At 59.3% G+C, this 57671-nt stretch carries 43 protein-coding genes (1 of these 43 running past the window's edge); 15 read left to right on the forward strand and 28 right to left on the reverse strand.

Features of this window, described 5'->3' with window-relative positions; translation table 11 throughout:
• Window positions 1-177 precede the first annotated feature (177 nt).
• The 3 genes from KRR23_RS26115 to KRR23_RS26125 all read right to left on the reverse strand — a co-directional run bounded on the left by KRR23_RS26115 (window position 178) and on the right by KRR23_RS26125 (window position 3430).
• The gene (locus KRR23_RS26115) at window positions 178-1422 is read right to left on the reverse strand and encodes a lipoprotein-releasing ABC transporter permease subunit (RefSeq protein WP_216744795.1); all 1245 of its coding nucleotides are present in this window, start codon (window positions 1420-1422) and stop codon (window positions 178-180) included.
• Window positions 1423-1488: 66 nt separating this feature from the next.
• Window positions 1489-2172: a lipoprotein-releasing ABC transporter ATP-binding protein LolD gene (gene lolD / locus KRR23_RS26120; RefSeq protein ID WP_173859959.1), complete on the reverse strand. Its 684-nt coding sequence runs from the start codon at window positions 2170-2172 to the stop codon at window positions 1489-1491.
• A gap of 7 nt (window positions 2173-2179) precedes the next feature.
• Window positions 2180-3430, reverse strand: a complete 1251-nt coding sequence (locus tag KRR23_RS26125) for a lipoprotein-releasing ABC transporter permease subunit (RefSeq protein ID WP_216744796.1) — start codon at window positions 3428-3430, stop codon at window positions 2180-2182.
• A gap of 94 nt (window positions 3431-3524) precedes the next feature.
• On the opposite strand from KRR23_RS26125, the gene KRR23_RS26130 reads away from it, so the two are divergent.
• Entirely contained in the window at window positions 3525-4109 is a 585-nt protein-coding gene (locus KRR23_RS26130) for a PilZ domain-containing protein (protein WP_216744797.1), read from the forward strand.
• A 13-nt stretch (window positions 4110-4122) separates the two neighbouring features.
• Entirely contained in the window at window positions 4123-4845 is a 723-nt protein-coding gene (locus KRR23_RS26135) for a glycerophosphodiester phosphodiesterase family protein (RefSeq protein WP_216744798.1), read from the forward strand.
• A gap of 42 nt (window positions 4846-4887) precedes the next feature.
• Here the strand turns inward: KRR23_RS26135 and sthA are convergent, their stop codons facing one another.
• Window positions 4888-6282 carry a Si-specific NAD(P)(+) transhydrogenase gene (gene sthA, locus KRR23_RS26140; RefSeq protein ID WP_216744799.1) on the reverse strand — a complete coding sequence of 465 codons (1395 nt, stop codon included), beginning with the start codon at window positions 6280-6282 and terminating at the stop codon, window positions 4888-4890.
• A gap of 210 nt (window positions 6283-6492) precedes the next feature.
• Entirely contained in the window at window positions 6493-7518 is a 1026-nt protein-coding gene (locus KRR23_RS26145) for an FAD:protein FMN transferase (RefSeq protein WP_216744800.1), read from the reverse strand.
• A gap of 230 nt (window positions 7519-7748) precedes the next feature.
• Here KRR23_RS26145 and KRR23_RS26150 point away from each other — a divergent pair, with 230 nt between their 5' ends.
• Window positions 7749-9050 (forward strand): MFS transporter, encoded by a 1302-nt coding sequence (locus KRR23_RS26150; RefSeq protein ID WP_216744801.1) that lies wholly within the window; start codon window positions 7749-7751, stop codon window positions 9048-9050.
• Window positions 9051-9169: 119 nt separating this feature from the next.
• On the opposite strand, the gene KRR23_RS26155 is transcribed toward KRR23_RS26150, so the two are convergent.
• The 6 genes from KRR23_RS26155 to KRR23_RS26180 form a co-directional block, all read right to left on the reverse strand.
• Entirely contained in the window at window positions 9170-10609 is a 1440-nt protein-coding gene (locus KRR23_RS26155; RefSeq protein WP_216744802.1) for an efflux transporter outer membrane subunit, read from the reverse strand.
• A 9-nt stretch (window positions 10610-10618) separates the two neighbouring features.
• Entirely contained in the window at window positions 10619-12769 is a 2151-nt protein-coding gene (locus tag KRR23_RS26160) for a glycosyltransferase family 2 protein (RefSeq protein ID WP_216744803.1), read from the reverse strand.
• 1 nt (window position 12770) lies between these two features.
• Window positions 12771-14036, reverse strand: a complete 1266-nt coding sequence (locus KRR23_RS26165) for a hypothetical protein (protein ID WP_216744804.1) — start codon at window positions 14034-14036, stop codon at window positions 12771-12773.
• Entirely contained in the window at window positions 14036-15244 is a 1209-nt protein-coding gene (locus KRR23_RS26170) for an HlyD family secretion protein (RefSeq protein WP_216744805.1), read from the reverse strand. Before KRR23_RS26170 ends, KRR23_RS26165 begins: the two co-directional genes overlap by 1 nt.
• A gap of 762 nt (window positions 15245-16006) precedes the next feature.
• Entirely contained in the window at window positions 16007-17188 is a 1182-nt protein-coding gene (gene ampC / locus KRR23_RS26175) for a class C beta-lactamase (RefSeq protein WP_216744806.1), read from the reverse strand.
• Window positions 17189-17357: 169 nt separating this feature from the next.
• The gene (locus KRR23_RS26180) at window positions 17358-18821 is read right to left on the reverse strand and encodes a glyceraldehyde-3-phosphate dehydrogenase (RefSeq protein ID WP_216744807.1); all 1464 of its coding nucleotides are present in this window, start codon (window positions 18819-18821) and stop codon (window positions 17358-17360) included.
• Between the two features lie 168 nt (window positions 18822-18989).
• On the opposite strand from KRR23_RS26180, the gene mfd reads away from it, so the two are divergent.
• From mfd to KRR23_RS26195, 3 genes are read left to right on the forward strand one after another with little or no spacing between them, the layout of a single operon-like run.
• Entirely contained in the window at window positions 18990-22439 is a 3450-nt protein-coding gene (gene mfd, locus KRR23_RS26185) for a transcription-repair coupling factor (protein ID WP_216744808.1), read from the forward strand.
• Window positions 22440-22449: 10 nt separating this feature from the next.
• Entirely contained in the window at window positions 22450-23016 is a 567-nt protein-coding gene (locus KRR23_RS26190) for a CsiV family protein (protein ID WP_216744809.1), read from the forward strand.
• An 11-nt stretch (window positions 23017-23027) separates the two neighbouring features.
• Window positions 23028-25718: a DEAD/DEAH box helicase gene (locus tag KRR23_RS26195; protein ID WP_216744810.1), complete on the forward strand. Its 2691-nt coding sequence runs from the start codon at window positions 23028-23030 to the stop codon at window positions 25716-25718.
• 134 nt (window positions 25719-25852) lie between these two features.
• Here KRR23_RS26195 and KRR23_RS26200 read toward each other — a convergent pair whose 3' ends face one another.
• The 3 genes from KRR23_RS26200 to KRR23_RS26210 all read right to left on the reverse strand — a co-directional run bounded on the left by KRR23_RS26200 (window position 25853) and on the right by KRR23_RS26210 (window position 28518).
• Window positions 25853-26590, reverse strand: a complete 738-nt coding sequence (locus tag KRR23_RS26200; RefSeq protein WP_103315332.1) for an S-methyl-5'-thioinosine phosphorylase — start codon at window positions 26588-26590, stop codon at window positions 25853-25855.
• A gap of 12 nt (window positions 26591-26602) precedes the next feature.
• Entirely contained in the window at window positions 26603-27601 is a 999-nt protein-coding gene (gene nagZ, locus KRR23_RS26205; RefSeq protein WP_216744840.1) for a beta-N-acetylhexosaminidase, read from the reverse strand.
• Between the two features lie 209 nt (window positions 27602-27810).
• Entirely contained in the window at window positions 27811-28518 is a 708-nt protein-coding gene (locus KRR23_RS26210; protein WP_054593186.1) for a TetR/AcrR family transcriptional regulator, read from the reverse strand.
• Between the two features lie 252 nt (window positions 28519-28770).
• On the opposite strand from KRR23_RS26210, the gene lexA reads away from it, so the two are divergent.
• Both lexA and sulA read left to right on the forward strand, forming a co-directional pair.
• Complete coding sequence (lexA, locus tag KRR23_RS26215) at window positions 28771-29379, forward strand: transcriptional repressor LexA (RefSeq protein WP_054593187.1); 609 nt, start codon at window positions 28771-28773, stop codon at window positions 29377-29379.
• A gap of 10 nt (window positions 29380-29389) precedes the next feature.
• Window positions 29390-29863 carry an SOS-induced cell division inhibitor SulA gene (sulA, locus tag KRR23_RS26220; protein WP_216744811.1) on the forward strand — a complete coding sequence of 158 codons (474 nt, stop codon included), beginning with the start codon at window positions 29390-29392 and terminating at the stop codon, window positions 29861-29863.
• Window positions 29864-29969: 106 nt separating this feature from the next.
• Here sulA and KRR23_RS26225 read toward each other — a convergent pair whose 3' ends face one another.
• From KRR23_RS26225 to KRR23_RS26255, 7 genes are all read right to left on the reverse strand, one after another.
• Window positions 29970-30203 (reverse strand): hypothetical protein, encoded by a 234-nt coding sequence (locus KRR23_RS26225; protein WP_019692745.1) that lies wholly within the window; start codon window positions 30201-30203, stop codon window positions 29970-29972.
• Window positions 30204-30354: 151 nt separating this feature from the next.
• Complete coding sequence (locus KRR23_RS26230; RefSeq protein ID WP_123584637.1) at window positions 30355-30879, reverse strand: DUF6586 family protein; 525 nt, start codon at window positions 30877-30879, stop codon at window positions 30355-30357.
• 143 nt (window positions 30880-31022) lie between these two features.
• Window positions 31023-33644 carry a type I DNA topoisomerase gene (topA, locus tag KRR23_RS26235; protein WP_054593192.1) on the reverse strand — a complete coding sequence of 874 codons (2622 nt, stop codon included), beginning with the start codon at window positions 33642-33644 and terminating at the stop codon, window positions 31023-31025.
• Between the two features lie 114 nt (window positions 33645-33758).
• Window positions 33759-33995 carry a DUF1653 domain-containing protein gene (locus KRR23_RS26240; RefSeq protein WP_019692748.1) on the reverse strand — a complete coding sequence of 79 codons (237 nt, stop codon included), beginning with the start codon at window positions 33993-33995 and terminating at the stop codon, window positions 33759-33761.
• A gap of 100 nt (window positions 33996-34095) precedes the next feature.
• Complete coding sequence (fadA, locus tag KRR23_RS26245; protein WP_019692749.1) at window positions 34096-35271, reverse strand: acetyl-CoA C-acyltransferase FadA; 1176 nt, start codon at window positions 35269-35271, stop codon at window positions 34096-34098.
• Between the two features lie 30 nt (window positions 35272-35301).
• Window positions 35302-37449 carry a fatty acid oxidation complex subunit alpha FadB gene (gene fadB / locus KRR23_RS26250; protein WP_216744812.1) on the reverse strand — a complete coding sequence of 716 codons (2148 nt, stop codon included), beginning with the start codon at window positions 37447-37449 and terminating at the stop codon, window positions 35302-35304.
• Between the two features lie 537 nt (window positions 37450-37986).
• Complete coding sequence (locus KRR23_RS26255) at window positions 37987-38424, reverse strand: hypothetical protein (RefSeq protein WP_216744813.1); 438 nt, start codon at window positions 38422-38424, stop codon at window positions 37987-37989.
• A 104-nt stretch (window positions 38425-38528) separates the two neighbouring features.
• Here KRR23_RS26255 and KRR23_RS26260 point away from each other — a divergent pair, with 104 nt between their 5' ends.
• Window positions 38529-38966, forward strand: coding sequence for a universal stress protein (locus KRR23_RS26260; RefSeq protein WP_019689573.1), 438 nt, complete (start codon window positions 38529-38531; stop codon window positions 38964-38966).
• 179 nt (window positions 38967-39145) lie between these two features.
• On the opposite strand, the gene KRR23_RS26265 is transcribed toward KRR23_RS26260, so the two are convergent.
• Window positions 39146-41062 carry an ATP-binding cassette domain-containing protein gene (locus KRR23_RS26265; protein WP_216744814.1) on the reverse strand — a complete coding sequence of 639 codons (1917 nt, stop codon included), beginning with the start codon at window positions 41060-41062 and terminating at the stop codon, window positions 39146-39148.
• Window positions 41063-41275: 213 nt separating this feature from the next.
• On the opposite strand from KRR23_RS26265, the gene KRR23_RS26270 reads away from it, so the two are divergent.
• Window positions 41276-43204 (forward strand): transglycosylase SLT domain-containing protein, encoded by a 1929-nt coding sequence (locus tag KRR23_RS26270; protein ID WP_216744815.1) that lies wholly within the window; start codon window positions 41276-41278, stop codon window positions 43202-43204.
• A 142-nt stretch (window positions 43205-43346) separates the two neighbouring features.
• Here KRR23_RS26270 and KRR23_RS26275 read toward each other — a convergent pair whose 3' ends face one another.
• Both KRR23_RS26275 and KRR23_RS26280 read right to left on the reverse strand, forming a co-directional pair.
• A complete protein-coding gene (locus KRR23_RS26275) occupies window positions 43347-44378 on the reverse strand; it encodes a Fic family protein (RefSeq protein ID WP_216744816.1) in 1032 nt (343 codons plus the stop codon).
• Window positions 44379-44453: 75 nt separating this feature from the next.
• Window positions 44454-46247 (reverse strand): ABC transporter transmembrane domain-containing protein, encoded by a 1794-nt coding sequence (locus tag KRR23_RS26280; RefSeq protein ID WP_216744817.1) that lies wholly within the window; start codon window positions 46245-46247, stop codon window positions 44454-44456.
• Window positions 46248-46505: 258 nt separating this feature from the next.
• Between KRR23_RS26280 and KRR23_RS26285 the strand changes: the two genes are divergently transcribed.
• Window positions 46506-46685 (forward strand): PA1571 family protein, encoded by a 180-nt coding sequence (locus tag KRR23_RS26285; RefSeq protein ID WP_019689567.1) that lies wholly within the window; start codon window positions 46506-46508, stop codon window positions 46683-46685.
• 156 nt (window positions 46686-46841) lie between these two features.
• Here the strand turns inward: KRR23_RS26285 and pdxB are convergent, their stop codons facing one another.
• Window positions 46842-47984, reverse strand: a complete 1143-nt coding sequence (pdxB, locus tag KRR23_RS26290) for a 4-phosphoerythronate dehydrogenase PdxB (RefSeq protein ID WP_216744818.1) — start codon at window positions 47982-47984, stop codon at window positions 46842-46844.
• Between the two features lie 282 nt (window positions 47985-48266).
• Between pdxB and KRR23_RS26295 the strand changes: the two genes are divergently transcribed.
• Window positions 48267-49676 carry an MATE family efflux transporter gene (locus KRR23_RS26295; RefSeq protein ID WP_216744819.1) on the forward strand — a complete coding sequence of 470 codons (1410 nt, stop codon included), beginning with the start codon at window positions 48267-48269 and terminating at the stop codon, window positions 49674-49676.
• Window positions 49677-49725: 49 nt separating this feature from the next.
• On the opposite strand, the gene tusA is transcribed toward KRR23_RS26295, so the two are convergent.
• Together tusA and rlmM are read right to left on the reverse strand one after the other, a co-directional pair.
• A complete protein-coding gene (gene tusA, locus KRR23_RS26300; protein WP_216744820.1) occupies window positions 49726-49977 on the reverse strand; it encodes a sulfurtransferase TusA in 252 nt (83 codons plus the stop codon).
• 200 nt (window positions 49978-50177) lie between these two features.
• Window positions 50178-51251 carry a 23S rRNA (cytidine(2498)-2'-O)-methyltransferase RlmM gene (gene rlmM, locus KRR23_RS26305; protein ID WP_216744821.1) on the reverse strand — a complete coding sequence of 358 codons (1074 nt, stop codon included), beginning with the start codon at window positions 51249-51251 and terminating at the stop codon, window positions 50178-50180.
• 222 nt (window positions 51252-51473) lie between these two features.
• Between rlmM and acnA the strand changes: the two genes are divergently transcribed.
• The 3 genes from acnA to KRR23_RS26320 all read left to right on the forward strand — a co-directional run bounded on the left by acnA (window position 51474) and on the right by KRR23_RS26320 (window position 56806).
• Window positions 51474-54224, forward strand: coding sequence for an aconitate hydratase AcnA (gene acnA / locus KRR23_RS26310; RefSeq protein WP_216744822.1), 2751 nt, complete (start codon window positions 51474-51476; stop codon window positions 54222-54224).
• A gap of 124 nt (window positions 54225-54348) precedes the next feature.
• On the forward strand, window positions 54349-55140 hold the full coding sequence (locus KRR23_RS26315) for a CPBP family intramembrane glutamic endopeptidase (RefSeq protein WP_216744823.1): 792 nt from the start codon (window positions 54349-54351) through the stop codon (window positions 55138-55140).
• Between the two features lie 100 nt (window positions 55141-55240).
• Window positions 55241-56806, forward strand: coding sequence for a PAS domain-containing methyl-accepting chemotaxis protein (locus KRR23_RS26320; RefSeq protein WP_103315342.1), 1566 nt, complete (start codon window positions 55241-55243; stop codon window positions 56804-56806).
• Window positions 56807-57013: 207 nt separating this feature from the next.
• Here KRR23_RS26320 and KRR23_RS26325 read toward each other — a convergent pair whose 3' ends face one another.
• Window positions 57014-57671, reverse strand: the 3' portion of a protein-coding gene (locus tag KRR23_RS26325) for an alpha/beta family hydrolase (protein ID WP_253912265.1). The gene runs 35 nt beyond the window's last position; the window shows 658 of its 693 coding nt (coding positions 36-693); the start codon falls outside the window, past its right edge; the stop codon is at window positions 57014-57016.

The raw sequence follows: 57671 nt of genomic DNA on the forward strand, positions 1-57671 counted from the left end.
CCTGTTGAATACAGAACTCAGGCCGCTCAGGCATAGACATGTAAACGTCCAGCTTTTTGGGGTCAGATCACTCTGCGTGGGAATGCAGCCCGTGACGCTCCGCGTCACATCTAGAGCCGAACGCGGAGCGTCCGTAGAGGCATTCCTTTGCTGCGCGTGGGAACGATCAAAGGAGACTTACGAATAGCGCAACGCGGTTGCCGGTTCGATCTTCGCGGCGCGCCAGGCCGGGTATACCGTGGCCAGGAAGCTCATGATGAAGCCTGCCGAGCAGATCAGCAGCACGTCACCGCCCTGCAGTTCCGATGGCAAGTTGCTGACGAAGTACACGTCGGAGCTGAAGATATGCTGGCCAGTCACGCGCTCCAGCCAACCGACCATCTCACTGACGTTCAACGCCGCGATCACCCCGAGGACGCCGCCAATCAGCGTGCCGACGACACCGATCACCGTGCCCTGAACCATGAAGATCGCCATGATCTGCCGAGGCGTGGCGCCGATGGTCCGCAGGATCGCGATGTCCGCGCCTTTGTCGTTCACCACCATGATCAAGGTGGCGATGATGTTGAACGCAGCGACCGCCACGATCATCAGCAGCAACAGGCCGATCATGGTTTTTTCCATTTTCATGGCGCTGAACAGACTGCCTTGGGTGTGGGTCCAGTCATCGGCCTTGAAGTCGGCGCCCAGGCCGCCAGCAATGTCTGACGAGACCTTGGGGGCGGCGTACAGGTCTTTCACCGCCAGGCGCACGCTTTGCACCTGATTCGGTTCCCAATGCTGCATTTGCGCCGCATCGGCAACGTGGATCAGCGCCATCGAGCCGTCGAGTTCGGCACCGACCTTGAACACGCCAACCACGTTCAGCCGCTGCATGCGCGGCGTGATGCCGCCCGGCGCGGTGCTGACTTCCGGCACGATCAGGGTGATTTTGTCGCCGACGTTCAAGCGGAAGCGGCGTGCGGTGATTTCACCGACCACCACCCCGAACTCGCCCGGCTTCAAGTCGTCCAGACGTCCCTGCACGATGTGCTGGGCGACGATGGAGACTTTGCCTTCCTGTGCCGGATCAACGCCGCTGATCTGGATCGGCTGCATCGAGCCCTTGTACGACAGCATGCCTTCCATCTCGGTAAACGGCACGGCGGCCGTCACTTCAGGGTTTTTCATGGCAGCGGCCGCGACAGGCTGCCAATCGTCGATCGGCTTGACGCCAACGATGGTCGCGTGGGGGACCATGCCGAGGATGCGCGAGCTCATTTCGCGCTGGAAGCCGTTCATCACCGACAACACCACGATCATCGCCAGCACGCCCAGGGCGAGGCCGATCATCGAGGTCATCGAGATAAACGAAACAAAGCGATTGCGGCGCTTGGCGCGGGTATAGCGCGTGCCGATAAAGATCGATAACGGTCTGAACATTCGCTGGGGCACCGTATAAAAATAAAAGACCCGACACGCTTTTCAGTCGTGCCGGGTTTCGGCCAATCAGATGGGAGTGAGGCGACCTTCCTGCAGGTGCAGGACGCGATCCATCTGGCGAGCCAGGTTCATGTCGTGAGTCACCACCAGGAACGCAGTGCGCATCGAGGTGCTGAGTTCCAGCATCAAGTCCTGAATGCCCTGGGCGGTATGGGAGTCGAGGTTACCGGTCGGCTCATCGAGCATCACCAGCCCTGGCTTGTTCACCAGCGCACGGGCGATGGCCACGCGTTGACGTTCACCACCGGACAGTTCGGCCGGTTTATGCTCCAGACGATGGCCCAGCCCTACCCGCTCCAGCAAGGCCGTGGCGCGCTGACGGGCTTCCGGAATCGCCGTGCGGCCGATCAACAGCGGCATGCAGACGTTTTCCAGTGCGGTGAACTCGGGCAGCAAGTGGTGAAACTGGTAAACAAAGCCCAGCGAGCGGTTACGCAACAGGCCACGGGCCTTTTCGTTGAGCGCCGACAGCTCTTCACCAGCCAGCCAGACACTGCCTTTGGTCGGCGTATCAAGGCCGCCAAGCAGATTGAGCAAGGTACTTTTACCGGAACCGGAGGTGCCGACAATTGCCACGCGCTCACCCGGGTGCAGCTCCAGTTGCAAACCGGACAACACCACCACCGATTCCGGGCCTTCCTCGTAGGCTTTACCCAGGTCGCGGCAACTCAAGACTGCTTTAGTACTCATACCCAAATCACTCATAACGTAGCGCCTCCGCAGGCTGGGTGCGCGCAGCACGCCAGGCTGGATAAAGGGTGGCGAGGAAACTCAGGACCAACGCCGCGCCGCAGACCATCAACACGTCTTCGGCCATCAGTTGCGACGGCAGGTAGTCGATGAAGTACACGTCGGCATTAAGGAATTTGTGCCCGATCAGGCCTTCGAGGGCGGAAATCGCAGCGCTGACATTCAGTGCGGCGAACATGCCGACCACGGCACCGATCGCCGTGCCGACCACACCGATCACCGTGCCCTGGACCATGAAGATCGCCATGATCTGGCCCGGCGTGGAACCAAGGGTCCGCAGGATCGCGATGTCGCCCTTCTTGTCGTTCACCACCATCACCAACGTCGAAATGATGTTGAACGCGGCCACCGCAACGATCAGCAGCAACAGCAGGCCGATCATGGCTTTTTCCATGCGGATCGCCTGATACAGGTTGCCGTGGGTGCGGGTCCAGTCACGGGCGTAGTAATGGTCCCCGCCCAGGTTTTGCGCGATGTTCCATGCAGTGCGAGGCGCCTGGAACAAATCGTCGAACTTCAGCCGCAAGCCCTGGACCTGATCCGGCTTCCAGCGATGCAGGCGCGCCAGGTCATCCAGATTGGTCAGTCCCAGGTAGCCGTCCAGCTCACCGGCGCCGACATGGAAAATGCCGACCACGGTGAAGCGCTTCATCCGCGGGAACATCCCGGCCGGGGTCACGGTGACCTCCGGCGCGACGAAGGTCAGCTTGTCGCCGAGACCCACGCCGAGCTTGGTCGCGGCCTTGTCACCGATCACGATGCCGAAGCTGCCCGGCGACAGGTCGTCGAGTTTGCCCTGCGTCATGAAGTTGTCGATGATCGAGACTTTGCGCTCCTGATCCGGGTCGACGGCATTGAGCAGGACTTTCTGCACCTGGCCGTTGTTGGTCAGCAAACCCTGCATCTGGGTGAACGGCGCAACCGCCACCACCTGCGGGTTCTGCTGGACCTTGGCGGCCAGGCTTTGCCAGTCGCTGATGGGCTCACCGGACTCGATGGTCGCGTGGGGCACCATGCCCAGCACGCGGGTGCGCATCTCATGATCGAAGCCGTTCATCACCGATAGCACCACGATCATCACGACCACGCCGAGGGCGAGTCCGATCATCGAGGTCAGGGAAATGAACGACACAAAATGATTGCGACGCTTTGCACGGGTATAACGCGTGCCGATAAATACGAAGAGAGGTCTGAACATGTCGGGGCTTGTTCGGAGGGAAAAGGAACGTCCTTGTGGCGGGGGTCGATAACCAGCTTTACACTCAGACCACCGCCGCTACCATGGGTTCGCCATGTCGACATTAGATGAAGAAGATCGCCGCGAATACTACCGTATCGAGGACACGATCGCACTGGAAATTCGGCCCCTGTCTGCCCCCGAAGCTGCAGGTCAGGAAGTGTTGCAGGATGCTTCCCCGCTATTCAACCTGCTCAGCGAACTGCACCTGAGCGAATTCGAGTCGCAGCACTTGCTGCGCCAGATCAGTGAGCGGGATCGAAACACCGCCAACTATCTGAAGGTCATGAACAAGCGCATCGACCTACTGAGCCAGGTCGTGGCACAAACCGTGCTCGGCAAGTTCGGTGAGCCGCAGCACGTGGTGCTGTCGGAAGGCGGTATCGAGTTCGAGCACCACCTCGCCTACCCGGCCGGCAGCCATGTGGCGATCAAGCTGCTGTTGATGCCGCAAGCGCTGGGCCTGCTGTTACGGGCCAAGGTCACTCACTGTGAACCGGAAAGCTTCGGCACCTTTGCAATCGGCACCGAGTTTGAAGCCCTGACCGATGCGCAACGACAGCTGCTGGCCCGCTATATCTTGCAGAGACAGGCGCATGAGCGACGCCTGGCACGCGAGCAAAACGAATCAGGCAATTAATTAAGGAAGACCCGTGACCCTAATCTACGGCCACCGCGGCGCTAAAGGCGAAGCACCGGAAAACACCCTGACCAGTTTCCAGGAATGCCTCAAGCACGGCGTACGCCGTTGCGAACTGGACCTGCACCTGTCCATGAACGGCGAGTTGATGGTCATCCACGACCCGACGCTCAAGCGCACCACCGAGCGTCGCGGCAAGGTGGTCGAGCATACGGCGGCAGAACTGGTGACCTACGATGCGCGCAAGGGTGGTCCGGGCTGGATCAAGCCCTGCCCGATTCCACGGCTGGAAGAGCTGTTCGAAAAGTGCGATTTCGAGCACTGGCAGCTGGAGGTCAAGAGCGCGTCGCGTATGCGTGCGGCGACGACGGTGCTGGCGATTCGCGAAATGGCGCAACGCTTTGGCGTGCTGGACAAGGTCACCATCACCTCGAGCTCGCGCGAAGTGCTGAAGGCCGCAGTGGATCTGGTTCCGGATGTGTCGCGTGGACTGGTCGCCGAATATGCCTGGCTCGACCCGCTGAAGGTCGCGCAAAGTTATGGCTGTGAGATTCTGGCGCTGAACTGGACCCTGTGTACGCCGGAACGCCTGCAGAAGGCGCAGCGACAAGGTCTGCATGTGTCGGTATGGACAGTCAACGAACCTGCGCTGATGCGCAGGCTCGCTGATTTCGGCGTTGACAGCCTGATTACAGACTTTCCCGGTTTGGCCAGCGCCACGCTCGAGAATTGCTGAAATCGGTCTCCCCGGCCGGCTCAGGCCACCGGCCGGAGCCGCTCAAAAAAGCCGGTTGAGGCCGTCGTAGGCCGCTACCCGATAGGCTTCGGCCATGGTCGGGTAGTTGAACGTGGTGTTGACGAAGTACTTCAACGTGTTCTGTTCACCCGGCTGGTTCATGATCGCCTGACCGATGTGGACAATCTCCGATGCCTGGTAACCGAAGCAATGCACGCCGAGCACTTCCAGCGTCTCGCGGTGGAACAGGATCTTCAGCATGCCTTGCGGCTCACCGGCGATCTGCGCACGCGCCATGCTCTTGAAGAACGCCTTGCCAACTTCGTACGGCACTTTGGCCTGGGTCAGCTCTTGCTCGTTCTTGCCGATCGAGCTGATCTCCGGAATGGTGTAGATCCCGGTCGGTACGTCGTTGACGAAACGCCAGCTGTTGTTATCGACAATGCTGCCAGCGGCCGAACGCCCCTGGTCGTGGGCGGCACTGGCCAGGCTCGGCCAGCCAATCACGTCGCCTGCGCCGTAGATGTTCTGGATGCAGGTGCGATAGTTCTGGTCAACTTCGATCTGGCCACGGCTGTTGACCTTCACACCGATGTTTTCCAGGCCCAACGCGTCGGTATTACCGGTACGGCCGTTGCACCAGAGCAAGGCGTCGGCCTTGATCTTCTTGCCGGACTTGAGGTGCAGGATCACCCCGTTGTCCACGCCTTCAACGCGATCGTAATCTTCGTTGTGGCGCACAGTGATGTTGTTGTTACTGAAGTGGTAGCTCAGCGCCTGAGAGATTTCCGAGTCGAGGAAACTCAGCAACTGACCGCGGTTGTCCACCAGCTCGACCAGCACACCCAGACCGCTGAAGATCGAGGCGTACTCGCAACCAATCACGCCGGCGCCGTAAACGATGAGTTTGCGCGGGGTGTGGCCGAGACTGAGGATAGTGTCGCTATCGTAGATACGCGGGTGGTGGAAATCGATGTCGGCCGGGCGATACGGACGCGAGCCGGTGGCGATGATGATGTGCTTGGCCACCAGTTTTTCGACCACGCCGTTGGCGCAGACCACTTCGATGGTTTGCTCGTCAGCGAAGCTGCCGGTGCCGAAGAACACGTCGACCCGATTGCGCGCGTAGTAACCGGTGCGCGAAGCGACTTGTTTGGAAATGACTTTTTCTGCGCTTTTCAGTACGTCCGGGAACGAGAACCAGCGCGGCTCACCAATGGCCCGGAACATCGGGTTGGTGTTGAACTGCATGATCTGCCGGACCGAGTGACGCAAGGCCTTGGACGGGATAGTGCCGAGGTGGGTGCAGTTGCCGCCGACCTGACGACGACTATCGACCATCGCCACTTTGCGCCCTGCTTTGGCGGCGTTCATTGCCGCGCCTTCTCCCGCCGGGCCGGAACCCAACACCACCACGTCGTAGTTGTAGACAGCCATGCGTACTCCTCAGAACAGGCCGCGGCACCCCGTTGGCACCTGCGGCTAAATCATGCCGGTCTTGCGGCATGAAGGAACAATTTGGGGTCAGTCGAGAACCCGGACACAGTCTATAGAAGCGTCAACGCCGCGCACATTAACCCTTGGTCGCGTCGTAGGCTAGTTTTGCCTGCACTACAACGCCAACCATGAGTGTCCATCACACCGTATTTACTTGGCTTTTTCGGCACTCAGGCGATCAAAAGCCTGACTGGTTCGCGTGACAAAGCCTGTATCGGTTCGAATCACAAAAAATGCACCGATATCATGCTTTTCGGCGTAGTCCCAACCGCGCTCGGGGCCAAGAATCAGCAACAGCGTCGATAAGCCATCGGCCATCAGCGTCGAAGGATGAATCACCGTGACGGACGCCAGGGTATGGGTGATCGGCGCGCCGGTTCGGGCATCGAACGTGTGGGAATAGCGCCGGCCATCCTGCATGAAATAATTTCGATAGTCGCCTGAGGTCGAAACACCGTTGCCGTCCAGCGTGATCACCCGCTCGACAACCTGCTGGTCATCGCGCGGTTCCTCCAGTGCTATCTTCCAGGGCGACCCGTCGAGCTTCTTGCCAATGGCCTTGAGTTCACCGGTGGCATCGGCGATGAAGCTGTCGATACCCAGTTCCTGCAACTTCGCAGCGATCCTGTCGACGGCGTACCCGGCGCCAATGCTGCCGAAGTCAACCTCGACCGGCGCGTCTTTGCATAGCTGATCGCCTTCAATCCGCAGATGCGCATAACCAACGCGTTGTCGGGCCTGAGCCAAGGCTTCGGCGCTTGGGACTTTTTCATCGCGCGATTGTGGGCCGAACCCCCAAAGGTTCAGCAGCGGCTCCACCGTCAGGTCGTAGGAACCGTCGCTCGTCTCTGACAGTTGCTCGCCCACCTTGACCAACTGCAAGACCGGCGCCGGCATTGGCTGACAGCTATTGGCCGGTAAACCATTGAATCGCTCGATGTCGGAGTCACTGCGGTAGGTCGACAGCTGCCGGTCGATCTCGGCCAGAATCAACTCGACCTGCTTCTGCACCTCGACCGGCCCGGGAGTGCCCGGATGGCGGATGTATTTGATCGAATACGTGCTGCCCATGGTCGGGCCGCCAAAGCTTTCCAGGGTGTCGCCATTACCGCAGCCCGATAAGGCGCCGACAAGCACCACGAAAACGCCCAATTGCCAGTTCAACAACGCGCACATCCCCCAAAGAATTCCCTGACAGAACGCCAAGGCCAGCCATTATGCGACATATGCTCAAGCTGGCTTATGGCTATAACGTTTAAGCAGCACACTAACTATTGGTTGCCTACCGTTCTTGTTACACATATCGTTACAAAACTGTTCGAGGCACCGGCACAGACCAGACCCGTCAGTAAGGATGTTTCAAGACCAGGGATTTCTAATAAGACAGCCAAAGTGAGTAAGATCAAATGGCCTCGACTACGGGCAAGGGCAAAGCGATATTTCGCGTTGTCAGCGGCAACTTCCTAGAGATGTTCGACTTCATGGTCTACGGCTTCTATGCCACGGCCATCGCCAAAACCTTCTTCCCTGCCGACAGCGCTTTCGCTTCCCTGATGTTGTCATTGGCCACCTTCGGTGCCGGCTTCCTGATGCGCCCACTGGGTGCAATCTTTCTCGGCGCCTACATCGACCGTCACGGCCGTCGCAAAGGACTGATCATCACCCTCGCGCTGATGGCTGCCGGCACCGTGCTGATTGCCTGTGTGCCGGGTTATGCGACCCTTGGCGTCGCTGCGCCGCTGATCGTACTGTTCGGCCGCTTGCTGCAAGGCTTCTCGGCCGGCGTGGAACTGGGCGGTGTGTCGGTTTACCTGGCAGAAATCTCGACGCCTGGCCGTAAGGGCTTTTTCGTCAGTTGGCAGTCCGCCAGCCAACAAGCAGCGGTGGTGTTTGCCGGTTTGCTGGGTGTAGGCCTCAACCACTGGCTGAGCCCTGAGCAAATGGGTGATTGGGGCTGGCGCGTACCGTTCCTGGTCGGCTGCATGATCGTTCCGGCGATTTTCATTATTCGTCGCTCGCTGGAAGAAACCCCTGAGTTCCAGGCGCGTAAACATCGCCCTTCCCTGCAGGAAATCGTCCGTTCGATTGGTCAGAACTTCGGCATCGTACTGGCCGGCATGGCGTTGGTGGTGATGACCACCGTGTCGTTCTACCTGATCACCGCCTACACCCCGACGTTCGGTAAAGCCGAACTGCACCTGTCGGACTTCGATGCGTTGCTGGTCACCGTGTGCATCGGCCTGTCGAACTTCTTCTGGCTGCCGGTGATGGGTGCGCTGTCCGACAAGATCGGGCGTAAACCGCTGCTGCTGGCGGCGACCACTCTGGCGATCCTGACGGCTTACCCGGCGCTGTCCTGGCTGGTCGCCAACCCGAGCTTCAGCCATCTGCTGATCGTCGAGTTGTGGTTGTCGTTCCTCTATGGCTCGTACAACGGCGCCATGGTGGTGGCCCTGACCGAAATCATGCCGATTGAAGTCCGCACCACCGGTTTCTCCCTGGCTTACAGCCTGGCGACTGCAACCTTTGGCGGCTTCACCCCGGCGGCCTGTACTTACCTGATCCACGTGCTGGACAACAAGGCTGCTCCGGGCATCTGGCTCAGCGGCGCGGCAGTGCTGGGCCTGATCGCAACGCTGGTGCTGTTCCGTGGCAATCGGCATGAGTTGCGGACTGCGCAGGCTGCTGTAGTCGGCGGCGCCCGCTAAATCGCATCGCTGGCAAGCCATGCTCCTACAGGATTTCGGTCGGACTCTGAATATGTGACCGACACAAAACCTGTAGGAGCAAGGCTTGCCCGCGAAGAGTCCTGCCAGAACACCACAGATTATCGATTGGCAACCTTCACCGACTGACTCCAGCCCCCGCCCAACGCCTTGTACAAGTCCACCTGATTGATCTCCCGCGCCAGCTCCATTTGCGTCAGCTTCTGCTGCGCGTCGAAAAACGAACGCTGCGCGTCCATCGTCGAAAAGTAGCTGTCCATCCCCGCCTCGAAACGCAATCGGGATTGCCGGTAGGCTGCTTGATAATCCGCCACCAGACGCTTCTGATAGTCAACCTGGGTGAGCATCTCCTGGCGGGCGTTGAGGGCATTGGCGGCCTCGCGGAAAGCGTTCTGCACCGTGGCTTCATACGCCGCCGTCTGCCCGTTGAACCGCGCATGGCTGGCGTCCACCTGCGCCTTTCGCGCACCGCCGTCGATCAGGGTCAACGACCCCGCCAGAGCCACCGACCAGAACTCGGCCGGCGCACTCAACAATCGCGAAAAATCACCGGTCAGGCCGCCTACTGCCGAGGTCAGCGAAAAGGTCGGGAAGTACGCGCTGCGGGCTGCGCCGATGTCCGCATTGGTAGCTCGCAACAAGGCTTCGGCCGCCATGATGTCGGGCCGCCGCGCAATCAGTGACGACGGCAACCCGGCGGGCACATCGGCGGTTGCCAACTGCTCACCCAGCACGCCAGTGGGCAGCAACCCAACCGGCACCGGCTGCCCGACCAACACCTGCAGCGCATTCATGTTCTGCGCCACCTGCATGCGGTACGTGTTGATCTGAACCGCCGCCGTGTTGGTCTGCGCATCCGCCTGGTGAACATCGATTTGAGCACTGGAGCCCAGGTTGTAGCTCTTGCGCAACAACTCACCGTAGTGGTCCTGGGACTTGTAGGTATTTTGTGCGAGGTCGAGCAGATTCTGATTGGCCTTGAGGCTAAGCCAGGTGCTGGCCACTTCACCGATCAACGCCAGGCGAGCCGTTTGATAGTCCGCCTCGGTCGCCTCGAAGCGTGCGCCTGCGGCGTTTCGCTGACTGCGGATGCGCCCGAACAGGTCCAACTCGTAAGACGTGAAGCCACCGCCGGCCTGAAAGGTGTTGGCCGTGCTGCCTGAACTGACACCGCCTCCCTGCGTCCTGACCTGTGACGGAAACTTGCTGCGGCCGGCGTAGGTGTTGAGTCCGATGGAGGGAAACAGCCCGGATTCGGCACCGGCGTACCCTGCCCTGGCCTCCTCGACGCCTGCCTCGAACTGACGCAGGCTGCGGTTGTTCTTCAAGGACAGGTCGATCAACTGGCGCAGTCGGTCATCGAGCACGAAGCCGTGCCAATCCTTGTCGAACGCCTGCTTGGCGCTGCAACAGTCACTGGCCGAACTGGCTGGCCATTGCTGATCGATCGGCGCCTCCGGTTTCTCGTATTTGGGTTCCAGAGAACAACCGCCGAGCAATAACAGCGACATGAAACATGAGGTGGATAAGCGTCTGTTCATGAGGCGCACCTACAAACGTTGGCCGAGCAAGGCTCGTAACGGAGTGAGAAGGAAAGCCCAAAGACCTGAGCGGGTGGTGCTGATTTGCGGCAGTGGTTGCTGACGCGAACGGAGGCTGATCGGGCGTAATCCAGGCAGTGAGCTGTAGGACGGCGCCTTGACCGGCCGCCGCGAACGCGGTGCCGTGCGCTTTTCGCCGAGCAACGAACGCCGCAACAAGGTGCCGAAAGCCAGTCCTGGTTCAGCCTTGCCGACCACGTTGACCGGCGCCTCACTGAACAGCCGCGCGATCAGCCGGCGCCGAAGCGTTTCGTCAAGATCGATGAACTTCAAGCCCAAACGGTCCTCGCCGTGATGACGCATGACCTCGATATCCAGCCAGCCGAGCTTATTGATCCACACCTGCCCCCGCAGCCCGGGCTTGATCAATGACGCAACGGCACAGGAAATGGAGGCGCCACTCAGCGAAATATCCACCAGTTGGCCCGCCAGGGTTTTGCCGGCGAAGCGCAACCCACTGGGTTTATCGAAAGGAAAACGCTCTTCGCCGTGCAAGCGTGGCCGGTCAATACACGCCACCAGGGTGGCCAGGTTGTAGATCAGCGCGACCACCGTCCAGCACAGGTTGAACAGCATATTGCCGTCGAACGCAGCCGCGTTGCTGATGGTGATGTAAGCGCCTATTTGCGAGAACAGTGTCAGTGCAAAAAAGAACCCGAACAACTTCCAGTGGACCGTTGTGCGTGAACGATCCAGGCCTTTTGCCGTGACCTTGAAGGGTCGCCCGAACGGCCGGACCATGGCGCTGATGATCGTCGCCGTCACCGCCAGTGAGGCGACGATTTGGGTGACCTCGGTAAAAATCGGCAAGGTACGCCGGTCAGTGACCCACGTCCCGTAGCCCCAGAATGCAATCAACGCCGGCATGCCGAAGGCCATGAAATCCGCCGGATGGGCGTAGAACCCGGCAATACCGAAATACCAATACAACACCGGCGACACCAGCATCATCAGGATGAATGGCTTGGAGAACCAGTGCATCAAGCCATGCACGAAGTGCAGCCGTTCATTGAGTGAGTAGCCACGACCGCGCAAGGGGCCCTCCTTGAGCAGCGCGACCTGGATCGTCCCCAGGCACCAGCGCCCACGCTGATTGATGTACTCGGTCAACCCCTCGGCGGACAAACCGATCGACAGTCGCTCATTCAACCAGCGGGTGACGTAGCCTTTTTGCTGCAGACGGCAGCTGGTATAGATGTCTTCGCAGACCGAACCCGTCGGAAAGCCACCCATTTCAGTAATCAGATCACGTCGCACAACAAACGAAGTGCCCACGCAAAACGCGGTATCCCAACCATCCTTGGCCGGCTGGTAGACGTCGAAGAACACTCGCTGCTCATCGACCCAGCAGTCGGATGAACCGAGGTTGTGCTGAATCGGATCGGGGTTGTAGTAAAACTGCGGCGTCTGCACCAGGCCGACCTTGGGATCTTCGAACAATCCCAGGGTGCGCATCAGGATCGGCTGCTGCGGGGCGAAGTCGGCGTCGAGCACCAGTATGTACGGCGCATTGCTGCTGGCCGCCGACAGACGCAGGCCGTTGTTCAGGTTACCGGCCTTGGCGTGGGAATTGTCGGGACGTCGGGCGTATTGCACACCGACCTCGGCGCAGTAGTCGCGCAACCAGTCGCGGCGGGTATCGTCGAGCACCCAGATGGTCACGTTGGGGTAGTCGATCGCCTGGGCGGCGATGATGGTTTTTTCCAGGATCTCTAGGCCTTCGTTGTAGGTGGCGATGAACACATCCACCGCCGGCACCGAGTGGCCCAGGGCGCGCAAGCGTTGCTCACCGGCATCGGCACTGGCGTGGTGATCCGAGCGACAGAGCAGGACGATGATCGAAAACAGCGTGTAGCCGATCGCCAGCATTTCGAAAAACAGGAACGCGTAAGCCCAGACCGAGGCAAATCCTGCGTGTCCATCAGGCAAGGTGTCGCGAATCCGCCAGGCCACGTAATTGATCAACAACAGCGCGGTCAAGGCTCCGAAACCGGCACGTGCCATCCATTGATCACGGTGCGTCAGGCAGGTGAACAGAATCACCGCGACCACGGTCCAGAAATTGATTTGCACAAGTTGCAGCGTGTCCAGTGCCTGCATGTCAGTCAGCCTCTTGAAAACCGGTAAAGGGGTTGATGCCGGTGGCAGCGATCGCGGCCCATGCTGTAGCGCCCAAGTGAGGCAGGTGGTAATAGAAAAAGTCGTTGGTTGTTGAGTCCGGGCCGATCGCCAACCCGGTACTGATACGCGCTGCGGGTGTTGCAAACAGCCAGCCATTGCCGGCCTGTTGGGCCAGCAACACATTCCACAGCGGCTGCGCCTTTTCCTTCATACCGCTCAAGCTCGCCACGGCGGCGGTTTGCGCGGTGCCCTCGGTCCATAAACCGTCCGGGTCGCGGTTGAAACCATACCCGGCACCCGAGCGGTGCGCCTGATCGATAAACGTAAAGACACGCCGCCAGTCCGCAGGAGGATCACTCAAGGCGATCAAGGGCCAGATCTGCGCGTCCAGTCCTGAACGCTGGCGATCCGAGGTTCGACCATCCTTCCCGGTACCAATCAGAAAGCGCCCTTCCCCGGCGTCCCACTGACTCGACACGAATTGCCGGGCAATCTGCGCCTGACGCGCCGAGCCCGAGTCGGGCGCAGCCTTGTTGAGTGCAGACCAGGCTGCCGCAAGGTCGACGTTATGTTCGGTGGACTTCCAGGTCTGCTGGATCTGCTTGGGGAAATACCCGTAGTAACCGCCGCTGAAACCCGCGGGGGCCTGTCCGTCATAAGTGTTTTTCCCGGACCACTGCAACACCTTGCGAGCGGCCTCCAGGTAAGAGGAATCACCGCTCTGGCGCAACGCCTCCAACAACGCCAACGCGGCCCAGGCCTGATTGCCGGTGGCACTGCTGACCTGATAGGCGTCCTGATTCCAGGCATTGCGCTCTATGCTCCAATAACCTGGCAGGCGCATCGACGACGAACCCACCGGGCCTGCCGCGTAGGCGTTGCGCAAGCGTCCATCCTGATATTCCGGGTCGTGGGTCGTGGCGAAGGCCAGCGCATCGGCAATCCGTCGCGCCGACTCGGCTTTACCACAGGCAAACAAGGCGATGCTGGCCAAGGCGTTGTCGTAGGTGAACGCAACCCCACGCAACGCCTGGATTGGCGCCGGCTGACCGTCCAGCGGCGGGTAACTGGCCAGCAACACCGGCCCCGCCGCTTGCGATTGCACCGCGTGATCCAGCGCTGCACACGTCATCGCCGCCAGCTGCGGCCTGGCTTGCGTTGCCAGTGCAGATCCCCCGCTGCTCATCAGCATCACCCCGATCAGGCCCGGCAGCCACGGCCATTGCACAACGTTGCGCGGACTCATCAGTGAGACACCTCGGCACTGGCCCACATCCCTGGATTGCAGGTCATGGCGCGCTGGCTGTCGGTGAGGTCAGCGGCAAAAGTACCGACGACGTACACCGAGTTTTGCTCGGCAAACGGGAAAGGAACGCTGTAGCTGTTAGGGCGAATATCCTTAGTGCTGGATAACAACTGCACGACATTGGCCTTGAGCGGTTCGTCCAGGCCATGGATTCTCACCGTCAGGACACTGTCGTGATCAATCTTGCTGGCCATGCGTTCAGGAAATACTGCAACGACATAGCTTTCTTGGCAGTTGGTGGCGCGCAGCAAGGTCGACCCGGCTTGCACCACCGTCCCTTGGGGCGCCAACAGCTCTTGAACCGTGCCGGACGAATACGCAGTGACCTCATAGCCAGCCGTCAACTTGACCCGATCCTGTTCGGTTTCGATCAGGTGGTTGAGATTGTCGAGTTCGCGTTGATAGGTCTCGCGGTTGCGGGCCTGATTTTCCAGGCTCAGTTTCAGGGTGGTCATCTGCGCGCTGAGGTCGAACATGCGCAACTGATCAGGGTCAAGGTAGACCTGCTTATTGGCGGCATTGACATCACCGTCATTGATTTGCAGCTGTGAACGGACAGACTCTGCCGCGCCTTGTAACGAGGCCAACTTGGCTTTCGAGGAGGCGACGACCGCGCCACTGACCGCCCCTTGAGTGAACAACTCGAGGTTGCGATCGAGGGTTTCCTGCGCGTCCGTCAAGCGGGCGCTGGCGGCACTGCTCTCGGCCTTCAGCGCACGTTGTGCATAGAGCTGACGAGTATGAAACGCCGATTGATAGCGCTGACTGGTTTTCTCCAACTCGTCGTAATACTGCTGGTCGTGCTCGGCCTGGCTGGCCGATGATGATAGCTCCTGCTCCAGGGTCAAACGCCGGGTTTGCAGGGTCAATAACGTCTCCTGGTTAGCCCGCGGATTTTCAACCACCGCAATCTTCTGACCCTGGGTAAAGGTCGAGCCGGGTTTGACCTCAAGCGAATTCACCACCCCCTCGATAGGTGTCGTCAGCAGTATGACCGGCGCATTCAGAATTGCCCGTGTCGCCGACGTCGACACCAGCGGCATCAGCAACGTCGAGAGCAACAGCCAGATGATAAATACCAGGACACCCAAGCCCACCAGACGCGGCAACAGGGACCATGAAAAAAACGTTGAGCGTTCTTCTGCCATGTTTAATTCTCTCAATAAGCCATGAATACACACAGCTATATGTCAGCGCTGCGCAGCCGTCATGCCCGATTAGAACGCAACCGCGAAACACATTAAGCAGGATCAACGAAAGCGGATCATCAACTCCCCGGACAGCAATAAAGCCCGCACGGTTTATTTAGATTCAGTGTGATGTGAGCAGGAATAAGTTCCCTGTCTTTTTGGAGTGTTAGTTGCCATCATGACGCATCATTAAAACGCCATTATCTTTAAAGCAGCACTGTCAAAGTTGTGAAAGTTACCGTGAACATTTGCCCGACAGTACAGGCAATTTGCTGTCACCCAACCCCGGCCAGTGCCGGAGCTGTCAGGGGGAGACACTAATTTCAGCACCCATCACTGTCAAGCAGCGAAGCATTCAATAAAATGGCGTCAATTATTGAACGCACCCTGTATTGGATCCATATAAAGCAAGCAACAACACTCTTCCATTGCAACCGCTTATTTTATTTGAGGATTTTTTTATTATTGAATTTTTATAGCGATGATCTGTCGATCTTTACAGCGTTCTGATTTGACACACATCAAGAATAAAACGGTATAACTACATTGCACTGACCGGACATAGCAGATGACACATGAACACTTCCAATTTAATAGATGATGTCTAATTGCTCCTTATAATGAACCGCCTCACATGAAAACGCCCCGACAAGTCAGGGCGTTTTCATGTGAGGCCAGGGCTTAGCGCGGCATCGCTGAAGAGTTCACATCGGTCGCCACTCAATCCTCCGCCAGCGAACAGCAATCCAGTTCACTCAGGATTCGATGCGCCAGGCGCACCCGGGGTTCGTTGGGGTAGCTCTTGTTGGCCAGCACCACAATGCCAAACTTCTTCTCGGGGACGAAGGCCACATAAGCGGAGAACCCGCCGGTCGCCCCCGTCTTGTTGACCCAGACTGCCTCCCGTGGTGCCAGGGGCGGGTTTAATGCCGTGACGACATGACTGTCGTAAATCATCTTGTCGGCGTTGCCTTCAACCAGTGCACTCAGTTGCACCGGGTAGTCGTACTGCTCCCAGATCAGGTCTTGAGTCATCGGACCTAGCTGGAAATAGCCCTTGTGCGTCTCCATCAGGGCGCGAGCGAGTTTTGCCTCTACCTTCGCGACGCCCAGATTGGCCTCGACAAAGCGAATCAGGTCCGTGGAGCTGGTTTTTACCGAGTAGGCCTCGTCACCCAGCACACCTGGATTCAACCTGACCGGGAGATCCTGCTTGTTGTAACCCTGAGCATAGAGCGACAGCTTGCTCGCCGGGATGTTGATGAAGCTGTTAGGCATACCGAGCGCCGGGAAGAGTCGCTGCTCCAGCGCCACCGCGAACGGCATCTTCATGCTGATTGCGGTAATCATGCCCAGCGCCCCGATGCTGGGGTTGGCATAGGTTCTTTGAGCACCCGGCGCATACGTCGGCTGCCACGCCTTGAAGTAGTCCATCAGCTGTTGGTTGTTCTGCACCTGATCAGGCACCTGCAAGGGGAAGCCGCCTGCGGTATGGGTCGCCAGATTGATCAGCGTCGCTTTATCGAACGGGCTACCCGCAAGCTCGGGCAGGTACTTGCCGGGGTGGTCAGTGAGAGAAAGCTGACCGTTGGCCTCGGCGTAGGTCGCCAGGGTGACCGTGAAGGTTTTACTGATGGAGCCGATTTCAAACAGCGTATCGCTCGTGACCTTCTGTTGTGTTTCCTTTGAGGCCACGCCAAAGTTGTAGAACTGCTGCTTGCCATTAGCAGTCACCGCAATGGCCAGTCCGGGAATGTTGTACTGCTGCATGACCGCTTGGGCGGCATCTTGCACGATGCTGTCGATATCCGACCGCTGGGCATTCGCCATGGCGAGGTTGCCGACAGAGACGGTGCTGGCCAGCAATAGCAATGCTGCGCAAGGCTTTGCGATAAAACGCATACAAGTGGTCCTCAGGTCTTTTTGATCGCGGGCAAACCTATCACTTTGATGCGACGGGTCCGGAAGCGATTTATCACAAAATATTTCGCCGACTCCGTAGGCCAGCCAGGCAAGCCACACAAACAAAAACGCCCCGACAAGTCGGGGCGTTTTCAGGTGCGGCTAAGGCTTAGCGCGGGAATGCTGGCGGGTTTACACCGGCCATGTCTTCCATCACGCGAACCACCTGGCAGCTGTAACCGAATTCGTTGTCGTACCAAACGTACAGAACAACACGGTTGTCTTGGGTAATGGTTGCTTCAGCGTCCACTACGCCTGCGTGGCGCGAGCCAACGAAGTCGGTCGAAACCACTTCCTGCGAGTTGACGAAGTCGATTTGCTTATGCAGATCGGAGTGCAGCGCCATGTAGCGCAGGTACTCGTTCATCTCTTCACGGGTGGCGGCTTTCTCAAGGTTCAGGTTGAGGATTGCCATCGACACGTTCGGCGTCGGAACGCGGATCGCGTTACCGGTCAGCTTGCCGGCCAGCTCAGGCAGGGCCTTGGCAGCAGCTGTGGCAGCACCGGTCTCGGTGATTACCATGTTCAGCGCGGCGCTACGACCACGGCGATCGCCTTTGTGGAAGTTGTCGATCAGGTTCTGGTCGTTGGTGTACGAGTGAACCGTTTCAACGTGACCGTTGATGATGCCGAACTTGTCGTTCACAGCCTTGAGCACCGGCACGATGGCGTTGGTGGTGCAGGAGGCGGCGGAAACGATCTTGTCGTCAGCGGTGATTTCACCGTGGTTGATGCCGTGCACGATGTTCTTCAGCTTGCCTTTGCCAGGCGCGGTCAGAACAACGCGGTCGATACCCGGGCAAGCCAGGTGCTGGCCCAGGCCCTCGGCGTCACGCCATACACCGGTGTTGTCCACCAACAGAGCGTCTTTGATGCCGTACTGGGTGTAGTCCACTTCAGTCGGGTTCTTCGCGTAGATAACCTGGATCAGGTTGCCGTTGGCGGTGATGGTGTTATTGGCTTCGTCGATGGTGATGGTGCCGTTGAACGAACCATGAACCGAATCGCGACGCAGCAGGCTGGCACGTTTGGTCAGGTCGTTTTCAGCGCCTTTGCGCACAACGATGGCGCGCAGACGCAGGCCGTCGCCACCACCGGTTTTTTCGATCAGGATGCGCGCCAGCAGACGGCCGATACGACCGAAGCCGTACAGTACAACGTCGGTGCCTTTGCGTGCGGAAGCGTTCTGCTGGCCTACAACGTCGGCCAGTTCTTCACGGACGAACTGCTCGGCAGTGCGGCCTTTGCCTTCGGCCTTGAACTTGACCGCCAGCTTGCCCAGGTCTACCGAAGCGGCGCCGAGCTTGAGCTCGCTCATCGCTTTGAGCAGCGGGAATGTTTCGTGAACGGACAGTTCGGCGTCATCGGACTGACGATGGCGAGCAAAGCGGTGAGCTTTGAGAATCGCGATGACAGACTGGTTGATCAGGCTGCGGCCATAGATCGAGCTCACCACGTTGTTATTGCGGTAAAGCTGACCGATAAGCGGAATCATCGCTTCTGCGAGTGCTTCACGGTCGATCCATTCACCAAGACACTGGTCGGGCTTCTGAGTCACGGGAACCTTCCACATGTAGGGGCTGAAAAAAGGGGCTACATTATGCCGCCGAGTCGTCTGCGGAGCAATGCACGCCTATCGCAACATGCTTTTCCTTTCGTCGGCGGTAGTCTGCAACTGACAGCCGGCACCTTCGCCCGCTACAATTACCGACTTTGTCGCAACGCTGGAGCTCAACCTTCCGTGCCCGTCCTGCGTCTACCGCTTCTCCCTGCCGCGGCAGGTAAACAGCACTGGGGCAACCTGCCCGGTGCCGCCCTGAGCCTGGCCATTGCCGAGGCCGCCAGCGCTGCCAAGCGCTTTACCCTGCTACTGACCGCCGACAGCCAGAGTGCCGAACGGCTGGAACAGGAGCTGAGTTTCTTCGCCCCCGATTTGCCGGTGCTGCATTTCCCGGACTGGGAAACCCTGCCTTACGACCTGTTCTCGCCGCACCAGGACATCATATCCCAGCGCATCGCCAGCCTGTATCGGCTGCCCGAGCTGAGCCATGGCGTTTTGGTAGTGCCGATCACCACCGCCCTACATCGCCTGGCTCCCACCAAGTTCCTGCTCGGCAGCAGCCTGGTGCTGGACATCGGCCAGAAGCTCGACGTCGAGCAAATGCGCACGCGACTGGAAGCCAGCGGCTATCGCTGTGTCGACACGGTTTATGAGCACGGCGAATTCGCGGTACGCGGCGCACTGATCGACCTGTTCCCGATGGGTAGCAAACTGCCCTACCGCATCGACCTGTTCGATGACGAAATCGAGACCCTGCGGACCTTCGACCCGGAAAACCAGCGCTCCATCGACAAGGTCGAATCGGTCCGACTGCTGCCCGCCAAAGAATTTCCGCTGCAAAAGGAAGCCGTGACCCGCTTCAAGGCACGTTTTCGTGAGCGCTTCGATGTCGATTTCCGCCGCTGCCCGATCTTCCAGGACCTGAGTAGCGGGATTACACCGGCCGGTATCGAGTACTACCTGCCGCTGTTCTTCGATGAAACCTCCACGCTGTTCGACTACCTGCCGCAGGACACCCAGGTGTTCTCCCTGCCGGGCATCGAACAGGCGGCGGAGAATTTCTGGAACGACGTGCGCAACCGCTACGAAGAGCGCCGCGTCGATCCATCCCGGCCATTGTTGCCGCCGGCCGAACTGTTCCTGCCGGTGGAAGACTGCTTCGCACGTCTCAAGAGCTGGCCACGGGTGGTCGCCAGCCAGCAAGACGTCGAAAGCGGTGTCGGCCGCGAACGTTTTCCCGCTACACCGTTGCCAAACCTGGCCATCGAAGCCAAGGCCAACCAGCCGCTGGAAGCGCTGTCGAATTTCCTTGATGGGTTTTCCGGTCGCGTGCTGTTTACCGCCGAATCGGCCGGTCGCCGCGAAGTGCTGCTGGAACTGCTGGAACGCCTGAAACTGCGACCGAAAACCGTCGACAGCTGGCCGGATTTCGTCGCCAGCAAAGAACGCCTGGCGATCACCATCGCACCGCTGGACGAAGGCCTGGTGCTGGACGATCCGGCCCTGGCGCTGATCGCCGAAAGCCCGCTGTTCGGTCAGCGAGTGATGCAGCGCCGTCGTCGCGAGAAACGCGCCGATGCCAATAACGATGCCGTGATCAAAAACCTCACCGAGCTGCGCGAAGGCGCGCCGGTGGTGCATATCGATCATGGCGTTGGCCGTTATCTGGGCCTCGCGACCCTGGAAATCGAAAACCAGGCTGCCGAGTTCTTGACCCTCGAATACGCCGAGGGCGCCAAGCTTTATGTGCCGGTGGCCAACCTGCATTTGATCGCCCGCTACACCGGCAGCGACGATGCACTGGCGCCGCTGCACCGCCTCGGCTCCGAGACCTGGCAGAAAGCCAAACGCAAAGCCGCCGAACAGGTGCGTGACGTCGCCGCCGAACTGCTCGACATCTATGCTCGCCGCGCGGCTCGCGAAGGTTATGCCTTCGCCGATCCGAAAGCCGATTACGCAACCTTCAGCGCCGGCTTCCCGTTCGAAGAAACCCCGGACCAGCAAACCACCATCGACGCGGTGCGCGAAGACATGCTCGCGCCGAGACCAATGGACCGACTGGTCTGCGGCGACGTCGGCTTCGGCAAGACCGAAGTGGCAATGCGCGCGGCATTCATTGCTGTGCACGGCGGACGTCAGGTCGCGATTCTGGTGCCGACCACCCTGCTCGCCCAACAACACTACAACAGCTTTCGCGACCGCTTCGCCGATTGGCCGGTGACCGTGGAAGTGATGAGCCGCTTCAAGTCGACCAAAGAAGTGAATGCCGCCGTTGCCGACCTCGCCGAAGGCAAGATCGACATCGTCATCGGCACGCACAAACTGCTGCAAGACGACGTGAAGATCAAAAACCTCGGGCTGGTGATCATCGACGAAGAACACCGCTTTGGTGTTCGTCAGAAGGAACAGCTCAAGGCCCTGCGCAGCGAAGTCGACATCCTGACCCTGACCGCCACGCCGATTCCGCGCACGCTGAACATGGCGGTGTCAGGTATGCGCGATCTGTCGATCATCGCTACGCCGCCAGCGCGACGCCTGTCGGTGCGCACCTTCGTCATGGAACAGAACAAGAGCACGGTCAAAGAGGCCTTGCTCCGTGAGTTACTGCGTGGCGGCCAGGTCTATTACCTGCACAACGATGTGAAAACCATCGAGAAATGTGCCGCCGACCTCGCCGAACTGGTACCGGAAGCACGGATCGGCATCGGCCACGGGCAGATGCGCGAGCGCGAACTCGAACAGGTGATGAGCGACTTCTACCACAAGCGCTTCAACGTGCTGATCGCCTCGACCATCATCGAGACCGGCATTGACGTGCCGAGCGCCAACACCATCATCATCGAGCGTGCCGACAAGTTCGGTCTGGCGCAGCTGCATCAATTGCGTGGCCGCGTCGGTCGCAGTCACCACCAGGCTTACGCCTACTTGCTGACACCGCCGCGCCAACAGATCACGCCAGACGCGGAAAAACGCCTGGAAGCGATCGCCAATACCCAGGACCTCGGCGCAGGCTTTGTGCTGGCCACCAACGACCTGGAAATCCGTGGCGCCGGCGAACTGCTGGGCGACGGTCAGAGCGGGCAGATCCAGGCCGTCGGTTTCACCCTGTACATGGAAATGCTCGAACGCGCAGTGAAATCCATCCGCAAGGGCGAACAACCCAACCTCGATCAACCGCTGGGTGGTGGTCCGGAAATCAACCTGCGTTTGCCGGCGCTGATCCCGGAAGACTACCTGCCGGACGTCCACGCACGACTGATCCTCTACAAACGCATCGCTTCGGCGACCGACGAGGATGGCCTCAAGGACCTGCAAGTGGAGATGATCGACCGCTTCGGCCTGCTGCCGGAACCGACCAAGAACCTGGTGCGCATGACCTTGCTGAAACTGCAGGCCGAGCAACTGGGGATCAAGAAAGTCGACGGCGGCCCGCAAGGCGGTCGTATCGAGTTCGGCGCACAAACGCCGGTCGATCCGCTGGTGCTGATCAAGCTGATCCAGGGCCAACCCAACCGCTACAAATTCGAAGGCGCCACGATGTTCAAATTCATGGTGCCGATGGAGCGCCCGGAAGAGCGCTTTAATACAGTGGAGGCGCTGTTTGAGCGCCTCACTCCAAAATCTGCTTGAAGGACGCCGCATGCGCCTGTTTCGCTCATTGACCCTGTTGTTGACCCTCGTTGCTCCGACGGCGTTTGCCGACAGCCTGTATCAGGTTGAAATGATCCTGTTCCGCCAGAACGCCGTGCCGGCCATTGTCAGCCGCACCGCGCCGGAGGACTGGGCTGCCGGTGCACGACCGGTCAGTGCCGACAGCCTGCGCACCCCAAGCCTGAATACCGAAGCAGAAAAACTGCGCACCAGCAGCGATTACACGGTGCTGCTGCACAAATCCTGGCAACAGAGTCTTGGCGAGGACGCGAGAAAAGTCTCGATCAGCGACGGCAAGGAGCAATTCGGCCAGTTCCCGATCGAAGGCACGCTGAACCTGAAGCTCGGGCGCTTCACCGACGTTGACGCGAACTTCTGGGTCAACCAGTTCGATACCTATGGCCGGGTTACCGCCAGCGAACGCCTGAAGCAGCAAAGCCACACTAAAAACGGTCAGCTCAACTACCTCGACAACGGCCACCTGGCGCTGCTGATCAAAATCACTTCGCTGACTGCACCTGCGCGTCCGCCAGTCCCTGACGTTCTCCCGGACTGATTGAAGTCCCCATGCCCCCGAACCTGAGCAAACCCCTGGCCCCTTCCTGGGTCAGTCGATTCAAGGAACAAAGCCTGGAGCGTGGCCGCCGCTACGCACTGGAAAATCGCGTCAGGATCGTCGAGGCCGGCGACAGCACCATCACCGCCAGTTGCGAAGGCTCTGGCGGCAATGTTTACCGCCAGACCATAACGCTGCGCGAATCCGCCAAAGGCACTCTGTTGTTGGTCGATGCAACGTGCAGTTGCCCGGTGCGCGTTAACTGCAAGCATTGCGCTGCAGTGCTGCTCAAAGTCCAGGAAACCCTTGAGTACCCGGCCGCCGCCAAAGATGCCGAACTGTTGGAAAAACTGCAGGCGGTCCTGGAAAACCGTACGCCCGCACCTTTGCCACAACGGCTGGTGGACAACGTGCAACCGGTGCCGCGCCTGTGGCTCGCGAGCATCGAGTTCAGCGCCTTCGAGCCGCGCAACGGCAAAATGCAGCGCTACATCCAGCACCGTGCCGCGCTGTCTTTCAACTATCTGGATGAATACGTCAGCGGACAGAAAAATGCCGACATCCTGATCCGACAGGAACAGCAAACGCTACGAATCAAACGCCAGCCGGACGTCGAAAAAGCCTACCGCGAACAGCTGCGAATCCTTGGATTCAGAGTGGCGACCCGCCAAAGCAAAGCCTTGCCGGAAAGCGCCGGCGAACTTTATGAGATGGTCAACGACAGCGCCTGGCTGACGTTCACTCTCAATGAGCTGCCCAAGTTACGCACCCAAGGCTGGGAGCTGCAGATTGACGAAGACTTCGGCTTTGACCTGACCGCGGTCGATGACTGGTACGCCACGGTCGAAGAGGCGCCGGAGCGCGACTGGTTTGATTTGGAACTGGGGATTATCGTCAATGGCGAGCGCCTGAGCCTGCTGCCGATCCTGCTGAACCTGATGCGCTCGCACACCGAGATTCTCAACCCGGAACGCCTGGCCAGACGCCGCGACGACGAATTGATTCTGGTGAACATCCCGCACCGTCCGAACTCCGAATACGGCCCATTGCAGGTCGCGCTGCCGCTCGGTCGTTTAAAGCCTGTGCTGGCGACCCTTGGCGAGTTTTACCTGCAAGAGCCCGGCGAAACCCGGTTGCGGCTGAGCAGCGCCGATGCCACTCGCCTGAATCCGCTGGAAGACATGCCCCTGCTTTGGGAAGGCGGCGAGCACATCCGCACCTTTGCCCAACGCCTGCGTGACATCAAGGATTACACGACCGAGGCACCCGAAGGGCTGAACGCCACATTACGGCCTTATCAGCTTGAAGGCTTGAGCTGGATGCAGTCGCTGCGGCAACTCGAAGTCGGCGGCATCCTTGCGGACGACATGGGGCTGGGTAAAACCCTACAGACCCTGGCACATGTGCTGACCGAGAAAAACGCCGGCCGCCTCGACCGGCCGTGCATGGTGGTGATGCCCACCAGCCTGATTCCCAACTGGCTCGACGAAGCGGCGCACTTTGCTCCACAACTCAAAGTGCTGGCGCTGTATGGCACCGGACGTAAAAAGCATTTTGAGCATTTGTCCGAATACGACCTGATCCTCACCACGTATGCGCTGCTGCCCAAGGATGTCGAACGCTTGGCAACGCAGCCATTGCATGTGCTAGTGCTCGACGAAGCGCAATACATCAAGAACCCCAACAGCAAGGCCGCTCATGCGGCGCGAGAGCTCAATGCCCGCCAGCGTCTGTGCCTGAGCGGCACACCACTGGAAAATCACCTGGGCGAGCTGTGGTCGCTGTTTCACTTCTTGCTACCCGGCTGGCTGGGCGACGTGAAAAGCTTCAATCGCGATTACCGCGTACCGATCGAAAAGCGCGCCAGCGACGTACGACTGCAACACCTGAATGGTCGGATCAAGCCGTTCCTGTTGCGTCGAACCAAGGAACAGGTCGCCACCGAACTGCCGCCGAAAACCGAGATCGTGCATTGGGTCGAGCTCAACGAGGCGCAGCGCGACGTTTACGAAACCATGCGCCTGGCCATGGACAAGAAAGTCCGCGACGAGATCACCCGCAAAGGTGTGGCGCGCAGTCAGATCATCATTCTTGAAGCGCTGCTCAAGCTGCGGCAGGTGTGCTGCGATCTGCGCCTGGTCAATGAGGCCGCCCTGCCCACGCGTGGCAGCACCTCGGGCAAGCTCGACAGCCTGATGGAGATGCTTGAGGAATTGTTCGAAGAAGGCCGCAAAATCCTGCTGTTTTCACAGTTCACCTCGATGCTCTCGCTGATCGAAGACGAACTGAATAAACGCGGCATCGCTTACGCGCTGCTGACCGGGCAAACCCGCGATCGACGCACTCCGGTGAAAGACTTCCAGAGCGGCAAGCGTCAGATTTTCCTGATCAGCCTGAAAGCAGGCGGCGTTGGCCTGAACCTGACCGAAGCCGACACGGTGATTCACTATGATCCATGGTGGAACCCGGCAACGGAAAACCAGGCCACCGACCGCGCTTATCGGATCGGCCAGGAGAAGCCGGTGTTCGTCTACAAGATGATTGCCCGCGGCACCGTCGAAGAGAAAATCCAGCACCTGCAAAAGGAAAAGTCCGACCTCGCGGCCGGCGTACTGGATGGGCGTTCGACCGGGGACTGGAAGCTGCAGAGCGACGATATCGAAGCGTTGTTTGCGCCACTGCCGGACAAATCGAAGATTTAGCGGTGACTGCAAGATCGCCATCGCGGGCAAGCCTTGCTCCTACGGTTTTTGAGTCGATCGCGATATTTGCGGTCAACATGGATCTGTAGGAGCAAGGCTTGCCCGCGATGGAGTCGACTCGATGTAACGAATGCTTAACCTTTAAGCACCCGCGCCAACGTCGACTTCACTTTGCCCATTCCGTCATGCAGCGCCTGCTCGATCTCGGCCATGGTAATCACCGCCGTCGACTTGCCCGCCGCCGGGTTCACCACCAGCGCCAGACACGCGTAATCCAGCTCCAGCTCGCGAGCCAATGCCGCTTCTGGCATACCGGTCATGCCGACGATATCGCAGCCATCACGCTCCAGACGGGCGATCTCGGCAACGGTTTCCAGCCGTGGACCCTGGGTGCAGGCATACACACCGTGGCTGCTGTAGGCACAGCCTTCAGCCGCCAACGCGGCAATCAACTGCTCGCGCAATGGTTCGCTGTAGGGGTAGCTGAAATCGATGTGGGTGACCTGCTCCAGATCATCGGCAAAATAGGTGTGCTGGCGACCGCTGGTGTAATCGATCAATTGATGAGGCACGCAGAAATGTCCGGTGCCCATGGCGGCATGAATCCCACCGACCGCATTGACCGCCAGAATCGCCTGCGCGCCCGCCTGCTTCAATGCCCACAGGTTGGCCCGATAATTCACCTGATGCGGCGGAAAACGGTGCGGATGGCCGTGACGAGCGAGAAACAGCACTTCACGCCCGGCGTATTCACCGACCTGGATCTCGGCCGATGGTGCGCCGTACGGCGTGTCCAGAGCCAATGACTGGCGAATGCTCAAGCCTTCGAGCTGGGTCAGGCCGGTGCCACCGATAATCGCGTAAACCGTCATTGCAAAAAGTCCTTAATCAATCAGTTGGGCATCTTTGAGCGCGCCAAGAGCGGTAAGCCAGCGCGGATCCTGCCTGTAATCGGTGCTGGCGAACGACTGGTTGCGCATCCGCGCGATGCGTGCAGACGGCGTAACCTTCAGGCGTTGAGCTGCGCTCAGCGCCAGCTCGGCGGCCGCACGGTCATTACACACCAGGCCCATGTCGCAACCTGCAGACAGCGCCGCTTCGATCCGGCTGGCAGCGTCGCCGACCACATGAGCACCGGCCATCGACAGATCGTCACTGAAGATCACCCCGTCAAACTGCAATTCTCCGCGCAGGATGTCCTGCAGCCAGCGGCGCGAGAAGCCGGCGGGCTGGGAGTCGACCTGCGGGTAGATCACGTGAGCAGGCATCACCGCCGCCAGCTGCTTGCTCAAGCGTGCGAACGGTACGAGGTCCTTGGCGCGGATCTCCTCAAGACTGCGCTCGTCATTCGGAATCGCGACATGCGAATCGGCCTCCGCCCAGCCATGGCCAGGGAAGTGCTTGCCGGTAGCCGCCATGCCGGCGCTGTTCATGCCGCGAATGAATGCGCCTGCCAGCAAGGCCGCCCGCTCTGGGTCACCTTCGAACGAACGGGTACCGACCACGGCACTGCGCTGGTAGTCGAGGTCCAGTACCGGGGCAAAGCTCAAGTCGAGGCCGACAGCCAGCACTTCGGTCGCCATGATCCAGCCACACTGCTCGGCCAGGTATTCGGCGTTCGGGTTGTCAGCAATCGCCCGCATGGCAGGCAGACGCACGAAGCCCTGACGCAGGCGCTGCACCCGACCGCCCTCCTGGTCCACCGCCAACAGCAGGTCAGGACGCACCGCACGAATCGACGCACTCAACTCTCGGACCTGGCGCGGATGCTCGATATTGCGCGCAAAAATGATCAGGCCGCCCACTTCGGGCTGACGCAACAGTTGGCGATCTTCGGCCGTCAGCCAAGTACCGGCGACGTCCACCATCAACGAGCCTTGCAGGCCAGCAGTCATAGAAATTCCTTAGTAACGAAAAGCGCGCGCGGCGCATCTTTGAAGAGCCCGGCCCGATGCAGACACACGACTTCGCCGCCAAGGGCGATGCCCGGCGGAACGTGGTCGGTAAAAGAGAAATCGAGCGGGTCTGAAACGAGAGTCGGCATGGGCGGCTAGCTTAGCGGATGTAAGCTGCCGCGCCCACCCGTGAACCGTTAAACCTTGGCGGCGACGGGCGCCGATTTGCTGCGAGGACGCAACTGGGCCGACGCCATGGCCTCGTCGGTGACGCCGGTTTCTGCGCGCATGCCAGCAGCCAGGAACGGCACCATCAGACGCATCACCTGCTCGATCGAGGTGTTCACCCCGAAATCGGTCTCGGCGATAGCGCGCAAGGCCTTGATCCCCGACATGCTGAATGCCGCTGCGCCGAGCATGAAGTGCACGCGCCAGAACAGTTCGATAGGCGGAATACGCGGTGCGGCTTCATTGACCAGCAGCATGTAACGACGGAATACCTTGCCGTACATGTCTTCCAGGTAACGACGCAAGTGCCCCTGGCTCTGGCTGAACGCCAATCCCAACAGGCGCATGAAGATAGACAGGTCATTGCCGCTGCGCGGCTGCACCACGAGGGCTTGTTCGACGAGGATTTCCAGCAGTTCTTCGAGGCTCGGTTTGCTGTCCGGCTTGGCCTGACGGCGCTCCAGCTCACGATCGAGGCTGATGCAGAAAGGCCCGAGAAAACGCGAGAAGACTGCCTGAATCAAGGCCTTCTTTGAGCCGAAATGATAGTTCACTGCCGCCAGATTGACCCCAGCCTTGCTGGTGATCAGCCGCAATGAAGTTTCGGCAAAACCTTTTTCCGCGAACAACTGCTCGGCAGCATCGAGAATGCGTTCAACGGTTTCCGACTGGGCCATGGCTACTCCGCCTGACAAACACTTGTTTGAAACATACGTTTCAGCCTGGGCCTTGTCAAGCCTGCCTGTTCGTTTTGCGAACGGTCGGTCAGCTATTTAACCATACAAGTCGGGAGCTGTAGCCAGTCCTACAAGCAGCAAGCTTACGATCTGTAAACCGACCGTCCAGCGGTCGGATAAAAAAGGAGGATTGCCAAGACCACTCCACTGTATATAATCCCAGTCACTGTATAAAAAGACAGAGCGATCGACATGATAAAACTGACGCCACGCCAAGCTGAGATTCTGGCTTTTATCAAACGTTGCCTCGAAGACAACGGCTATCCGCCGACCCGTGCAGAAATCGCCCTGGAGCTTGGCTTCAAGTCGCCCAATGCTGCGGAAGAACACCTCAAGGCACTGGCGCGCAAGGGAGCAATCGAAATGACGCCCGGCGCCTCACGCGGTATTCGCATCCCGGGCTTCGAAGCCAAGGCCGACGAGTCCACCTTGCCGATCATTGGCCGGGTTGCTGCCGGCGCTCCGATTCTCGCTCAACAGCACATCGAAGAATCCTGCAACATCAATCCTTCCTTCTTCCATCCACGCGCTGACTATTTGTTGCGCGTTCACGGCATGAGCATGAAGGACGTGGGAATTTTCGACGGCGACCTGCTCGCCGTGCATACCACGCGCGAGGCCCGTAACGGCCAGATCGTGGTTGCGCGGATCGGCGACGAAGTGACCGTCAAGCGTTTCAAGCGCGACGGCAGCAAGGTCTGGCTGATTGCCGAAAACCCCGAGTTTGCCCCGATCGAAGTGAACCTGAAAGATCAGGACCTGGTGATCGAAGGCTTGAGTGTCGGCGTCATTCGCCGCTAAAGGAGGCGTTATGCAGTTCCCTCACACACCACAGCACACACAACTTCCGCTGTTCGAAGCGTTCATGGCACAGCCGTTGGCGCCGACTCTCAAAGACGTGGTCGAGTCACCCTGGAGCGCCGAACCCGAAGTGTTCAGTGAGCTGTCATTGCGTGGTGCGGCTGGGAGCTGCCTGAACCTTCTGGCCCCCATCCTCAGAGAGTTAAGCCAGGACAAGGACGCTCGCTGGCTGACACTGATCGCTCCACCTGCCAGCCTGACTCAAGCCTGGCTGCGAGATGCCGGCCTGAACCGCGAACGCATTCTGTTGCTGCAACCACGGGGAACACAAAGCGCCCAGCAACTGGCTTGCGAAGCCTTGCGCCTGGGCCGCAGTCACACCGTTGTAAGCTGGCTGAACCCGCTGAACTCCAGCGCGCGCCAACAGCTGATCAGCGCCGCCCGTACCGGGGATGCTCAAAGTCTGAATATTCGGCTGGGCTAAGCGACACTCACTGTGCACTTGAAAAGCGCAGGGCTTCTCCAGGACAGAGAAGCCAATCTGTAACATCGACGTGAAATGATGCCCTACGAAAAGCCGACGAACGGAATCAATGAAGAATCCGCGGCCCTTCTTCTTTGTCGAATTCGCCTTCAACCAAGCGTCCAGCCATCTGCACACCCACGCTCAACATCGCCTTGGCGACTTCAACGTGCTGGCCCTGCAGGAACGCTTTGGCGTCTTCAGAGAAGTTCAAAGTCACCAGAGAACCCTCGTCCTCAGCTCTGCGCAGCTCAATACGACCGTCTGGCAGTTCGACAATTTCTAGAAAGGACGTTGGCATAAAGGTCTGTTCTCCACGAAAGGCGGGGATTATATAGTCATCAGCGCAGCTTCGCTCGGGATCTTGACCGGCAGCACGTCACCGAAACCCATGCTAAAGATCATCCCTGATCCATGGCCATCACTGAACACTCAGCGTTCCGTGCGCAGATTCAGCACTCATTCAACCCTTCGCGAAACCGAATCGCCAGGTCTTTGAGGTTCTGACGCCAGCTTTCCAACTCCTCCCGACTCAACTCTTGAGGCGTCTCTTCTTCATCGAGGTTAACCGCCATGATCAGCGGCTGGGTCACGTCGCCCTTAGGCTTGTGCGGCACGCGTGGCGGCTGAAACAGCGCGGCATGGGCAGCCAAAAGCTTTGCCAGCCAGGTTTCAGGGTTATTCGCCAACTCGACCATCTCCGCCATTTCCGGAATAGCGATGGTCTCGAGCACTTCACGAGTCAGCAGCAATTCTGCTCGCGGTGCATTGGCCTGAGGCAAACGGTAAAAACCGGCAATCTCATGACACAAGCCCAGCAGTGCGCCGTACAAGTGAAACAACGCTGACTCACGCCCGGCCTGGATCAGCGCCAGGGAATTCATTGCCCGCCCCTCTTCCGCCCGGGCCAGCGCCTCAAGCGACAGACCGGCAAAGTAAATTTTCTGATTGGTACGGGTATAGAGCTCAAAGGCCATGACGGCAGTCTCCACAACGAAATAAGACGCGTAATGCAGGTCTGACAGTGTCATGGATCAGACAAGCCGACCGCAAGCACAAAACAAAAGGCCGCATGAAAACCCGAGGGTTCGCATGCGGCCTTTGGCATCGCATTGCCCGATTATTTGGCTACGCGCTTGTCTTCAACCACCCACTTGCCACCGTCGTAGAATGCCTTCCAACCGGTAGGCTTGCCTTCGACTTCGGTCTGCACGTACTGCTCCTTGGTCTTGCGGCTGTAACGGATCACTGCCGGGAGACCATCCGGATCTTTCTTCGGCGCCGCGCAGAGGAAGTGGTACTTCGGATCGATCTCATCCTTGTGCGGCACGATCTCGATCACCAGCGGAGCACGGGTCTCGCGGTTTTTCGGGAACTGGCTCGCCGCCAGGAACAGGCCGGAAGCACCGTCACGCAGAATGTAGGTGTCATTGACCTTCTCGCACTTGAGCTCGGGCATCTTCACCGGATCCATCTTCGGCGGTGCAGCGTCACCGCTCTTCAGCAGTTTGCGGGTGTTCTTGCAGGTCGCGTTGGTGCAACCGAAGAACTTGCCGAAACGACCAGTCTTCAACTGCATTTCGCTGCCGCACTTATCGCACTCCAGGCTCGGACCTTCGTAGCCCTTGATGCGATAGCTGCCTTCTTCGATCTCGTAACCTGCGCAATCCGGGTTGTTACCGCAGATGTGCAGCTTGCGCTTCTCATCCAGCAGGTAAGCGTCCATCGCGGTGCTGCAGATCGGGCAGCGATGCTTGCCACGCAGCACCAAAGACTCCGACTCACCCTCGTCGTCCGCAGCGATTTCATCGCCCGGCACCAGGTTGACAGTGGCTTTGCAGCGCTCTTTTGGTGGCAGGCTGTAGCCCGAGCAACCAAGGAACACACCGGTCGATGCGGTACGAATCTGCATCGGACGACCGCAGGTGAGGCACGGAATGTCAGTCATGACCGGCTGATTGGCACGCATGCCGTTTTCCGCGCTCTCGGCTACTTCGAGTTTCTTCTTGAAGTCGCCGTAGAACTCGTCCAGCACGTTTTTCCAGTCGCGCTCGCCCTGGGCGACGTCATCGAGGTTCTCTTCCATGCCGGCGGTGAAGCCGTAGTCCATCAGGTTCGAGAAGCTTTCGGACAGACGCTCGGTGACGATGTCACCCATCTTTTCCGAGTAGAAACGACGGTTGTGCAGCGCGACGTAACCGCGGTCCTGGATAGTCGAAATGATCGCCGCGTAGGTCGAAGGACGACCGATACCGCGTTTTTCCATTTCTTTAACCAGGCTCGCTTCCGAGTAACGCGCCGGCGGCTTGGTGAAGTGCTGGCTTGGATCAAGCTTGATCAGCTTCAGCACATCGCCTTGCGCCATGTCCGGCAGCACATCGTCGTCGCCAGGCTTGGCCATTTGCGGCATGACGCGGGTGTAACCGTCGAACTTCAGGATGCGGCCCTTGGCACGCAGCTCGAAGCCGCTAGCAGCGACGCTGACGGTGGTCGACAGGTATTTCGCCGGCAGCATCTGGCACGCGACGAATTGGCGCCAGATCAGCTCGTAGAGACGCTCAGCGTCACGTTCCATGCCCGACAGCTTGCTTGGATCGGTATTCACGTCAGAAGGACGAATCGCTTCGTGAGCTTCTTGCGCGCCTTCCTTGCTGCTGTAGACGTTCGGCGTTTCCGGCAGGTACTTGCTACCGAACTCACCTTCAATATAAGTACGCGCCATCGCTACGGCATCAACCGAGAGGTTGGTCGAGTCGGTACGCATGTAAGTGATGTAGCCAGCTTCGTACAGACGCTGGGCCATCATCATGGTTTTCTTCACGCCGAAGCCCAGGCGGTTACTGGCAGCCTGTTGCAGTGTGGACGTGATGAACGGTGCCGACGGCTTGCTGCTGGTCGGCTTGTCTTCGCGCTTGGCGATGGTGTAGCTGGAAGCCTTGAGCTTCTCCAGCGCAGCCATGGCCTGGGCTTCGTTGAGCGGCTTGAAGGCTTCGCCGTTTTCACGGGCCACTTCAAAACGCACATTGGCGCCCTTGGCAGTGCCGAGGTCCGCGTGAACTTCCCAGTACTCTTCCGGATTGAACGCGCGAATCTCGCGCTCACGCTCCACCACCAGCTTCACGGCTACCGATTGCACACGACCGGCAGACAGACCGCGAGCGATCTTGGCCCACAGCAGCGGCGAAACCATGTAACCCACCACGCGGTCGAGGAAACGACGCGCCTGCTGAGCATTGACCCGATCGATATCCAGCTCGCCCGGCTGGGAGAAGGCTTCCTGAATCGCCTTCTTGGTGATTTCGTTGAACACCACGCGCTTGTAGCGGCTGTCATCACCACCGATGGCTTCGCGCAGGTGCCAGGCAATGGCTTCCCCCTCGCGATCCAAGTCGGTTGCGAGATAGATGGTGTCAGCATCTTTGGCGAGCCGGCGCAGCTCTTCGATGACCTTTTCCTTGCCCGGGAGGATCTCGTACTTGGCTTTCCAGCCATGATCGGGATCGACACCCATGCGCGAGACCAGCTGCTTGCGCGCCTTTTCTTTAGGCGACAGCGCCGGCACTTCACCAGCAGCAGCCTTGCCGCGCTTGGCAGCAGGCTCTTTGCTGGCGCTAGCCGAACCGCTGGTGGGCAGGTCTCGGATATGGCCGATACTCGACTTCACCACGTATTGGTTACCCAGATACTTGTTGATGGTCTTGGCCTTAGCCGGGGATTCCACAATGACCAGCGATTTGCCCATGGATCAGAAAATTCCTGAATTCTAGAAGTGAAAGGCGGTTGGCGCCTGACGCGGCACCGCTATATATAGTGGCAACAAGGTGAGGTCAAGCGCAGGGTTCTGCGCGCGCTCAGCTTATGGCCTTGAAAAAAGGCTTGGTTCGGCCTGCACCAAAGCAAAGCGTGGGACCTGTTCGCCGTCAACTTCGACCGACTCCAGGAACATGCTCAAGGGACGCACCCAAAAGCCGTAATCGCCATACAGGGCTTGGTAGAAGACCACTTCTTCTTCGGTCTCGGAATGCCGCGCAACACTGAATACGCGGTACTGCGGACCTTTGTAATGCTGGTAGAGCCCTGGTTGTATCGGCATGGTCTGGCCCTCACTCAAATCACTTGAAATAAAAAACAAAAAAAATCTTCAGAAAAACAAAAACCGGGGCACATGGCCCCGGCTTCCGTCGACGAATCGCTTAAACGCGTTCGAAGACGGTGGCAATGCCCTGGCCGAGGCCAATGCACATGGTCGATACACCGAAAGTGCCGCCATTCTGCTTCATTACATTGAGCAGGGTGCCGGAGATACGTGCACCGGAGCAACCGAATGGGTGGCCCAGGGCGATCGCGCCGCCGTGCAGGTTAACCTTCTCGTTCATCTTGTCGAGCACTTTCAAATCTTTCAGCACTGGCAGTGCCTGTGCAGCGAAAGCTTCGTTGAGTTCGAAGAAGTCGATATCGGCAATACCCAGACCTGCACGCTTCAGTGCTTTCTGTGTCGCCGGTACTGGACCATAGCCCATGATCGCCGGATCCACACCTGCCACTGCCATCGAGCGGATCACCGCCATCGGCTGGATGCCCAGGTCCTGTGCACGCTGCGCCGACATCACGATCATGCACGAAGCACCATCGGTGATCTGCGACGAAGTACCGGCTGTCACGGTGCCACCCTTTGGATTGAACGCCGGCTTCAACGCCGCCAGGCTTTCCAGGGTAGTTTCCGGACGGATGGTTTCGTCGTAGTCGAACAGTTTCAGGAAACCGTTCTCGTCGTAACCCTGCATCGGGATGATTTCGTCTTTGAACTTGCCTTCCACCGTCGCTTTATGGGCGAGTTGGTGGGAACGCACGCCGAAGGCATCTTGCTGCTCACGGGTAATGCCGTGCATTTTGCCGAGCATTTCAGCGGTCAGGCCCATCATGCCCGAGGCTTTCGCCGCGTACAGCGACATGTGCGGGTTCGGATCGACACCGTGCATCATGCTGACGTGACCCATATGCTCGACGCCGCCAACCACGAATACGTCACCGTTACCGGTCATGATCGCTTGCGCTGCGGTGTGCAGTGCACTCATCGAGGAGCCACACAGGCGGCTGACGGTCTGGCCGGCAGCCGTGTGCGGGATCTGAGTCATCAAGGACGCCATGCGGGCGATGTTCCAGCCCTGCTCCAGGGTCTGGTTCACGCAGCCCCAGATCACGTCTTCGACTTCGCTCGGGTCGACCTTGACGTTGCGTTCCAGCAACTTGCTGATCAGGTGTGCCGACATGTCTTCGGCGCGGGTGTTGCGGTGCATGCCGCCCTTGGAGCGGCCCATCGGAGTACGACCGAAGTCGACAATCACGACGTCTCTAGGATTCAAGCTCATATAATTTCACTCTCGCTCTAGTGTGGGCGCTTAACCGAAGAAGCTCTGGCCGTTTTTGGCCATCTCGCGCAGCTTCTCGGTCGGGTGGTACAGCGCGCCCAAATCAGCGTACTGGTCAGCCAGGGCAACGAACTCTGCAACACCGATTGCGTCGATGTAGCGCAGTGCACCGCCACGGAATGGAGGGAAACCAATACCGTAGACCAGACCCATGTCGGCTTCGGCAGCGGTTTCGACGATGCCGTCTTCCAGGCAACGCACGGTTTCCAGGCACAGCGGGATCATCATCCAGTTGATGATGTCTTCGTCGGTTACCTCACGCTGTTCGAAGACGATTGGCTTGAGCACTTCGAGTACCGACGGATCGGCTACTTTCTTCTGCTTGCCGCGCTTGTCGGTCTCGTAGGCGTAGAAGCCCTTGCCGTTCTTCTGGCCCAGGCGCTTGGCTTCATAGAGCACGTCAACGGCCGAACGACGGTCGTCTTTCATGCGGTCCGGGAAGCCTTCAGCCATCACGTCACGACCGTGGTGACCAGTGTCGATACCGACCACGTCCATCAGGTACGCCGGCCCCATTGGCCAGCCGAATTTTTCCATGATCTTGTCGATGCGGACGAAGTCCACACCGGCGCTGACCAACTTGGCGAAACCGCCGAAGTACGGGAACAGAACGCGGTTGACCAGGAAGCCCGGGCAGTCGTTGACGACGATCGGGTTCTTGCCCATTTTCTTGGCGTAGGCAACGGTGGTGGCAACGGCCAGCTCGCTGGACTTCTCGCCACGAATGACCTCAACCAGCGGCATCATGTGCACCGGGTTGAAGAAGTGCATGCCGACGAAGTTTTCCGGACGCTTGAGGGCCTTGGCCAACAGGCTGATGGAAATGGTCGAGGTGTTCGACGCGAGGATGGTGTCCTCTTTGACCTTGTCTTCGACTTCGGCCAATACCGCTTGCTTGACCTTAGGGTTCTCGACAACGGCTTCGACCACCAGGTCGACGTGGCCGAAATCACCGTAGGACAGGGTTGGACGGATGCCGTTGAGCACTTCGGCCATTTTGGCTGCGGTCATGCGGCCTTTATCAACGCGGCCAACCAGCAGTTTCGCGGCTTCAGCCAGCCCCTGCTCGATACCGTGCTCGTTGATGTCCTTCATCAGGATAGGCGTGCCTTTGGACGCCGACTGATAAGCAATACCGCCCCCCATGATACCGGCGCCGAGTACGGCAGCCTGTTTCACGTCTTTGGCGATTTCGTCGTAGGCCTTGGCTTTTTTCTTCAGTTCCTGATCGTTCAGGAACAGACCGATCAAGCTCTGCGCAGCAGAGGTCTTGGCCAGTTTGACGAAACCGTTGGCTTCAACTTCCAGAGCCTTGTCGCGACCGAAGTTCGCGGCTTTCTGGATCGTCTTGATCGCTTCAACCGGCGCCGGATAGTTCGGGCCAGCCTGACCGGCCACGAAACCTTTGGCGGTTTCGAAAGCCATCATTTGCTCGATGGCGTTCAGCTTGAGCTTTTCCAGCTTCGGCTGACGCTTGGCCTTGTAATCGAACTCGCCGGAAATGGCGCGCTTGATCAGTTCCAGGGCCGCTTCCTGCAGCTTCTCTGGAGCGACCACCGCATCGACTGCGCCGACTTTCAGCGCATCTTCCGGACGGTTTTCCTTACCGGCGGCAATCCACTCGATGGCGTTGTCGGCACCGATGATGCGCGGCAGGCGAACGGTACCGCCGAAGCCTGGGTAGATGCCCAGTTTGACTTCCGGCAGACCGATCTTGGCCGTGGTGGACATGACGCGGTAGTCCGCCGCCAGGCACATTTCCAGACCGCCACCCAAAGCGATGCCGTTGATCGCGGCCACGGTTGGTACATTGAGGTCTTCGAAATCGCTGAAAATCTTGTTGGCTTCGAGGTTGCCAGCAACCAGCTCTGCATCCGGCAGCTTGAAGTTGTCGACGAATTCGGTGATGTCGGCACCGACGATGAATACGTCCTTGCCACTGCTGACGATCACACCCTTGACCGACGCATCTGCCTTGATGGCGTCTACGGCCGAACGTAGTTCGTTCAGGGTTAGACGGTTGAACTTGTTGACGGACTCACCCTTGAGGTCGAATTTCAATTCGACGATGCCACTTTCAAGAGCCTTAACCGTGATGGCTTTACCTTCGTAAATCATCAACTGATCTCCACGATATGGAAGCTGAACAGTACACGTCGGACGCTGACGTTCTGGCTCGGCATGGACGTTACCGTCGATGCTAACGCCATCCCACCAGGCACACCCGCCAACGCGATAGTCGGGATTCTGTAGGAGCCGTCTGTAATACAAACGCTCAATTCATACGCCCGTTTGATTTGGGTACGCCACCTTCACGGAATTTCCGACAATTGTCAATCGCCCAAAAGACGGGTTATCACTCGACTTTGCAGTCATATCCGTACCACGAAGACCTGCAACACGCGGATGCATGTGCAACCATTCATAGAATCAATATTTAGAAACGTCGCCCTAATTAGCTGCGCAGCTCGAAATACAAGCTACGCTGGCCGGGGACGATAAACGAAAAACAGAAGCGCTTATGGCGAACGCCAAGCGCAAGATCAACGCCACGCCCTGGACAGCGTGACGATTCAGCGAATTACCGGCCTGCCTGGCCACTCCAGCCCGATGACGATGTCGGGCTTTTTATTGCCTGTGTGTAGGAGCTGCGTTTCAGGCTAATGCCTTCAGCACGGCATCGATCTCATTCAACACACTGGCCTCGCCCCGCTCCCCCCAATACAACGTGATCATTTGCTTGTCGGCCTCAACCTTGTAGACGTTGGCCGGCAACTTCCGGAAATGAATCAGCAACGACTCATCCTGACAAACCTCTCGCCATTGATTGACCCACACGCCAGGCGCACTTTGCCAACAAATCCAGCACGCCGGTTTATTGCCCCGCCGCGGACGATGATATTGCGCACACGGGCTGGGCGGCGCTGGCTCCAGCCAATGCGGCCACTCCTGCGGTGCCAGCTGCATGGCCAGGCCAATACGCCGCGCCTCCATGCGCAAAGCCATCTGCCCCCCCTGTTTACGCGAAGGCCGCAGCCATGCCAGCGGGCTCAGCACCACTGCGAGGATTGACACCACTATCCAGACCGTCATATCTGTACTCCCGATTCTTGATGGGCGGATTGACCCCTGTCAGAACCAATCCGCTTGAAACCAGCCATACTTACCGTTATCGCAATCCTCAGGAGGAGCACCTCATGCCCTACCACCATATTCTGGTCGCCGTAGATCTAACCGAAGAGTGCGATCCTGTGATTCACCGTGCTCGCGAGTTATCGGTCAGCAACGGTGCCAAATTGTCCCTGGTTCATATTGTCGAACCGATGGCCATGGCCTTTGGTGGTGACGTGCCGATGGACCTGTCGCAATTGCAGCAACAGCAATTCGACCAGGCCAAGGAGCGCCTCGAGCGCCTGATCAACAAATATCCTGAACTTTCCAAAGAATACAGCCACTTGACCTATGGCCAGCCACGCCAGGAAATCCATCATATGGCCAAGGAACAGGAGTGTGACCTGATCGTCGTGGGCAGTCATGGCCGCCACGGCCTCGCACTGCTGCTGGGTTCCACCGCCAATGACGTACTGCACGGAGCACCTTGCGATGTGCTGGCGGTGCGCCTGATCAAAAGCTGAATACGTCCAAATGGAGATCCAGTGTGGGAGCCGGGCTTGCCCGCGATGGGGCCATTACAGGCAATGCAAAGACCGAGGTGATGCCATCGCAGGCAAGCCAGCTCCCACATAAAACCGCATTCCATATGAAAAGCCCGGCGCTCATTACTGAACGCCGGGCTTTTTCATAACAGGATCAATCAGGCATCCAGCTCGGCCCAGCGCTCGACCAGTGCATCGAGTTCCGCTTGCAGTTGCTCAAGCTGCGCGATGACCTTGGCGGTTTCGGCAGCAGGACGCTGATAGAAACCCGCATCGGCCATTTCGGCTTGCACCTTGGCGATCTGCTGTTCCTTGGCATCGATATCGCCCGGCAGCGCTTCCAGCTCACGCTGCAGCTTGTAGCTGAGTTTTTTCTTGGCCACTGGCGCTTCTTGAGCGACCACTGGTGCAGGCGCTGCGGTGACGACCGCAGAGTTCAGGTCGGCCTTGCCGGACTTGCTCTCGGTCACGCCCAGCAGGCGCGGCGAGCCACCCTGACGCAGCCAGTCCTGATAACCACCGACGTATTCACGAACCTTGCCTTCACCTTCGAAGACCAGGGTACTGGTGACCACGTTGTCGAGGAATGCCCGGTCGTGGCTGACCATCAGCACAGTGCCGTTGAAGGTCAGCAAGACCTCTTCCAGCAGCTCGAGGGTTTCCACGTCGAGGTCGTTGGTCGGTTCGTCGAGTACCAGCAGGTTAGCCGGTTTGCTGAACAACTTGGCCAGCAACAGACGCGCACGCTCACCACCCGACAACGCCTTGACCGGCGTGCGGGCACGCTGCGGGCTGAACAGGAAGTCACCGAGGTAGCTCAGTACGTGACGGCTCTGGCCGTCGATATCGATAAAGTCGCGACCTTCGGCGACGTTGTCGATCACGGTCTTTTCCAGATCCAGCTGATGGCGCAGCTGGTCGAAATAGGCCACATCGATGCGAGTGCCCTCTTCAACCGTACCGCTGGTCGGCTGCAAACCGCTGAGCATCAACTTCAACAAGGTGGTTTTGCCGGTACCGTTGGCGCCCAGCAGACCGATACGGTCGCCGCGCTGCAGGACCATTGAGAAATCCTTGATCAGGAACGGGCCATCCGGGTGGGCAAAGCTGACGTTCTCGAGGACCATCACCTGCTTGCCGGACTTGTCAGCGGTATCCAGCTGAATATTGGCCTTGCCGGTCCGCTCACGACGCTCGCTACGCTCGACGCGCAGCGCCTTGAGAGCGCGAACGCGACCTTCGTTACGGGTGCGACGAGCCTTGATGCCCTGGCGGATCCAGACTTCTTCCTGAGCCAGCTTCTTGTCGAACAACGCGTTGGCGGTCTCTTCAGCGGCCAACGTGGCTTCCTTGTGAACGAGGAAGCTGGCGTAGTCGCCGTTCCAGTCGATCAGGCCGCCGCGATCCAGTTCCAGGATGCGAGTTGCCAGGTTTTGCAGGAAAGAACGGTCGTGCGTAATGAACAGCACGGCGCCCTGGAAATCCTTCAACGCCTCTTCGAGCCAGGCAATCGCACCGATGTCCAGGTGGTTGGTCGGTTCGTCGAGCAGCAGCAGATCCGGTTCGGAAACAAGGGCCTGCGCCAGCAGGACGCGACGACGCCAGCCGCCGGACAATTCGGCGAGGGTTTTGTCAGCCGGCAATTGCAGGCGGCTCAGGGTGCTGTCGACCAATTGCTGCAAACGCCAGCCATCGCGAGCTTCGAGGTCGTGCTGGACGTGCATCAGTTTGTCCAGATCTGCGTCGGTGACGATGTTCTGGCTCAGGTGGTGATACTGCGCGAGCAGCTCGCCCACACCGTCCAGGCCTTCGGCAACCACGTCGAACACTGTCCGCTCGTCGGCCACCGGCAGTTCTTGCGGTAATTCGCCGATCTTGAGGCCTGGTGCGCGCCAGACGGAGCCGTCATCAGGCTTCTGATCGCCCTTGACCAGCTTCATCATGCTGGATTTGCCAGTGCCGTTGCGGCCGATGATGCACACCCGCTCACCACGGGCGATCTGCCAGGACACCTTGTCCAACAACGGCATAGCGCCGAAAGCAAGGGACACATCGCTGAATTTGAGCAGGGTCATGAGCTTCTCCAAAAACCGGGCGCGCATTCTACCTGACTTGCGACGTCAGAAGGCCGGCATTTTCAATGTCGAAGCACTCTGCACAACATTTTTTGCGAACTTGTGCCGACGAGCCAGCAAAGCTTTCACCGGCTACAGGCAAAAGGCTAAGCTACAGACAATCAGTGCTGGCACCTGCTGGCACTTGTCATGATTTCTCTGCCCGGATGTCTCATGCGCAGTCGCATTTTCAGCTTTTTATCGTGTTTGCTTCTTTCTGCCACTGCCGTTCAATCCGCCCAGGCGGTGGACCTGTTCACCCAGCGCCAGTATTACGATGAAGCCAAGCGCGCCTTGGCCAAGGGTGATACAGGCCCGTACTTTCGCTACAGCCAGGAGCTGAGCGATTACCCGTTGGAACCTTACCTGGCCTATGACGAGCTGACCGCCCGCCTGAAAACCGCGAGCAACGACGAAATCGAAAGATTCCTCGCCGAGCACGGCGACCTGCCGCAAGCCAACTGGATGAAACTGCGCTGGTTGCGCTGGCTGGCTGAGCGGGGCGACTGGGCGACCTTCGTCAAATACTACGACCCCAAGCTCAATTTCACCGAACTGGACTGCCTCAATGCGCAATACCAGATCGGTCACAACCTCAAGTCCGAAGGTTACGCCAACGCTGACAAGCTCTGGCTGACCGGCAAATCCCAGCCTGAAACCTGCGACTCGTTGTTTGCGCAATGGGCCGCCGAGGGCCAATTGACCGAACAGAAACGCTGGGAACGCCTCAAACTCGCCGCTCACGCACGCAACTATGCGCTGGCCAACAGTTTGATCAACAACATGACCACCCTGGCATCGCGTGGGCGTTTATTGGTAGACGTCGCGCAAAGACCCGAAATGCTTGACCAGCCTTCGCGCTTCACCCCGGCCGATGAAGCCATGTCCGATATTGTCAGCCTTGGCCTGCGCCGCTTCGCGCGCCAGGACCCAGACCGGGCGATGGCCCTGCTCGACAGTTATGCCAGCAGCATGCATTTTTCCAGCGAGGAAAAAGTCGCTATCGCCCGTGAAATCGGCCTGACCCTGGCCCGGCGTTATGACAGCCGCGCCCTCGACGTGATGACCAAATACGACCCGGAACTGCGCGACAACACCGTGTCCGAGTGGCGCTTGCGCCTGCTGCTGCGCCTGGCGCGTTGGGACGATGCTTATCAACTGACCCGCCGCTTGCCGCAGGATCTGGCCACCACCAACCGCTGGCGCTACTGGAAGGCCCGCAGCCTGGAGCTTGCCCAGCCGCAAAACCCGGAAGCGCAAACCCTGTACAAGAGCCTCGCGCGTGAACGTGATTTCTACGGTTTCCTTGCCGCCGACCGCTCGCAATCACCGTATTCGCTGGTCAATAAACCCATGGTATTGAGTCAGGCACTGATCAACAAAGTCCGCAATACACCGGGCGTACGCCGGGCGCTGGAGCTCCATGCTCGCGGGCAGATCGTCGACGGACGCCGCGAGTGGTATTACGTCAGCCGCCACTTCAGCCGTGACGAAATGGTCGCCCAGGCGAAACTGGCCTACGACCTGAAGTGGTATTTCCCGGCAATCCGCACCATCAGTCAGGCGCAATACTGGGATGACCTGGACATTCGTTTCCCGATGGCCCACCGCGATACCCTGGTACGTGAAGCCAAGGTCCGCGGCCTGCATTCGAGCTGGGTATTCGCCATTACCCGCCAGGAAAGTGCCTTCATGGACGACGCCCGCTCCGGCGTCGGCGCCAGCGGCCTGATGCAGTTGATGCCCGGCACCGCCAAGGAAACCGCGCGCAAGTTCAGCATTCCGCTGGCCTCACCGCAGCAAGTGCTGGACCCGGACAAGAATATCCAGCTCGGCGCTGCCTACCTGAGTCAGGTCCACAGCCAGTTCAACGGCAACCGGGTCCTCGCCACCGCCGCCTACAACGCTGGCCCTGGTCGTGTTCGCCAGTGGCTAAGCGGTGCCAACCACCTGAGCTTCGATGTCTGGGTGGAAAGCATCCCGTTCGACGAAACCCGCCAATACGTACAGAACGTGCTCTCCTACTCGGTGATCTACGGCCAGAAGCTCAATTCACCGCAGCCGCTGGTGGATTGGCATGAGCGGTACTTCGACGATCAATAACCGGGTTACACAGGGGCTGGCGAAGCCTGCGATCTTTTAATCTTGCTTTGAGACCCCAACAGAAAATGCCCGCATCGATTGATGCGGGCATTTTTGTTGTCGCAAAAAAACGTCCAAACGGGCTCCGAACCTTTGGCAGCGCCTACCGTCCGAACTGCCTGGCAACCTGCTGACCGTGTGTGGTCAGTCGGTACCGCTGAGCAGGGCTATTGGGTGAGTCGGGATCAGTCATTTCAATCCACCCGGCAGCAAGCGACGGGTTGAGATAGTTGGCCCGGAAGGTCGCTTTGTGGGAAAGCCCCACTTCTACCATCAGCTCATTGACCTTGCGTGGAGAGCTGCCATCAAGCACACGCAACAATCGCGCTACTTGGTCGGTTACTTGGTCGGTTACTTGGTCGGTCAGAGGCGAACTTCGGACCGCCTCTTCGAGCGCTACGCTCAATGCCTGCAACATGAACTCGACAAATGGTGTCGCTTCAGCCAGTTGATCAGCCGCCGACAACGCCGCGTAATAGTCATCCTGTTGCGCCCGAATCACCGCTTCGACCGGCAGATAAGCCAGTACCGGTCGCCAGCGACTGAGTATCGCAGTTTGCCAGAGACGGCCCATACGCCCATTGCCATCGGCAAACGGGTGAATGAATTCGAACTCATAATGAAATACACAGCTGATGATCAGCGGATGCCAGTCAGAGCCTGCGAGCCACGCCAGTAAGTCGTCAATCAAATGCGCAACGCGGCTCGGCGGTGGGGCCATGTGAACCAATTGGTCACCGCGATAAATGCCAACCCCGGCCCGGCGAAACTGTCCGGCATCATCAATCAAGCCATGCATCAACAGCGAATGAGCTTGCAGCAAATCAGCCCGCGTACTCGGCTGCCATTGCGGCATGGCTTCATAAGCTGCGAAAGCATTGCGAACTTCCTGGATTTCCCTGGGCAAACCCAGTACTCGCTCACCCGCCAGAACGGCGGTGACCTGCTCTACACTCAGGGTATTGTTCTCGATCGCCAACGAGGCCTGAATCGTACGAATCCGGTTACCACGACGCAGCTGTGGCGTTTGCCGGGAGTCGTCCACAGCTGAAAGCCGACCAATTTGCTCGCTGATCTCTGCGATCAACGTCAGCATTTTGGCCGTCAGTGTCAACGGTGGCTGGTAACGACTCATTTTCTGTCCTGGCCTGTAACAAAGGTCGACATAGTGCCCGAACGCAATGCCATACAGCACCTCCAATTTGCCTTGTCATTCTGCCCCGAAATGATCGCCATCTTCGGTCGCCCCAACAAACTGCAACGCCGCCAGCCGCGCATACAGCGCATTGCTGGCAATCAGTTCGTGGTGCGTACCCACCGCTATCAGTTTTCCCTGGTCCATCACCGCGATCCGGTCGGCGTTCTTTACCGTGGCCAGGCGATGGGCGATGACCAGCGTGGTGCGGTTTTTCATCAAGCGGGGCAGTGCTTGCTGGATCAGGTATTCACTTTGCGCATCGAGGGCACTGGTGGCTTCGTCCAGCAGCAGGATCGGTGCATCCACCAATAACGCCCGGGCGATGGCCAGCCGCTGACGCTGACCGCCGGAAAGTCCGAGACCGCCGTCGCCCAGATGCGTCTGGTAGCCATCCGGCATTTTTTCGATGAAGTCGTGGGCGTAGGCAATCCTTGCCGCTTCCTGGACCTGAGCCAGGGTCGCCGAGGGTTTGCCATAGCGGATGTTCTCTTCGATGCTGCCGAAAAACAGCGCCGGGGTTTGCGACACCAGCGCGAAACACCGGCGCAAATCCATGGGATCAAGTTGGGTCAGCGGCACGCCATCGAGCAGAATGCGGCCTGCTATCGGATCGTAAAAGCGCAACAGCAGGTCATAAACCGTCGACTTGCCGGCCCCTGAAGGTCCGACCAGCGCGAGGGTTTCGCCGGCTTTGATGGCCAGACTCAAACCATCGATAGCGTAGCTTTCGGGCCGTGACGGGTAGGAAAAACGTAGATCTTCGAGCAGCAAATCGCCACGCACTCGATCAGGCAATGTCACTTGCCCCGAGACCGGTGGCTGGATGATGTTTTCCGAGCGCAGCAACTCGGCAATTCGTTCAGCCGCACCGGCCGCCCGCTGCAGCTCGCCAATCACTTCGCTCAAAGTGCCAAAGGCACTGCCGACGATCAGGCTGTAGAACACGAAGGCCGCCAGCTCACCCCCGGAAATGCGCCCGGCCATCACGTCCATGCCGCCGACCCAGAGCATCACCGCGACCGCCCCCAGCACCAGCATGATCACCAGGGTAATCAGCCAGGCGCGCTGGACGATACGTTTGCGTGCGGTATCGAAAGCCTCTTCCACGGTGACGGCGAAGCGCTGTTCGTCCTGCACCTGATGGTTATAGGCCTGCACGGTCTTGATCTGGCCGAGCGATTCCGACACATAGCTGCCGATGTCGGCAATGCGATCCTGACTCAAGCGCGACAGGCGGCGAACCCGGCGACCGAAGATCAGAATCGGTGCGATCACCAACGGCAGCGTCACCACCACAATGCTGGTGAGTTTCGGGTTGGTGATAAACAGCAGCACGACTCCGCCGATGACCATCAGCAAATTGCGCAGGAACAGCGACAGCGACGAGCCAATCACCGATTGCAGCAGCGTAGTATCGGCCGTCAGACGCGACTGGATCTCCGAGCTGCGGTTGTTCTCGTAGAACCCCGGGTGCAGGTAAATCAAATGATTGAACACCTGTTGACGGATATCGGCCACGCAACGCTCACCGATCCACGACACCAGGTAAAAACGCATGAAAGTGCCGATCGCAAGGCCCAACACCAGCAACATGAACACGCCGATGGACTGGTTGAGCAACTGCGGTGACTGGGTCATGAAGCCCTGGTCCACCAGCAGGCGAATGCCCTGCCCCATGGACAAGGTAATGCCGGCAGTGACAATCAGCGCCAGCAAGGCACCGAGCGCCTGCCAACGGTAAGGTGCAACAAAACGACTGGCCAGGCGAATCGCACGGCGGTGACGGGCAGACAGCATCAGGATCATCCGAAAGCGCAAACTGAAAGGATCAACCCGGCCAAGCCTACACCGGTCGATCCGCTGCAACGCTGTAAATCACAATGAGTCAGGTTAAATATGACCGCAGACAATAGAGCCTAGATGTTATCGGTCTAAAGTCCGGCTAGAAGTCCGAGGTTATTTCTGATGGACTGGTACTGCCGCCTTGCCCCCTGTAGGGAGTTGTCACAGCTTGGTCATTTGGTGGTTCTACAGTAAACGTACAACCTGATGAGGAGACAGGCCATGTCCTTGCAAAACAGCAGCGATGACAAGATTCAAGTGATCCGCACCCGGCCAGACCAGTCTCTGGGGTGCTCCATCATTGACGCTCAAGGGCGCGAAGTACCGATCACTGAAGATATGATCCAGAGTGCGTGCCGCGAACTGGAACAACGGTTGGTCAAGCCTGCCAAGCAAGATTGATACATAGCCTTACGTCTTCCGACCCGGCTCTGATAGCCGGGTTTTTTATTGCTTATTTTTGGGGGCGCTGCGCGCCCCATCGCGGGTAAGCCTTGCTCCTACAGTTCGCGGTGATCTGTAGGAGCAAGGCCTGCCCGCGATGAGGTCGACTCGGTCCTAGACAGCCATTGCCCCCAACGCCGCCACCATTTGCCGCAATGCCGGCGACTCGCCCTCAATGCGTACCTTCAGCCCGTCAATCTCACGCCGTTCAGGGTAATGCTTGCGCAGCAAGTCAAACGCCGTGCGCTGTTCGGCACCACTGACCACCAGGCTACGGCGAAAATCCGCGTCATCACGACGCGGGTCGTACACGCCACGGCAGACCATCGCCAAGGCCCAGGCCGGATCACAACTGGCATTCAAGTGGACTTGCGCCAGCCACGGTGCCGGCAACAATTCATCAAGGGAGACCTGGGCCGGCTGCCCGAGGAACTGGCAAAACGCCTGATAGATCTGCGCGGTCCCGCGCTGCTTGCCATCGAGGCTGTAACCGGCGATATGCGGGGTGGCGATCACACACAACTCGGCCAAGCCGATATCGACGCTCGGCTCGCCTTCCCACACGTCCAGCACCGCTTGCAGGTCTTCGCGCGCGAGCAACACTTCACGCAACGCAGTGTTGTCCACCACCGGACCTCGGCTGGCATTGATCAGCCAGGCGCCAGGCTTGAGCTGGTTCAAGCGGTTTTGGTCAAACAGGTGCCAGGTCGAATGCTCGGCGTTGTTGCTCAACGGGGTGTGCAAACTGATAACGTCGCATTGCCCGATGATCTGCTCCAGGCTAACGAATTCGCCGCCTTCGGCCGCCTGACGCGGCGGATCGCAGACCAGCACTTTCCAGCCCAGACCTTGCAGGACCTTGACCAGCCGACCACCGACTTCACCGGCACCAACCACCCCGTAAGTACGTTCGGCCAGCTCGACGCCTTCGATTTCGGCCAGGGTCAGCAGGCTGCCCAACACGTAGTCGACCACGCCTCGGGCATTGCAACCCGGGGCGCTGGACCAAGTGATGCCAGCCTGCTGAAAGTAGTCCAGATCCAGGTGATCCGTACCAATGGTGCAGGTGCCGACAAACCGCACGTTGCTGCCTTCGAGCAAGTCGCGGTCGACGTTGGTCACCGACCGCACCAGTAGCACATCGGCAGCCTCGACCGTGGCACGGTCGATGGAGCGTCCCGGTACGCGGCGTATTTCACCGAAACCTTCAAAGAACGCATCGAGCAGAGGGATATTTTCGTCGGCAACAATCAGCATGGCAGGCTCCTTTGGCGGATCGGCAGTGTAGGCGTAGATGAAGGTGATGAGCCAGCAGGCAATGCACTACTTGTGGCGAGGGAGCTTGCTCCCGCTGGACTGCGTAGCAGTCCCATTTTTAGGGCCGCTTCGCGCCCCAGCGGGAGCAAGCTCCCTCGCCACAGGGATGTCGAAACGTCCGGCAACCGATTACAAATCCCTAACACAGGATTTTTCCTGACTGCGGCGTCAACGCGTAGAATGCGCCGCCCCACGCATCAATCCCCTCTGGACGCTTCGCCTGTGAATTCCGTGACTGACCGCCTCGCTGCTACTGCCCTCAACCGCCCGGCCCGGGTTCGCCTGGAGCTTAAAAGCCTGCTTGGCCTGGCGCTGCCGATCATGATCGCGCAACTGGCAGCCACCTCCATGGGTTTCGTCGATGCAGTGATGGCGGGCAGAGTCAGCCCACGGGATTTGGCGGCGGTCGCACTGGGTAATTCGATCTGGATTCCGATCTACTTGCTGATGACCGGGGTTCTGCTGGCCACCACTCCCAAGATCGCCCAACGCTTCGGCGCAAAGCGGCACGACGAGATCGCGCCTCTGGCACGCCAGGCCTTGTGGCTGGCACTCTGTGTCGGACTGACAGGCAGTGGCCTGCTGCTTAGCGCCGAGCCAATCCTGCACTGGATGAAAGTCGACCCACAGTTGATTGAGCCGAGCATGGGCTACTTGCACGGTATCGCCTTCGGTTTTCCCGGCATTGCCTTCTACTACGTACTGCGCTGCTACAGCGATGCAATGGGCCGTACCCGTCCAAGCATGGTCATTGGCCTGGGTGGTTTATTGCTCAATATTCCAGTGAACTACGCGCTGATCTATGGCCATTTCGGCCTGCCGGCCCTCGGCGGCGTCGGTTGCGGCTGGGCCAGCGGCATCGTCATGTGGTTCATTGCGCTGAGCATGGCCGGCTGGACCCGCTGGGCGCCCTTCTATGCCCCCACGCGTGTGCTGGTGCGTTTCGATCGTCCGCAGTGGGCGGTGATCAAACGTCTGGTAGGCATCGGCCTGCCGATCGGTATCGCGGTATTTGCCGAGTCCAGCATCTTTGCGATCATCGCCCTGCTGATCGGCAGCCTCGGATCGACCGTCGTGGCCGGGCACCAGATCGCCCTGAACATCAGCTCTCTGCTGTTCATGATTCCTTATTCCCTGGGGATGGCGGTCACCGTACGGGTGGGTCAGGCACTGGGGGCCGGGGACCCGTATCAGGCGAGCTTCGCGGCGAAGGTCGGCCTGGGCGCGGCGCTGGTGTTTGCCGCCTTCTCGGCGAGCCTGATTCTGCTTCTGCGCGAACCCATCGCCTCGATCTATACCGCCGACAAGACCGTCATCCAGATCGCCTCGATGCTGATCGTCTATGCCGCGCTGTACCAGTTTTCCGATGCTATCCAGGTGATCTGCGCCGGCGCCCTGCGCGGTTACCAGGACACCCGAGCGACCATGATCCTGACGTTGTTCGCCTATTGGGGGATCGGCCTGCCGGTGGGATACGTGTTGGGTTTGACCGACTGGTTCGGCCCGGCCAGCGGCCCGAGCGGGCTGTGGGAAGGTCTGATTGCAGGCCTGAGCTGCGCGGCGCTGATGCTGTCGATCCGCCTGACGCGCAGTGCGCGCAAGCGAATCCGCATCAGTCGGGCAGCGAGTTAAGCGACGGTAAAAAGAAGGCCTGCAAACGCAGGCCTTTTTTTCGGGTCCGTTAATCGGACTTCTTGCGAATCCAGTACAGATAGGTCCCGGCATCTTCCTGTTGTCCCACCAGTTCATGGTCCAGAAACACGCAGAACTTGGGAATGTCGCGACGGGTCGACGGGTCGGTGGCGATCACCTTGAGCAGACCGCCAGGCACCAGGTCACGAATATGCTGGTGCAGCATCATCACCGGCTCCGGGCAATTGAGGCCGGTGGCGTCGAGGGTGCCGTCTACCGGCGTATTGATCATTTCGCTCATGATTCACTCCTGAAACTGGCCGGCATTGTCGCGCAATGTCGGGTGTGTGGCGAGGGGGCTTGCCCCCGTTGGGTCGCGAAGCGGCCCAGAAACCTGTAACCACACTTCTTCAAATGCACCGCGTCAGCCGGTTTACGACTGCTTCGCAGCCGAGCGGGGGCAAGCCCCCTCACCACAAATGCCGACGCACACACCATGAATCAGCGGGTTTTCGGTTTCTTTACGTCATGCCGGCGCAAATGGCAGGTCACTTCTTCGCGGTCGTGGTACAGCTGTTTGCAGCCGATATCGACCCGAATGCCACGCGCCTTGAAGCCTTCTGCAATGCGCTCAAGCAAGCGCTTCACTTCGGCATAACGTTGCTTCATCGGCAGCTTCAGGTTGACCACCGCCTCGCGGCAATGCCCCTCGCCGATCCACTCTTCCAGCATCGCCGCGTTGCGCGCCGGCTTCTCGACGATGTCGCAGACCATCCAGTCCACCGGTTGCTTGGGCTTGAAGGTAAAACCGTCGGCCATCAAGTGCTGAACCAGCCCGGTGTCCATCAGGCTTTCAGCCATCGGACCGTTATCGATAGCCGTCACCAACATGCCGCGATTGACCAGTTGCCAGGTCCAGCCGCCCGGCGCGGCGCCAAGGTCGACGCCGGTCATGTCGCTGTGCAGACGCTCGTCCCACTGATCACGCGGGATAAAGTGGTGCCACGCCTCTTCCAGCTTCAGGGTCGAACGGCTGGGCGCTTCACGCGGGAACTTCAGGCGCGGAATACCCATCGGCCACATCGCCGAGTTATTCGCCTCGGCCAGGCCGACGAACACTTCACGGCCACTTTTGAAGGTCAGCAGCAAACGCGGCTTGTTGGGGTCTTCCACCAGTTTGCCAGCGCCGGTCAGCGCCTTGCGCAGCGGGCCTTCGAATTTCTTGCAGAAGTTCGACAGCTCTTTGCCATCGTTGGTATCAACCACTTCCAGCCACAGACTGCCGCACGTCGGGAAGCTCGCCAGATGGGCGAGGATCACGCTGATGCGGTCGGTTTCCGGCAGATCAATGAAGATCCCGCGAGCCCATTGACGCGGAAAGATCAGCTCGGCGAAACGCTGGCCGCGCATCAGGCGCTCGGCGCCATCTTCTTCGGTGCAGACAAACTCGGCGCAGGCGCTGGCGGCTTTGGCCTTGGCATAACCGGCCACGTTCAACCGTGCGGCGTGTTCGGAAATCTCGGAACAGACTTCGCCTTCGAAGCCTGGCCGGCAATGCATAAAGAGGGTGTTCATTCTTACTCCTGGGCAGATGGCGAGACATTCAACCACTGCGCGATGCCCAGACTTGCGTTGAAGCAAAGCCTGTCACGAAAACCGGCGCATGATAGCGGAGTTCGGAACCTTGGACTTGTCTATAGAGTCCAGTTATTAGCCTTAAGCCCCAAACAGGACTAGGTTAAGAGCTCTGTCTGTCCCGCCAGTCCGTAGCCGTGCGGACCAAAAGGAGTCATTTCAATGCCGTCCCTCGATAGCCTGAAAACCCTTAAAACGCTGCAAATAGACGACAAGACCTACCATTATTTCAGCCTGCCGGAAGCCGCCAAGTCCTTGGGCGATCTCGACAAGCTGCCGATGTCGCTCAAAGTGCTTCTGGAAAACCTGCTGCGCTGGGAGGACGAAAAAACCGTCACCGGCGCCGACCTCAAGGCCCTCGCCGCCTGGCTCAAAGAGCGGCGCAGCGACCGGGAAATCCAGTATCGCCCCGCGCGCGTGTTGATGCAGGATTTCACCGGTGTGCCGGCGGTGGTCGACCTCGCGGCCATGCGCGCCGCCATGGCCAAGGCCGGTGGCGATCCGCAGCGAATCAATCCGCTGTCGCCGGTGGACCTGGTGATCGACCACTCGGTGATGGTCGACAAATTCGCCAGCAGCACCGCCTTCACTCAGAACGTCGACATCGAAATGCAGCGTAATGGCGAGCGTTACGCCTTTCTGCGCTGGGGCCAGAGCGCCTTCGACAACTTCAGCGTGGTACCGCCGGGCACCGGCATCTGTCACCAGGTCAACCTGGAATACCTTGGCCGCACCGTGTGGACCAAGGATGAGGACGGCCGCACCTACGCCTTCCCGGATACGCTGGTCGGCACCGACTCCCACACCACCATGATCAACGGTCTCGGCGTACTCGGCTGGGGCGTGGGCGGCATCGAAGCGGAAGCGGCGATGCTCGGCCAACCGGTGTCGATGCTGATTCCGGAAGTGATCGGTTTCAAACTCACCGGCAAACTCAAGGAAGGCATTACCGCCACCGACCTGGTGTTGACCGTCACCCAGATGCTGCGCAAGAAAGGTGTGGTCGGAAAGTTCGTTGAGTTCTATGGCGACGGTCTCGCTGAGTTGCCACTGGCGGATCGCGCGACTATCGCCAACATGGCACCGGAATACGGCGCCACCTGCGGCTTTTTCCCGGTGGACGACGTGACGCTGGAGTACCTGCGCCTGTCCGGTCGCCCTGTCGCCGTGGTGAAACTGGTCGAGGCCTACTGCAAAGCCCAGGGCCTGTGGCGTCTGCCCGGTAAAGAACCGGTGTTCACTGACAGCCTGGCGCTGGACATGAGCAGCGTCGAAGCCAGCCTCGCTGGCCCCAAACGCCCGCAAGACCGGGTGTCGCTGCCAAATGTCGCCCAGGCGTTCACTGACTTCCTCGGCCTGCAAGTCAAACCCGCCCGCCCCACCAGCAAGGAAGAAGGCCGCCTCGAAAGCGAAGGTGGCGGTGGCGTCGCGGTCGGCAATGCCGATCTCGTGAGCGAAGCGGACTACGAGTACGAGGGCCAGACGTATCGACTGAAAAACGGAGCCGTGGTGATTGCCGCCATCACCTCGTGCACCAACACCTCCAACCCGAGCGTGATGATGGCTGCCGGGCTGGTGGCAAAAAAAGCCGTGGAAAAAGGCCTCAAACGCAAACCGTGGGTGAAAAGCTCCCTGGCACCTGGCTCCAAAGTGGTCACCGACTACTACAAGGCCGCCGGCCTGACCCAATACCTCGATGAATTGGGCTTTTCACTGGTCGGCTACGGCTGCACCACCTGTATCGGTAACTCCGGGCCGTTGCTGGAACCGATTGAAAAAGCCATACAGAGCGCCGACCTGGCCGTCGCCTCGGTACTGTCCGGCAACCGCAACTTCGAAGGTCGCGTGCATCCGCTGGTGAAAACCAACTGGCTGGCCTCCCCTCCGCTGGTCGTCGCTTATGCCTTGGCCGGCAGCGTGCGCATGGACATCAGCAGCGACTCGCTGGGCGATGGCAAGGATGGCAAGCCGGTGTACCTGCGGGACATCTGGCCGAGCAGCAAGGAAATCGCCGACGCCGTGGCGCAGGTCGACACCGCGATGTTCCACAAGGAATACGCCGAGGTGTTCGCCGGGGATGCGCAGTGGCAAGCCATCGAAGTCCCGAAAGCGGCGACGTACGTCTGGCAGAAGGACTCCACCTACATTCAGCACCCGCCGTTCTTCGATGACATTTCCGGCCCCCTGCCGGTGATTCAGGACATCAGCGGTGCACGCGTGCTGGCCCTGCTGGGCGATTCGGTGACCACCGACCACATCTCTCCCGCCGGCAACATCAAGGCCGACAGCCCGGCCGGGCGCTACCTGCGTGAACAAGGTGTGGAACCGCGAGACTTCAACTCCTACGGCTCACGTCGCGGTAACCATGAAGTGATGATGCGCGGCACCTTCGCCAACATCCGCATTCGCAACGAAATGCTCGGCGGCGAAGAAGGCGGCAATACGCTCTACATCCCGACCGGTGAAAAACTGCCGATCTACGATGCCGCCATGCGCTATCAAGCGACGGGCACTCCGCTGGTGGTGATCGCCGGCCAGGAATACGGCACCGGCTCAAGCCGTGACTGGGCGGCCAAGGGCACCAACCTGCTGGGCGTCAAAGCGGTGATCGCCGAGAGTTTCGAACGGATTCACCGTTCCAACCTGGTGGGCATGGGCGTACTGCCGCTGCAATTCAAGCTCGACCAGAACCGCAAGAGCCTGAACCTGACCGGCAAGGAGACACTCGACATTCAAGGGCTGACAGGCGTCGAGCTGACGCCGCGAATGAACCTGACGCTGGTGATCACCCGCGAGGACGGCAGCAGCGAGAAGGTGGATGTGTTGTGCCGGATCGACACGTTGAACGAAGTGGAATACTTCAAGGCGGGAGGGATTCTGCATTACGTGTTGCGGCAGTTAATTGCTTCATAATGTCGCACTGACAAAAACACCGTCTTCGGACGGTGTTTTTGTTTGAGTCGCGAACGTCCCTTTAATCGCACCGCTTCCTGTGGGAGCGAGGTAGCTCGCAGAATCTCAGACACAAGGATTTCACATGATTGCTCTGCCATGGCTCTATCTGGCACTCCTCTCCATCGGCTACGCACTGGCCCTGATCTACAGCCACCTCGGCTGGCTGGCGGCCATTTCCGTCGGGTTGTTAGCGTTTGCCGGCTTTGCCGTTCGCCAACCACAGATCCAGGTCGGCCGCGTCCTGGGTCACGGCCTGTTCGTTTTCCTGGCGGTGGCGCTGGCCATGCACTGGCTGCCCGGCTTCTACAACGGTCGCGGTATCGGCCCGGAACGCTTCAGCGCGGATGCCGTGCCGTTCTCCATGTACCTGAATCTGGACAAACCACTGATTGGCTTCTGGCTGTTGCTGGTGTGCCCGTGGATTGTCGGTCGCCGCTCCCTGCGCCTTTCACTGTATGCCACTGCCGCGGCACTGACCTTGAGCGTGCTGACTGCGCTTGGTGGCGCGCTGCTGCTGGACATGATCAGCTGGGCGCCGAAGTGGCCCGATCAAGCCTGGCTCTGGGTGCTGAACAACCTGCTGCTGGTGACGCTGGTCGAGGAGGCGCTGTTTCGCGGTTACATCCAGGGCGGTTTGAGTCGCTGTCTGAAGAACCTGCGCTACGGCGAACACCTCGCCCTGCTTGGCGCCACATTGTTGTTCGGTCTGGCGCACTTCGGCGCCGGCTGGCAATGGGTGTTGCTGGCGAGCCTTGCCGGGTTCGGTTATGGGCTGGCGTACCGTTTCGGTGGGCTGGGAGCCGCCATCGCCACGCACTTTGGTTTGAATCTGCTGCACTTTGGCCTCTTTACCTACCCGATGCTGGCGGGTTGAAGATCAAGGAATGTGCGCCAGCGCTGAATATTGAAAAATAATTTCAATTTATTCCTGGCGCTGCCGACACCCTGTCAAAGCCTTGCGGATTGAAAAAGCCATGCGTAATAACCAGCCCATTACACAACGCGAACGGACCTTCCCGGCTCAACAACGGTTGATTTCCACGACCGATGCCAAAGGCGTGATCACCTACTGCAACGATGCGTTCGTCGAAATCAGCGGGTTTTCTCGTGAAGAGCTGATCCGTGCACCGCACAACCTGGTCCGTCACCCCGACGTTCCGCCTGCAGTCTTCGCGCACATGTGGGGCACACTGAAACAAGGCTTGCCATGGATGGGCATTGTCAAGAATCGCTGCAAGACCGGTGACCACTACTGGGTTAACGCCTATGTCACACCGGTATTCGACGGCAATCAGGTGGTCGGTTACGAGTCGGTGCGGGTCAAGCCCAGCGCCGAACAGATCCGCCGCGCCGAAGCGCTCTACCAACGCATCAATCAGGGCAAGTCGGCGATTCCTCAAACAGACAAGTGGCTGCCGGTGCTACAGGACTGGTTGCCGTTCATTCTGGTCAGCCAGTTGAGCTTCATGATCGGCGCCACGCTCAACTCGCAGTGGGGTTTTGCGCTGGCCGCCGGGCTGTCCGTGCCGCTCGGCCTGCTGGGTTTAAGCTGGCAACAGCGTGGCCTCAAGCGCTTGCTGCGCCTGGCCGAGCAGACCACATCCGACCCGTTGATTGCGCAGATGTATACCGACAGCCGTGGCGCTCAAGCGCGCCTGGAAATGTCGATCCTCAGTCAGGAAGCCCGTCTGAAAACCTGCCTGACTCGCCTGCAAGACACCGCAGAACACCTGAACGAGCAAGCTCGACAGTCCGACACCCTGGCGCACAAAAGCTCGACCGGCCTGGAACGTCAGCGCGTCGAGACCGAGCAAGTGGCAACCGCCGTCAACCAGATGGCCGCCACCACCCAGGAAGTCGCCAGCCACGTGCAACGCACCGCTGACGCGACCCAGGAAGCCAATCGCCTGACCGGTCGTGGCCGTGATATTGCCGGTGAAACCCGTGACGCGATCCAGCGCCTGTCGGTGGTGGTCGGCGAAACCGGCCTGACCGTGACCCAACTGGCCAAGGACAGCGACGAAATCGGTGGCGTGGTCGACGTGATCAAAGGCATTGCCGACCAGACCAACCTGCTGGCCTTGAACGCGGCCATCGAAGCGGCTCGCGCCGGTGAGATGGGCCGCGGTTTTGCGGTGGTTGCCGACGAAGTAAGGCAACTGGCGCAACGCACCAGCGAGTCGACCGGGCAGATTCACACCCTGATCGCCAAGCTCCAGCAGACCGCCAGCACCGCGGTGCAAACCATGGAAGCGGGTCACCGTCAGGCTGAAGAAGGCGTGGCGCGGGTTCTGGAAGCCGATCAGGCTCTGGTGGGTATCAGCGAAGCGGTGGCCAACATCACCGACATGACCACCCAAATCGCTGCCGCGACCGAAGAGCAAAGTGCAGTAGCCGAAGAGATCAGCCGCAACATCAGCACCATCGCGCAACTGGCCGACCAGACCTCGGAACAGGCACAGAACTCGGCCTTGCTGAGCGAAGAGCTGACCCGTACGGCGAATACCCAGTATTCGTTGGTAGAGCGGTTTAACCGCTGATCGTTGCTGGGGGGAGTGATACTTGGACTGCGACCTCAAGATCCACCCCTCACCCCAGCCCTCCCGGAACGCCGGACCGCCCCAATGGGGAGAGGGGGAAAGGGAGCGGATCTCTGTCGCTTTCAAAGCCTGAGTTCAACTCGGAATCGCAGGTCGCAGTTTCTCCTACAAACAACGCGGTCAGTCCCCTCTCCCTCCGGGAGAGGGTTAGGGTGAGGGCTGGCCCTGAAGAAATGCAGCCACTTTTTGCGCCGCAGCCGCCAAATGCTGATCATGGCTAAAACCGGATGCCTTCAACGGCTTCAAATCATGATCAGCAGCCGTCAACCAAAACACCTCGATACTCGGCGACAACTCATACCCTTCAACCGCCGCACGATTCCCCAGCGCATCCCTCTCCCCCTGCACAATCAGCGTCGGAGTCTTGAGCCCGGCCAGATGTTCGACTCGCGGCTTCTCCGGTTTGCCCACCGCGTAAAACGGATACCCCAGACACACCAGCGCATCCGCGCCCAACTCATCGGCCAGCAAACTGGCCATGCGCCCGCCCATGGACTTGCCGCCAATGGCCAGACGCCCAGTGACATGGCGTCGCACCACGGCATACACATCACGCCAGCATTCGAGCAATTTGGGCGTCGGATTCGGTGGACGCTTGCCACCGTCGATGCGCCGTTGCGCCATGTACGGAAACTCGAAACGCAACACGTTGACGCCCTGCGCAGCAAGGCGTGCGGCGATGTCGCTCATCCAGTCACTGTCCATCGGTGCGCCAGCGCCATGGGCAAGAATCAGCGTCGCCGATGCCGGCACCGAGGCAGCGTTCCACAGCCATCCGCGATCCTGCACGCACTGCGCCCATTGA

The sequence above is a fragment of the Pseudomonas sp. CVAP#3 genome, from assembly GCF_018986375.1.
Taxonomy (GTDB): domain Bacteria; phylum Pseudomonadota; class Gammaproteobacteria; order Pseudomonadales; family Pseudomonadaceae; genus Aquipseudomonas; species Aquipseudomonas helvetica.

Coding starts and splice junctions, on each gene's coding strand:
- acnA (WP_216744822.1), top strand. CDS start 51,474: ATGCCGTCCCTCGATAGCCTGAAAACCCTTAAAACGCTGCAAATAGAC.
- KRR23_RS26145 (WP_216744800.1), bottom strand. CDS start 7,518: ATGTGCGCGTTGTTGAACTGGCAATTGGGCGTTTTCGTGGTGCTTGTC.
- KRR23_RS26275 (WP_216744816.1), bottom strand. CDS start 44,378: ATGAGTCGTTACCAGCCACCGTTGACACTGACGGCCAAAATGCTGACG.
- KRR23_RS26115 (WP_216744795.1), bottom strand. CDS start 1,422: ATGTTCAGACCGTTATCGATCTTTATCGGCACGCGCTATACCCGCGCC.
- KRR23_RS26230 (WP_123584637.1), bottom strand. CDS start 30,879: ATGGCCTTTGAGCTCTATACCCGTACCAATCAGAAAATTTACTTTGCC.
- KRR23_RS26260 (WP_019689573.1), top strand. CDS start 38,529: ATGCCCTACCACCATATTCTGGTCGCCGTAGATCTAACCGAAGAGTGC.
- KRR23_RS26150 (WP_216744801.1), top strand. CDS start 7,749: ATGGCCTCGACTACGGGCAAGGGCAAAGCGATATTTCGCGTTGTCAGC.
- rlmM (WP_216744821.1), bottom strand. CDS start 51,251: ATGAACACCCTCTTTATGCATTGCCGGCCAGGCTTCGAAGGCGAAGTC.
- sthA (WP_216744799.1), bottom strand. CDS start 6,282: ATGGCTGTCTACAACTACGACGTGGTGGTGTTGGGTTCCGGCCCGGCG.
- lexA (WP_054593187.1), top strand. CDS start 28,771: ATGATAAAACTGACGCCACGCCAAGCTGAGATTCTGGCTTTTATCAAA.
- topA (WP_054593192.1), bottom strand. CDS start 33,644: ATGGGCAAATCGCTGGTCATTGTGGAATCCCCGGCTAAGGCCAAGACC.
- KRR23_RS26225 (WP_019692745.1), bottom strand. CDS start 30,203: ATGCCAACGTCCTTTCTAGAAATTGTCGAACTGCCAGACGGTCGTATT.
- fadA (WP_019692749.1), bottom strand. CDS start 35,271: ATGAGCTTGAATCCTAGAGACGTCGTGATTGTCGACTTCGGTCGTACT.
- ampC (WP_216744806.1), bottom strand. CDS start 17,188: ATGCGTTTTATCGCAAAGCCTTGCGCAGCATTGCTATTGCTGGCCAGC.
- KRR23_RS26130 (WP_216744797.1), top strand. CDS start 3,525: ATGTCGACATTAGATGAAGAAGATCGCCGCGAATACTACCGTATCGAG.
- KRR23_RS26200 (WP_103315332.1), bottom strand. CDS start 26,590: ATGACGGTTTACGCGATTATCGGTGGCACCGGCCTGACCCAGCTCGAA.
- KRR23_RS26125 (WP_216744796.1), bottom strand. CDS start 3,430: ATGTTCAGACCTCTCTTCGTATTTATCGGCACGCGTTATACCCGTGCA.
- lolD (WP_173859959.1), bottom strand. CDS start 2,172: ATGAGTACTAAAGCAGTCTTGAGTTGCCGCGACCTGGGTAAAGCCTAC.
- sulA (WP_216744811.1), top strand. CDS start 29,390: ATGCAGTTCCCTCACACACCACAGCACACACAACTTCCGCTGTTCGAA.
- KRR23_RS26280 (WP_216744817.1), bottom strand. CDS start 46,247: ATGATCCTGATGCTGTCTGCCCGTCACCGCCGTGCGATTCGCCTGGCC.
- KRR23_RS26190 (WP_216744809.1), top strand. CDS start 22,450: ATGCGCCTGTTTCGCTCATTGACCCTGTTGTTGACCCTCGTTGCTCCG.
- KRR23_RS26165 (WP_216744804.1), bottom strand. CDS start 14,036: ATGAGTCCGCGCAACGTTGTGCAATGGCCGTGGCTGCCGGGCCTGATC.
- KRR23_RS26255 (WP_216744813.1), bottom strand. CDS start 38,424: ATGACGGTCTGGATAGTGGTGTCAATCCTCGCAGTGGTGCTGAGCCCG.
- tusA (WP_216744820.1), bottom strand. CDS start 49,977: ATGAGCGAAATGATCAATACGCCGGTAGACGGCACCCTCGACGCCACC.
- KRR23_RS26240 (WP_019692748.1), bottom strand. CDS start 33,995: ATGCCGATACAACCAGGGCTCTACCAGCATTACAAAGGTCCGCAGTAC.
- KRR23_RS26155 (WP_216744802.1), bottom strand. CDS start 10,609: ATGAACAGACGCTTATCCACCTCATGTTTCATGTCGCTGTTATTGCTC.
- KRR23_RS26315 (WP_216744823.1), top strand. CDS start 54,349: ATGATTGCTCTGCCATGGCTCTATCTGGCACTCCTCTCCATCGGCTAC.
- KRR23_RS26160 (WP_216744803.1), bottom strand. CDS start 12,769: ATGCAGGCACTGGACACGCTGCAACTTGTGCAAATCAATTTCTGGACC.
- KRR23_RS26270 (WP_216744815.1), top strand. CDS start 41,276: ATGCGCAGTCGCATTTTCAGCTTTTTATCGTGTTTGCTTCTTTCTGCC.
- fadB (WP_216744812.1), bottom strand. CDS start 37,449: ATGATTTACGAAGGTAAAGCCATCACGGTTAAGGCTCTTGAAAGTGGC.
- KRR23_RS26265 (WP_216744814.1), bottom strand. CDS start 41,062: ATGACCCTGCTCAAATTCAGCGATGTGTCCCTTGCTTTCGGCGCTATG.
- KRR23_RS26210 (WP_054593186.1), bottom strand. CDS start 28,518: ATGGCCCAGTCGGAAACCGTTGAACGCATTCTCGATGCTGCCGAGCAG.
- pdxB (WP_216744818.1), bottom strand. CDS start 47,984: ATGCTGATTGTTGCCGACGAAAATATCCCTCTGCTCGATGCGTTCTTT.
- KRR23_RS26285 (WP_019689567.1), top strand. CDS start 46,506: ATGTCCTTGCAAAACAGCAGCGATGACAAGATTCAAGTGATCCGCACC.
- KRR23_RS26170 (WP_216744805.1), bottom strand. CDS start 15,244: ATGGCAGAAGAACGCTCAACGTTTTTTTCATGGTCCCTGTTGCCGCGT.
- KRR23_RS26320 (WP_103315342.1), top strand. CDS start 55,241: ATGCGTAATAACCAGCCCATTACACAACGCGAACGGACCTTCCCGGCT.
- KRR23_RS26195 (WP_216744810.1), top strand. CDS start 23,028: ATGCCCCCGAACCTGAGCAAACCCCTGGCCCCTTCCTGGGTCAGTCGA.
- KRR23_RS26180 (WP_216744807.1), bottom strand. CDS start 18,821: ATGTGGAAGGTTCCCGTGACTCAGAAGCCCGACCAGTGTCTTGGTGAA.